The organism is Streptomyces sp. NPDC028289 (genome assembly GCF_055565975.1).
Genome location: NZ_JBVHTI010000001.1, coordinates 1,096,328 through 1,153,998, shown reverse-complemented (window position 1 = coordinate 1,153,998; position 57,671 = coordinate 1,096,328). Strand labels below are relative to the sequence as shown.

51 protein-coding genes (2 of these 51 running past the window's edge) are annotated in these 57,671 nt (G+C 72.2%); 36 read left to right on the top strand and 15 right to left on the bottom strand.

Going from position 1 to position 57,671, the window contains the following annotated elements; genetic code table 11:
* The 9 genes from leuS to holA form a co-directional block, all read left to right on the top strand.
* Positions 1–750: the end of a leucine--tRNA ligase gene (leuS, locus tag ACZ4UV_RS05055; RefSeq protein WP_451021857.1), read on the top strand. It extends 2,130 nt beyond the left edge of the window; the window shows 750 of its 2,880 coding nt (coding positions 2,131–2,880); its start codon lies beyond the left edge, outside the window; its stop codon occupies positions 748–750.
* Positions 751–901: 151 nt separating this feature from the next.
* Positions 902–1,630: a hypothetical protein gene (locus ACZ4UV_RS05050; protein WP_451021858.1), complete on the top strand. Its 729-nt coding sequence runs from the start codon at positions 902–904 to the stop codon at positions 1,628–1,630.
* A gap of 72 nt (positions 1,631–1,702) precedes the next feature.
* On the top strand, positions 1,703–2,548 hold the full coding sequence (locus tag ACZ4UV_RS05045) for a DegV family protein (protein ID WP_390040146.1): 846 nt from the start codon (positions 1,703–1,705) through the stop codon (positions 2,546–2,548).
* Between the two features lie 131 nt (positions 2,549–2,679).
* On the top strand, positions 2,680–3,828 hold the full coding sequence (locus ACZ4UV_RS05040; protein WP_451021859.1) for a ComEA family DNA-binding protein: 1,149 nt from the start codon (positions 2,680–2,682) through the stop codon (positions 3,826–3,828).
* A complete protein-coding gene (locus tag ACZ4UV_RS05035) occupies positions 3,825–6,398 on the top strand; it encodes a ComEC/Rec2 family competence protein (RefSeq protein WP_467835852.1) in 2,574 nt (857 codons plus the stop codon). The genes ACZ4UV_RS05040 and ACZ4UV_RS05035 overlap by 4 nt, the downstream gene beginning before the upstream one ends.
* Before the next feature lie 13 nt (positions 6,399–6,411).
* A complete protein-coding gene (locus ACZ4UV_RS05030; protein ID WP_467836561.1) occupies positions 6,412–7,257 on the top strand; it encodes an arylamine N-acetyltransferase family protein in 846 nt (281 codons plus the stop codon).
* 174 nt (positions 7,258–7,431) lie between these two features.
* Positions 7,432–8,313 (top strand): YceI family protein, encoded by an 882-nt coding sequence (locus ACZ4UV_RS05025; protein ID WP_467835850.1) that lies wholly within the window; start codon positions 7,432–7,434, stop codon positions 8,311–8,313.
* A 71-nt stretch (positions 8,314–8,384) separates the two neighbouring features.
* Positions 8,385–8,630 carry a hypothetical protein gene (locus ACZ4UV_RS05020; protein ID WP_351490619.1) on the top strand — a complete coding sequence of 82 codons (246 nt, stop codon included), beginning with the start codon at positions 8,385–8,387 and terminating at the stop codon, positions 8,628–8,630.
* A gap of 73 nt (positions 8,631–8,703) precedes the next feature.
* The gene (gene holA / locus ACZ4UV_RS05015) at positions 8,704–9,696 is read left to right on the top strand and encodes a DNA polymerase III subunit delta (protein ID WP_451019985.1); all 993 of its coding nucleotides are present in this window, start codon (positions 8,704–8,706) and stop codon (positions 9,694–9,696) included.
* 204 nt (positions 9,697–9,900) lie between these two features.
* Here the strand turns inward: holA and rpsT are convergent, their stop codons facing one another.
* A complete protein-coding gene (gene rpsT / locus ACZ4UV_RS05010) occupies positions 9,901–10,167 on the bottom strand; it encodes a 30S ribosomal protein S20 (RefSeq protein WP_089106790.1) in 267 nt (88 codons plus the stop codon).
* 221 nt (positions 10,168–10,388) lie between these two features.
* Here rpsT and lepA point away from each other — a divergent pair, with 221 nt between their 5' ends.
* A complete protein-coding gene (gene lepA / locus ACZ4UV_RS05005; RefSeq protein WP_351490615.1) occupies positions 10,389–12,263 on the top strand; it encodes a translation elongation factor 4 in 1,875 nt (624 codons plus the stop codon).
* 273 nt (positions 12,264–12,536) lie between these two features.
* Positions 12,537–14,411, top strand: a complete 1,875-nt coding sequence (locus ACZ4UV_RS05000) for an AMP-dependent synthetase/ligase (protein ID WP_467835848.1) — start codon at positions 12,537–12,539, stop codon at positions 14,409–14,411.
* A 56-nt stretch (positions 14,412–14,467) separates the two neighbouring features.
* Here the strand turns inward: ACZ4UV_RS05000 and ACZ4UV_RS04995 are convergent, their stop codons facing one another.
* Together ACZ4UV_RS04995 and ACZ4UV_RS04990 are read right to left on the bottom strand one after the other, a co-directional pair.
* Positions 14,468–15,031, bottom strand: a complete 564-nt coding sequence (locus ACZ4UV_RS04995; RefSeq protein ID WP_390040155.1) for a response regulator — start codon at positions 15,029–15,031, stop codon at positions 14,468–14,470.
* Entirely contained in the window at positions 15,028–19,149 is a 4,122-nt protein-coding gene (locus ACZ4UV_RS04990) for a HAMP domain-containing protein (RefSeq protein ID WP_467835845.1), read from the bottom strand. The genes ACZ4UV_RS04995 and ACZ4UV_RS04990 overlap by 4 nt, the downstream gene beginning before the upstream one ends.
* 102 nt (positions 19,150–19,251) lie before the next feature.
* On the opposite strand from ACZ4UV_RS04990, the gene ACZ4UV_RS04985 reads away from it, so the two are divergent.
* Positions 19,252–21,225, top strand: a complete 1,974-nt coding sequence (locus tag ACZ4UV_RS04985; protein WP_467835844.1) for a SpoIIE family protein phosphatase — start codon at positions 19,252–19,254, stop codon at positions 21,223–21,225.
* A gap of 118 nt (positions 21,226–21,343) precedes the next feature.
* The gene (hemW, locus tag ACZ4UV_RS04980) at positions 21,344–22,576 is read left to right on the top strand and encodes a radical SAM family heme chaperone HemW (RefSeq protein ID WP_451019988.1); all 1,233 of its coding nucleotides are present in this window, start codon (positions 21,344–21,346) and stop codon (positions 22,574–22,576) included.
* 6 nt (positions 22,577–22,582) lie between these two features.
* Here the strand turns inward: hemW and ACZ4UV_RS04975 are convergent, their stop codons facing one another.
* Together ACZ4UV_RS04975 and ACZ4UV_RS04970 are read right to left on the bottom strand one after the other, a co-directional pair.
* Complete coding sequence (locus tag ACZ4UV_RS04975) at positions 22,583–23,398, bottom strand: DUF3097 domain-containing protein (protein WP_390040165.1); 816 nt, start codon at positions 23,396–23,398, stop codon at positions 22,583–22,585.
* Positions 23,399–23,432: 34 nt separating this feature from the next.
* The gene (locus tag ACZ4UV_RS04970) at positions 23,433–24,155 is read right to left on the bottom strand and encodes an MBL fold metallo-hydrolase (RefSeq protein WP_451019989.1); all 723 of its coding nucleotides are present in this window, start codon (positions 24,153–24,155) and stop codon (positions 23,433–23,435) included.
* A 172-nt stretch (positions 24,156–24,327) separates the two neighbouring features.
* Between ACZ4UV_RS04970 and hrcA the strand changes: the two genes are divergently transcribed.
* From hrcA to ACZ4UV_RS04920, 10 genes are all read left to right on the top strand, one after another.
* A complete protein-coding gene (gene hrcA, locus ACZ4UV_RS04965; protein WP_351490598.1) occupies positions 24,328–25,344 on the top strand; it encodes a heat-inducible transcriptional repressor HrcA in 1,017 nt (338 codons plus the stop codon).
* Entirely contained in the window at positions 25,345–26,481 is a 1,137-nt protein-coding gene (gene dnaJ / locus ACZ4UV_RS04960; RefSeq protein ID WP_093503154.1) for a molecular chaperone DnaJ, read from the top strand.
* A 418-nt stretch (positions 26,482–26,899) separates the two neighbouring features.
* Positions 26,900–27,979: a nitronate monooxygenase gene (locus ACZ4UV_RS04955; protein ID WP_390040171.1), complete on the top strand. Its 1,080-nt coding sequence runs from the start codon at positions 26,900–26,902 to the stop codon at positions 27,977–27,979.
* Positions 27,976–28,725 (top strand): 16S rRNA (uracil(1498)-N(3))-methyltransferase, encoded by a 750-nt coding sequence (locus ACZ4UV_RS04950; protein WP_451022147.1) that lies wholly within the window; start codon positions 27,976–27,978, stop codon positions 28,723–28,725. Before ACZ4UV_RS04955 ends, ACZ4UV_RS04950 begins: the two co-directional genes overlap by 4 nt.
* A 31-nt stretch (positions 28,726–28,756) precedes the next feature.
* A complete protein-coding gene (locus ACZ4UV_RS04945; protein WP_451022148.1) occupies positions 28,757–29,149 on the top strand; it encodes a VOC family protein in 393 nt (130 codons plus the stop codon).
* Positions 29,150–29,242: 93 nt separating this feature from the next.
* Positions 29,243–29,806, top strand: a complete 564-nt coding sequence (locus ACZ4UV_RS04940; RefSeq protein WP_451022149.1) for a hypothetical protein — start codon at positions 29,243–29,245, stop codon at positions 29,804–29,806.
* Between the two features lie 46 nt (positions 29,807–29,852).
* Positions 29,853–33,098: a S41 family peptidase gene (locus ACZ4UV_RS04935; RefSeq protein WP_467835840.1), complete on the top strand. Its 3,246-nt coding sequence runs from the start codon at positions 29,853–29,855 to the stop codon at positions 33,096–33,098.
* Between the two features lie 121 nt (positions 33,099–33,219).
* Complete coding sequence (locus tag ACZ4UV_RS04930; RefSeq protein ID WP_093503166.1) at positions 33,220–33,573, top strand: histidine triad nucleotide-binding protein; 354 nt, start codon at positions 33,220–33,222, stop codon at positions 33,571–33,573.
* Between the two features lie 6 nt (positions 33,574–33,579).
* Positions 33,580–34,515 (top strand): ribonuclease Z, encoded by a 936-nt coding sequence (locus ACZ4UV_RS04925; protein ID WP_390040182.1) that lies wholly within the window; start codon positions 33,580–33,582, stop codon positions 34,513–34,515.
* A 20-nt stretch (positions 34,516–34,535) separates the two neighbouring features.
* Positions 34,536–35,540 carry an adenosine deaminase gene (locus ACZ4UV_RS04920; protein ID WP_390040184.1) on the top strand — a complete coding sequence of 335 codons (1,005 nt, stop codon included), beginning with the start codon at positions 34,536–34,538 and terminating at the stop codon, positions 35,538–35,540.
* A gap of 132 nt (positions 35,541–35,672) precedes the next feature.
* Here ACZ4UV_RS04920 and ACZ4UV_RS04915 read toward each other — a convergent pair whose 3' ends face one another.
* Together ACZ4UV_RS04915 and ACZ4UV_RS04910 are read right to left on the bottom strand one after the other, a co-directional pair.
* Entirely contained in the window at positions 35,673–36,860 is a 1,188-nt protein-coding gene (locus ACZ4UV_RS04915) for an MFS transporter (protein WP_467835838.1), read from the bottom strand.
* A gap of 453 nt (positions 36,861–37,313) precedes the next feature.
* Positions 37,314–38,090, bottom strand: a complete 777-nt coding sequence (locus tag ACZ4UV_RS04910) for an IclR family transcriptional regulator (RefSeq protein ID WP_390040188.1) — start codon at positions 38,088–38,090, stop codon at positions 37,314–37,316.
* Between the two features lie 107 nt (positions 38,091–38,197).
* On the opposite strand from ACZ4UV_RS04910, the gene ACZ4UV_RS04905 reads away from it, so the two are divergent.
* The 3 genes from ACZ4UV_RS04905 (at position 38,198) to ACZ4UV_RS04895 (ending at position 41,706) form a co-directional block, all read left to right on the top strand.
* Positions 38,198–39,148 carry a 5-dehydro-4-deoxyglucarate dehydratase gene (locus ACZ4UV_RS04905; RefSeq protein WP_467835836.1) on the top strand — a complete coding sequence of 317 codons (951 nt, stop codon included), beginning with the start codon at positions 38,198–38,200 and terminating at the stop codon, positions 39,146–39,148.
* Entirely contained in the window at positions 39,145–40,434 is a 1,290-nt protein-coding gene (locus tag ACZ4UV_RS04900; protein ID WP_467835835.1) for a glucarate dehydratase family protein, read from the top strand. The genes ACZ4UV_RS04905 and ACZ4UV_RS04900 overlap by 4 nt, the downstream gene beginning before the upstream one ends.
* A 96-nt stretch (positions 40,435–40,530) precedes the next feature.
* Positions 40,531–41,706: a carbohydrate kinase family protein gene (locus tag ACZ4UV_RS04895; RefSeq protein WP_451017335.1), complete on the top strand. Its 1,176-nt coding sequence runs from the start codon at positions 40,531–40,533 to the stop codon at positions 41,704–41,706.
* A 157-nt stretch (positions 41,707–41,863) separates the two neighbouring features.
* Here ACZ4UV_RS04895 and ACZ4UV_RS04890 read toward each other — a convergent pair whose 3' ends face one another.
* Complete coding sequence (locus ACZ4UV_RS04890) at positions 41,864–42,553, bottom strand: FAD binding domain-containing protein (protein WP_390040196.1); 690 nt, start codon at positions 42,551–42,553, stop codon at positions 41,864–41,866.
* 250 nt (positions 42,554–42,803) lie between these two features.
* Here ACZ4UV_RS04890 and ACZ4UV_RS04885 point away from each other — a divergent pair, with 250 nt between their 5' ends.
* From ACZ4UV_RS04885 to ACZ4UV_RS04850, 8 genes are all read left to right on the top strand, one after another.
* On the top strand, positions 42,804–43,871 hold the full coding sequence (locus ACZ4UV_RS04885) for a PhoH family protein (protein WP_351700445.1): 1,068 nt from the start codon (positions 42,804–42,806) through the stop codon (positions 43,869–43,871).
* 14 nt (positions 43,872–43,885) lie between these two features.
* On the top strand, positions 43,886–44,383 hold the full coding sequence (gene ybeY / locus ACZ4UV_RS04880; protein WP_234539372.1) for an rRNA maturation RNase YbeY: 498 nt from the start codon (positions 43,886–43,888) through the stop codon (positions 44,381–44,383).
* Between the two features lie 19 nt (positions 44,384–44,402).
* Positions 44,403–45,704 carry a hemolysin family protein gene (locus ACZ4UV_RS04875; RefSeq protein WP_351490565.1) on the top strand — a complete coding sequence of 434 codons (1,302 nt, stop codon included), beginning with the start codon at positions 44,403–44,405 and terminating at the stop codon, positions 45,702–45,704.
* Complete coding sequence (locus ACZ4UV_RS04870) at positions 45,701–46,060, top strand: MmcQ/YjbR family DNA-binding protein (protein WP_351490562.1); 360 nt, start codon at positions 45,701–45,703, stop codon at positions 46,058–46,060. Before ACZ4UV_RS04875 ends, ACZ4UV_RS04870 begins: the two co-directional genes overlap by 4 nt.
* A gap of 116 nt (positions 46,061–46,176) precedes the next feature.
* Complete coding sequence (locus ACZ4UV_RS04865) at positions 46,177–46,527, top strand: cytidine deaminase (protein ID WP_451022892.1); 351 nt, start codon at positions 46,177–46,179, stop codon at positions 46,525–46,527.
* 455 nt (positions 46,528–46,982) lie between these two features.
* Positions 46,983–47,450, top strand: coding sequence for a hypothetical protein (locus ACZ4UV_RS04860; protein WP_388911285.1), 468 nt, complete (start codon positions 46,983–46,985; stop codon positions 47,448–47,450).
* A gap of 154 nt (positions 47,451–47,604) precedes the next feature.
* Positions 47,605–48,939: a WxL domain-containing protein gene (locus ACZ4UV_RS04855; protein WP_451021533.1), complete on the top strand. Its 1,335-nt coding sequence runs from the start codon at positions 47,605–47,607 to the stop codon at positions 48,937–48,939.
* An 84-nt stretch (positions 48,940–49,023) separates the two neighbouring features.
* Entirely contained in the window at positions 49,024–50,088 is a 1,065-nt protein-coding gene (locus tag ACZ4UV_RS04850) for a DUF7507 domain-containing protein (protein WP_451021534.1), read from the top strand.
* Here ACZ4UV_RS04850 and ACZ4UV_RS04845 read toward each other — a convergent pair.
* Both ACZ4UV_RS04845 and ACZ4UV_RS04840 read right to left on the bottom strand, forming a co-directional pair.
* On the bottom strand, positions 49,982–50,320 hold the full coding sequence (locus tag ACZ4UV_RS04845) for a P-II family nitrogen regulator (protein WP_093503192.1): 339 nt from the start codon (positions 50,318–50,320) through the stop codon (positions 49,982–49,984). The genes ACZ4UV_RS04850 and ACZ4UV_RS04845 overlap by 107 nt on opposite strands.
* The gene (locus tag ACZ4UV_RS04840) at positions 50,317–51,627 is read right to left on the bottom strand and encodes an ammonium transporter (protein WP_467835830.1); all 1,311 of its coding nucleotides are present in this window, start codon (positions 51,625–51,627) and stop codon (positions 50,317–50,319) included. Before ACZ4UV_RS04840 ends, ACZ4UV_RS04845 begins: the two co-directional genes overlap by 4 nt.
* 143 nt (positions 51,628–51,770) lie before the next feature.
* On the opposite strand from ACZ4UV_RS04840, the gene era reads away from it, so the two are divergent.
* Positions 51,771–52,739 carry a GTPase Era gene (gene era, locus ACZ4UV_RS04835; RefSeq protein ID WP_451021537.1) on the top strand — a complete coding sequence of 323 codons (969 nt, stop codon included), beginning with the start codon at positions 51,771–51,773 and terminating at the stop codon, positions 52,737–52,739.
* Positions 52,740–52,842: 103 nt separating this feature from the next.
* Here era and ACZ4UV_RS04830 read toward each other — a convergent pair whose 3' ends face one another.
* The 3 genes from ACZ4UV_RS04830 to ACZ4UV_RS04820 form a co-directional block, all read right to left on the bottom strand.
* Positions 52,843–53,334 carry a hypothetical protein gene (locus ACZ4UV_RS04830; RefSeq protein ID WP_467835828.1) on the bottom strand — a complete coding sequence of 164 codons (492 nt, stop codon included), beginning with the start codon at positions 53,332–53,334 and terminating at the stop codon, positions 52,843–52,845.
* A gap of 15 nt (positions 53,335–53,349) precedes the next feature.
* Positions 53,350–53,556, bottom strand: a complete 207-nt coding sequence (locus ACZ4UV_RS04825) for a hypothetical protein (protein ID WP_451021539.1) — start codon at positions 53,554–53,556, stop codon at positions 53,350–53,352.
* 93 nt (positions 53,557–53,649) lie between these two features.
* A complete protein-coding gene (locus tag ACZ4UV_RS04820; protein WP_451021540.1) occupies positions 53,650–54,498 on the bottom strand; it encodes a helix-turn-helix transcriptional regulator in 849 nt (282 codons plus the stop codon).
* 122 nt (positions 54,499–54,620) lie between these two features.
* On the opposite strand from ACZ4UV_RS04820, the gene ACZ4UV_RS04815 reads away from it, so the two are divergent.
* The gene (locus ACZ4UV_RS04815; RefSeq protein WP_467835826.1) at positions 54,621–55,478 is read left to right on the top strand and encodes an NAD-dependent epimerase/dehydratase family protein; all 858 of its coding nucleotides are present in this window, start codon (positions 54,621–54,623) and stop codon (positions 55,476–55,478) included.
* A 7-nt stretch (positions 55,479–55,485) separates the two neighbouring features.
* Here the strand turns inward: ACZ4UV_RS04815 and ACZ4UV_RS04810 are convergent, their stop codons facing one another.
* Positions 55,486–56,742, bottom strand: coding sequence for an MFS transporter (locus ACZ4UV_RS04810; protein WP_390040223.1), 1,257 nt, complete (start codon positions 56,740–56,742; stop codon positions 55,486–55,488).
* A protein-coding gene (locus tag ACZ4UV_RS04805; protein WP_467835824.1) for a GH1 family beta-glucosidase crosses the window boundary here: on the bottom strand, positions 56,739–57,671 show its 3' portion. 414 nt of this gene lie beyond the right edge of the window; 933 of the gene's 1,347 nt are visible here — the last part of the coding sequence; its start codon lies off the right edge, out of view; it ends in the stop codon at positions 56,739–56,741. Before ACZ4UV_RS04805 ends, ACZ4UV_RS04810 begins: the two co-directional genes overlap by 4 nt.

The following is a 57,671-nucleotide window of genomic DNA, read 5'->3' as shown; positions in this document are numbered from 1 at the left end:
GAGGAACGGGGTGGCGACTACTACTACGAGGGCGAGAAGGTCACCCGCCTGCTGGGCAAGATGGGCAAGTCCCTGAAGAACGCGGTGACTCCGGACGAGATCTGCGCCGAGTACGGCGCCGACACCCTGCGCCTGTACGAGATGGCGATGGGCCCGCTGGACGTGTCCCGGCCGTGGGACACGCGCGCGGTGGTCGGCCAGTTCCGGCTGCTGCAGCGGCTGTGGCGCAACATCGTCGACGAGGCCACCGGTGAGGTCACCGTGACCGACGCCGAGGCGGACGAGGAGACGCTGCGCGCCCTGCACAAGGCGATCGACGGCGTCCGCCAGGACCTGGAGGGGCTGCGCTTCAACACGGCCATCGCCAAGGTCACCGAGCTGAACAACCACCTGACGAAGGCGGGCGGCGCGGTGCCGCGTCCGGTCGCCGAGCCGCTGGTGCTGATGATCGCGCCGCTGGCCCCGCACATCGCCGAGGAGCTGTGGCGCAAGCTGGGCCACACCGACTCGGTCGTCCACCGGGACTTCCCCGTCGCCGACCCGAACTACGTCGTCGACGAGACCGTGACCTGCGTCGTGCAGATCAAGGGCAAGGTCAAGGCCCGCCTGGAGGTGCCGCCGGCCATCTCCGACGAGGAACTGGAGAAGGTGGCGCTGGCCGACGAGCTGGTCGTGAAGGCGCTGGGCGGTGCCGGGATCCGCAAGGTGATCGTCCGCGCGCCGAAGCTGGTGAACATCGTCACGGCGTGACACCGCCGGCCACCTCCGGGTGGTCCCCTACGGGCAGGTTCGGGGTTCTTGCGGAACTCCGGGCCTGCCCTTTGCGTTTACGGTTGAGGAGCACGGCCACCCACGCCGTGCCCGGACACGGCCGGGGTGGTGGGCAGCGAGGAGGAGCACCGTGGAAACAGTGATCGCCGTATTCGCCGTGCTCTTCCTGCTCTTCGTCGCCGGTGGGGCGTACGTCACCTTCAAGGCGGTCGGCGCTGCGAAGCGTGGTGTGGACCGCACGATCACCCAGGCCCGGCGCACCGTCGAGGAGCACACGCTGCGCGCCAAGTCCATGGTCCAGATCGGCCCGGCGGGCGAGATCGCCCAGCTCCGGCTCGCTCTGCGCACCTCGATGCGGGCCACCCAGGACGCGTTGCATGCGGGCGTCGCGGAGGACGAGTCGCTGAAGGAGTCCCTCGGCCTCTTCCAGCGCCTCAGCGCGCACGGGCACGAACTGGACGGTGAACTCAGGCGCCTGGAGGCCGAACCGGACCGGGCCACGCTCGCCACCCGCCTGCCCGAGCTGCGCCGCCGCACCGAGCGCATCACCGAGTCCGCGGACGCGCTGCGCTGGGCGGCCCGCGACCGGGCCCGCCGCTTCGCCGACGACGACCTGGACACCTTGAGCACCCAGATCGGCGTCGAGGCGGACGCCCTGAGGCACTGGACCCGGCCGGAGCCGGCCGCGCAGACCCCGCCGTGGCCCGAGGCCGCCGCCGGCCCCGACGACCGTCAGACCCGGCCCGAACGACCCCGGTCGGCCGCGGCCGAGGACCCGGTGCAGCCCGCGATCACCCCGCCCGTCCGGCCCCGGGCGTACCCCTGGCAGAAGAAGCCCCGGCCCGAGAGCACCACTTGACAGGGCCGGTCCCGGTCCGGGCGTCCGGGGGCGGGCTGCCGCGCCTGGGCTACGCCAGGTAACCTCCAGCTCATGTCCTGCCATGTCGCGATCGTCACCGATTCAACGGCCTACCTGCCGCCGCGGACGGTGGAGCGCCACGGCATCACCGCGGTACCCCTGACCGTGGTCCTCGGCGACCGGGCGCTCGAAGAGGGCACCGAGATCTCGACCCGTTCGCTGGCCCAGGCTTTGCAGAAGCGGCGGCCCGTCACCACGTCCCGGCCCAGCCCGGAGGTGTTCGCCGAAACCTACCGCAGGGTAGCCGGGGCCGGGGCCACCGGAATCGTCTCGCTCCACCTGTCCGCCGAACTGTCGGGCACCTACGACGCGGCCGTCGTCGCCGCCCGGGAGGCACCCGTCCCGGTGCGGGTGGTGGACACCGGGATGGTCGCGATGGCCCTCGGTTTCTGCGCGCTCGCGGCGGCCGAGGCCGCCGAGGCCGGCGGCACCGTCGACGAGGCCGTCACGGCGGCGGAGAAGCGGGCCGCCGGTACCTCCGCGTACTTCTACGTCGACACCCTCGACTATCTGCGCCGGGGCGGCCGCATCGGCACCGCCCAGGCCCTGTTCGGCTCCGCGCTCGCCGTGAAGCCCCTGCTCCAGCTGGACGGCGGCCGGATCGAGCTCCTGGAGAAGGTACGGACGGCGTCCCGGGCCATCGCCCGCCTAGAGGAGCTCACCGCCGAGCGTGCGGGCGGCGCCGATGTGGACATCGCCGTCCACCATCTCGCCGCCCCCGACCGGGCCTCGGCTCTCGCCGACCGGCTGCGGGCGCGGGTGCCCGGGCTGGCCGACCTGCATGTGAGCGAGGTCGGCGCGGTCATCGGGGCGCACACCGGCCCCGGGCTGCTCGGGGCGGTCGTCTCGCTGCGGTGAGCTGGGGACCCGAGAGCGCGAGCCTCGGCACCATCACTCGTGCGAGTGGCGGAGTTGTCCACAACTCGGGCGTGGTCCACGGGAACTGAGCAAGATCATCGCGGCTCGGCGGGAAGCCCGATCCTCGTCGCATGGCACTTCGATCACGCTCACACGAGACACATGCGACCAGCGGCCCGGGTCGGGGCCCCAGCTCCGACGGCCGCACCCGGCACCGGCGGTCCCCGGTCCGCGCCCGTATCCGTCATCGCCCCGCCCCGGCGGACGAACTGCGCCGCCGGGCGGAACTGCTCTTCGGCGAACGGGCCGTCGCCAGGCCGGGGCAGGGGCCGCCCAGCGCGGAAACGGTGACCGGCACCGGTGCGGCGACCGGACTGACCGCGGCCGCGACCGCGGTGCGCACGGCCTCCGCCGGAGTGCGCACCGCCGCGGCGGTGCTGTCCACGGCGGCGGCAGTGATGTCGTCGGCCCGCGTGCTGGCCGGCGAAGCCGCGGCGCGGCGCGAGCCCGCGCTGCCCGGGCTGCGGTCCCGGGTCGGGCTCGCGGTGCGGGAGCGGATGCCGGTGTGGCTCCAGACGCGGTGCGGGCTGGAACGCCGGGGCGCGGTTGCCCTGGGGGCGGTCCTGGTCGTGGCCGCGGCGCTGGCCGTGCAGCACTTCTGGACGGGTCGGACGGAGTCCGTGAGCGCGCCGGAGGTGGTGCGTGCGGAGGCACCGTACGGGAAGAGCGAGGAGCGGGCCCCGGCCGCCGGAGCGGCCGCCGCCGGGGCCGGTACCGCCGCGGCGCCCGGTGCGCTCGACGCTTCCGGCGCGACCGCCGGAGCCGCCGGAACCGGCAGTTCCGGCGGGGAGATTGTGGTGGATGTCACCGGGAAGGTCCGGGATCCGGGGGTCCACACGCTGCCCGCCGGCTCCCGGGTGACCGACGCGCTGCGGGCGGCGGGCGGGGTGCGGCCCGGTACGGACACCGACGGACTCAACCGCGCCCGCTTCCTGACGGACGGGGAACAGATCGTCGTCGGGGGTCCCGCTCCGCCGGCCGCACCGGGCCAGGGCGTGGGCGGTCCCGCGACGGGAGCGGGCCCGTCCGCCCCGGTCTCGCTGAACACCGCGACCGTCGAGCAACTCGACGCCCTGCCCGGAGTCGGCCCGGTACTGGCCCAGCACATCCTCGACTGGCGCACCCAGCACGCCGGGTTCCGTTCGGTCGACGAACTCCGCCAGGTCAAGGGCATCGGCGAACGCCGCTACTCCGACCTGCGGGATCTGGTACGGCCATGAGCCCCGTGACCGGCGGAGCGGCACCTGGGCCCGTGGCCGTGGGCCGGTCGGTGCGCGACGGCCCGGGGCGGCGGGGCGGCACCGTGCACGCCCGGCAGGACACGCGGGCCGACCTGAGGCTGGTGCCGCCCGCGCTGGCCGTGTGGGCCACGGCGGCCCTGGCACTGGACGCACCTGTGGGGTGGACGGCCGCGACCGCCGTCGTCTGCATGGTCGCCGGGGTGATGCTGCTGCGGCTCGGCCGGACGCGTCCCCGGCCGGGGACGGCGACCGTCGGTGCCGGATCCGCCCGGCCGGCCTGGCGGCGGGCCTCGGCCGGCGCGCTGCTCCTCTGCGTCGCCGGGGCGGCCGCCTCCGCGGGGCTGCACGGGGCGGATGTACGCCGCGGACCGGTTCCCGGCCTGGCCCGCGCGTACGCCACCGTGACCGCCGAGGTGGAGCTCACCGGCGACCCCTGGGTCGCCAGGCCGCGCGTGCGGGGGGACCACGCCACCCCGGCCGCCGTACTCGTGCGCGGCGAGGTGCGCCGGGTGGAGAACAGCGACGGGACCGCGGTGGCGACGCGCTCCCCGGTACTGGTGGCCGTGGACACGGGGGTGCCGGCACCCGGTGGCGGCGGCCGGGCGCGGTGGCTCGGACTGCTGCCCTCGACTCGGCTGAGGGTGAGCGGGCGGCTGGCGTCGGCCACGGCCGGCGGGGACCGGGTCGCGGCGCTGCTGCGGGTACGGGAGCGTCCCGCACCGGCGGTGGTGGGGGAGCCGAGCGGGCCGCAGCGGCTGGCCGGACGGTTGCGGGCCGGTTTGCGGGAGGCGACCGACGGCCTGCCCGAGGACGCCCGGGCGCTGCTGCCCGGGCTGGTCGTCGGGGACACCTCACGTATCGGCCCGGAGCTGGACGAGGCGTTCGAGGCGACCGACCTCGCGCACATCCTCGCGGTGTCGGGCAGCAACCTCACCATCCTGCTCGCCCTGCTCATCGGACCGCCGGGACTGGCTCAGCAGACCGAGCGCCGGGGTCTCGCTCCACGCCTGGGGCTGTCGCTGAGGGGGACCGCACTGTTCGCGTCGACGCTCACCCTCGCCTTCGTCGTCGTGTGCCGGCCGGATCCCAGCGTGCTGCGGGCCGCGGCCTGCGGTGCGGTCGCCCTGCTCGCCCTGGCGACCGGCCGCCGCAGGTCCCTGGTCCCGGCACTGGCCACGGCGGTTCTGCTGCTGGTGCTGTACGACCCGTGGCTGGCCCGCAGTTACGGCTTCCTGCTGTCGGTGCTGGCCACCGGTTCGCTGCTGTTGCTGGCGCCCGGGTGGTGCGAGGCGCTGCGGCGGCGCGGGGTGCCGGAGCGGTTGGCCGAGGGGCTGGCGGCGGCCGCGGCCGCGCAGGCGGTGTGCGGGCCGGTGGTCGCGGTGCTGTCGGCCCGGGTGAGTCTCGTGGCGGTGCCCTGCAACCTGCTGGCGGAGATCGCGGTCGCGCCGGCCACGGTCCTGGGGTTCGGGGCGCTCGCGGCGGCTCCGGTGGCGATGCCGGTGGCCAAGGTGCTGGCGTGGTGCGCGAGTTGGCCGGCCGGATGGATCGCCGGAATCGCCCGGACCGGGGCCGGGCTGCCCGGTGCGGGCGTGGACTGGCCGGGGAGCTGGACGGGGGCGCTGCTGCTGGCCGGGGTGACGGTGGTCGCCGTACTGCTGGGACGGCGGTTGCTGCGGCATCCGTGGTGGTGCGGGGTGCTGGGGGTGCTGCTCGTGATGCTGGTGGTACGTCCGGCGCCGCTCACCCGGGTGGTCACGGGCTGGCCGCCGCCCGGCTGGCGGCTGGCGATGTGCGACGTGGGGCAGGGGGACGCGACCGTGCTCGCGGCGGGCGCGGGCACGGGAGTGGTCGTGGACGCAGGACCCGATCCGGCGCTGGTCGACCACTGCCTGCGGGAACTCGGCATCACCCGGATCCCGCTCGTCGTCCTCACCCACTTTCACGCGGACCACGTCGCGGGGCTGCCTGGGGTGCTGCGTGGCCGTGAGGTGGCGCAGATCGAGACGACCGGGTTCGAGGAACCCGCGGACCAGGCCGAGTTCGTCAGAAGGGAGGCCGCCGAGCACCGGGTCCCGGTCACGCGGGCGGTCGCCGGGGAGCGGCGCAGGACCGGGCCGCTGGACTGGCGGGTGCTGTGGCCGCCCCCGGACCCGGCACCGCTGCCGGACGGACCGAACGACGCAAGTGTCGCCCTGCTGGTCCGCTCGGCCGGGCTGCGGATGCTGCTGCTCGGGGACCTCGAACCCCCGGCCCAGCAGGAGCTGCTGAGATCACCGGCCGCGGCCGCACTGGGCCGGGTGGACGTGCTGAAGGTGGCCCACCACGGGTCCGCGTACCAGGATCCGCAGCTGTTGCGGCTGGTCGCGCCGCGGGTCGCGCTCATCTCGTGCGGGGCGGACAACCCGTACGGTCATCCGGCACCCGGCACGGTGGCCGAACTCCGGGCCGTGGGGGCGGTGGTGCTGCGGACCGACCGGGACGGGGCGCTCGCCGTGACCGGCGGCGGCACGGGCGGGGAGGCGGGGGAGCTGCGCGTGGCGCGAGACTGAGGGCATGAACCCCGTGAACCCCGCGCAGATAGACGCCTACCTCAGCCGGCTCGGCGCCGCCCGCCCGGCCCGGCCCACCGCGGACGCCCTGCGCGAACTGCATCTGAGGCACCTGCGGACCGTGCCCTTCGAGAACCTGTCGATCCACCTCGGCGAGGAGATCGCACTGACCGGGGAGCGGCTGCTGGAGAAGGTGGTGGGCGCGGGCCGGGGCGGGTTCTGCTACGAACTCAACGGCGCCTTCTCGGTGTTGCTGACCGCGCTCGGGTTCGGGGTGACCCCGCTGGCGGGGCGGGTGTACGGGGCGGAGGGGCGGCTCGGGATCCCGTACGACCATCTCGCGCTGCGGGTGCGGACGGCGGACGGTTGCGAGTGGCTCGCGGACGTGGGTTTCGGGACGCACAGCCACTACCCGCTGGCGTTCGCGGAGCGGGGCGACCAGGCCGATCCCGGCGGGACGTTCCGGATCGCGGAGGCCGGGCCGGACGCGGCGGGGGCGGGGGGCGAGGGCGGCGTTGCGGGCGGGGACCTTGACGTGCTGCGTGACGGGCAGCCGCAGTACCGGCTGGAGGTGCGGCCGCGGGTGCTCGGGGACTTCACGGCCGGGGCGTGGTGGCACAGCACGTCGCCGTCGTCGCACTTCACGCAGTCGCTGGTCTGTTCCCGGGTCACCGACGACGGCGGGCGGATCACGCTCAGCGGGCGCACGCTGACGGAGACGGCTGCCGACGGGACGCGTGAGGTACGGGAGTTGGAGCACGACGAGGAGGTGCTCGGGGTCTACCGGGAGCGGTTCGGGATCGGGCTGGCCTGTGTGCCGACTGCGCGAAATCCGGGGAAAGCCAACCGGAATGGCTAATTCGGGTCTCACGGGAGAACATGTTTCTACTGCCGCGTAGCGTGCTACTCGTGCGTAGTTCCGGCGCATGTGCTGGATTCCCGTGATGTGGGCCCGTGTTGCCCCGAAAGCCGCATCAGTGATCGAATGTTTCTTCGGCAACGGATGACGGCGAAGCGTACAGGGGTGGCGAGGATGTTCGGCCGCTTGATGGGAAACCGAACGAACCGGGTGCAGCGGACGAGCCCCCTCGCGGCGGTGCAGACCCCGCCCGACGCCGGGGTGCTGAGCTGCCGGGTGCTCGACCCGGTCAACGAACCGGTGACGAACGCCGAGTTCGCGGTCAGCGACACCATGGGACGCACGGTGGTCAGCGGGGGCGTGGATCCCTACGGTTCGTTCGTGACGGCCGTGCCGGCCGGGGAGTACCGGCTGGCGGTGTCCGCCGAGGGGTTCACGCCGTACCGGGCCACCGCGCAGGTCGGCGAGAACTGCCTCGCCTCGCTCGGTGACGTGACCCTCCAGGTCGCCCAGCCGCCGGAACTGCCGACGCCGGGGGACTGGGAGATCGAGCCGACGCATTCCTCGATCGGCTTCACCGCCCGGCACATCGGACTGGCCCGGATCCACGGGCGGTTCAACTCGTTCGCGGGCGCGGTGCGGATCGCCGAGCAGATGGAGCGCTCCGCCATGCACGTCGTGATCGACGCCGCGACCATCGACACGGGCGTCCGGATGCGCGACGACCATCTGCGCTCCGCGGACTTCCTGGACGTGCAGCGTTTTCCGACACTGGAGTTCTACAGCGACCGGTTCGTGCACAGGGGCGGCACCAGGTGGGGCGTCGCCGGGGCGCTGTCCCTGCACGGCGTGACCCGCACGGTCACCCTGGACACCGAGTACCTAGGGCTCGGCAACGGCATGGAGGGCGAGGTACGGGCCGCCTGCCGGGCCAGCACCGAACTCCACCGCGACGACTTCACCGTGAGCTGGCAGACGATGCTGGCCCGCGGGATCGCGGTGGTCGGGCCGAGCATCCGTATCGACCTGGACGTGCAGATCGTCCCGAAGGGCTGAGCCCGCCGCCGCGGCCCGCTCCCGTTCCCCGCGGCTCGTTGCGGTGGCCTTCGGTGCCCGAGAATGGGGCCGTGAGCGATGTGAGACATGTGCTGGTGCTGCCCGACCGGGACGCGGCGGAGGAAGCCTCCGAGGCCCTCGGGCGGCGGTTCGGGGTCGACGAGGAGCCGCGGCTGGTGCGGGACGCGCTGGCGGGGGAGGACGACGCCGAGGACGCGCAGTGGCTGGTCCTGCTGCGGGACGAGCAGGGGCGGCTGGACCCGGCGGAGCTGGACGAGTTCGCGGGCGAGTGGGACGGCTGGCGGGAGGAGCCGTAGGAGCGCGGGGCGGCCCGGGGCGGGGCGGGCGTGGCCGGCCCCGTTGTCAGTGGGCCGTGGGATGCTTGGCGCGATGGCCAAGAAGACTGCTGATGACGATCCGCTCGCCCCGGTGACCCTGGCCGTGGGGCAGGAGGACCTGCTGCTCGACCGTGCCGTGCAGCAGGTGGTGGCCGCTGCCCGGGCCGCCGACGCCGACACGGACGTACGGGACCTGAACCCCGACCAGTTGCAGCCCGGCACGCTCGCCGAGCTGACCAGCCCGTCGCTCTTCGCGGAGCGCAAGGTCGTGGTCGTACGCAACGCGCAGGACCTGTCCGCCGACACGGTCAAGGACGTGAAGGCGTACCTCGGGTCGCCCGCCGAGGAGATCACGCTCGTGCTGCTGCACGCGGGCGGGGTCAAGGGCAAGGCACTGCTCGACGCGGCGCGCAAGGTGGGCGCCCGGGAGGTCGCCTGCCCGAAGATGACCAAGCCGGCGGACCGGCTCGCGTTCGTACGGAGCGAGTTCCGGGCGCTCGGGCGGTCCGCCACGCCCGAGGCCTGCCAGGCGCTCGTCGACGCCATTGGCAGTGATCTGCGGGAGCTGGCGTCGGCCGTCACCCAGCTCGCCGCGGACGTCGAGGGCACCGTCGACGAGGCCGTCGTCGGGCGGTACTACACCGGGCGAGCCGAGGCGTCGAGCTTCACGGTGGCCGACCGGGCCGTGGAGGGGCGCACCGCGGAGGCGCTGGAGGCGCTGCGCTGGTCGCTGGCGACCGGGGTCGCCCCGGTGATGATCACGAGCGCGCTCGCGCAGGGCGTCCGGGCGATCGGGAAACTCGCGGGGGCGCGGGGCGGGCAGCGGCCCGCCGATCTCGCGCGGGAGCTCGGAATGCCGCCGTGGAAGATCGACCGGGTGCGGCAGCAGATGCGGGGATGGACGCCGGACGGGGTCGCGGTGGCCCTGCGGGCCGTCGCCGAGGCGGACGCGGGCGTGAAGGGCGGCGGGGACGATCCCGAGTATGCCCTGGAGAAGGCCGTGGTGACGATCGCGCGGGCGGCGCGGTCACGCGGCCGGGGGTAGCAAGCCGCAGGGGGCGCGGAAGGCGCCCGGGCATGCCGAAGGCCCCGGCGTCCGCCCTGGGGAAGGGCGAGGCGCCGGGGCCTTCGGTTCGAGCTGTCGATCGACGCCCGCGTGGCGAACGCAGGCCGCGCGTCGATCCTCGGGTGCCGGTCGGGGGCGGATGAGAGAGGGCCCGCCCGGGTCCTTCCGGCGTCAAATCAAGGGTCAGCCCTTGAGGGAAGCAACCTTGGAAGCAAGCGCCGACTTCTTGTTGGCGGCCTGGTTCTTGTGGATGACGCCCTTCGAGACGGCCTTGTCGAGCGCACGCGCGGCAGCGCGCTGCAGCTCGGTGGCCTTCTCGACGTCACCCGCAGCAGCGGCCTCACGGGCCTTGCGGACCGCGGTCTTCAGGGAGGACTTGACGGCCTTGTTGCGCAGCCGAGCCTTCTCGTTGGTCTTGATCCGCTTGATCTGGGACTTGATGTTCGCCACGAATGAGCCTTTTCAGGTTCTGGTGCGGGGCCGCGAAGGTCCCGTACCGATGATTTCTTGAAGACGTGCCTCGCGCTGAGAGGGCATGAGACACAGCTGCCCACGTTACCAGCGAGGCGGACAATGGCCCAAACCGGTCCCCGGTCCCCCGTCATGGGACCATGGAGACTACGTATCGATCCGACCCGAGGCATAAGGCGCCTCAAGAGACAGGACCCTGCGTGCCCGCGACCCCTAACAATGTGCCCGAGCCGAGCCGTACCGCCCCGGCTCTGATCCGCAATTTCTGCATCATCGCGCACATCGACCACGGCAAGTCCACTCTCGCCGACCGGATGCTCCAGCTGACCGGTGTGGTCGAGCAGCGGCAGATGCGTGCTCAGTACCTCGACCGGATGGACATCGAGCGCGAGCGCGGCATCACGATCAAGTCCCAGGCGGTGCGTCTGCCCTGGGCCCCGACCGAGGGCCCGGACCAGGGCAGTACGCACATCCTCAACATGATCGACACTCCGGGGCACGTCGACTTCACCTACGAGGTCTCGCGGTCGCTGGCGGCCTGCGAGGGGACCATCCTCCTCGTCGACGCCGCCCAGGGCATCGAGGCACAGACCCTCGCCAACCTCTACCTGGCGATGGAGAACGACCTCACGATCATCCCCGTGCTCAACAAGATCGACCTGCCGGCCGCGCAGCCGGAGAAGTTCGCCGAGGAACTGGCGAACCTGGTCGGCTGCGAGCCGGACGACGTGCTGCGGGTCTCCGCCAAGACCGGTGTCGGCGTCGACGCGCTGCTGAACAAGGTCGTCAAGGAGATCCCGGCACCCGTCGGCGTCGCCGACGCGCCCGCCCGCGCCATGATCTTCGACTCGGTCTACGACTCCTACCGCGGTGTCGTGACGTACGTCCGTGTCATCGACGGCCAGCTCAACAAGCGTGAGCGGATCAAGATGATGTCGACGGGCGCCACCCACGAACTGCTGGAGATCGGCACCAACTCGCCGGAGATGCTGTCCGCCGACGGACTCGGCGTCGGCGAGGTGGGTTATCTGATCACGGGTGTGAAGGACGTCCGGCAGTCCAAGGTCGGTGACACCGTCACCAGCCAGACCAAGGGCGCCACGGAGGCCCTCGGCGGCTACAAGGACCCGAAGCCGATGGTCTTCTCCGGTCTGTATCCGCTGGACGGATCCGACTACCCCGAGCTGCGCGAGGCCCTCGACAAGCTCCAGCTCAACGACGCCGCGCTCGTCTACGAGCCGGAGACCTCCGCCGCCCTCGGCTTTGGTTTCCGTGTCGGCTTCCTCGGCCTGCTGCACCTGGACGTGATCCGGGAGCGGCTGGAGCGCGAGTTCGGGCTCGACCTGATCGCCACCGCGCCGAACGTGGTCTACCGGGTGGTCATGGAGGACCGGACGGAGTTCACGGTCACCAACCCGAGCGAATTCCCCGAGGGGAAGATCAACGAGGTGTACGAGCCCGTCGTACGGGCCACGATCCTCGCGCCGACCGAGTTCATCGGCTCGATCATGGAGCTGTGCCAGACCCGGCGCGGCACCCTGCTCGGGATGGACTACCTGTCCGAGGACCGGGTCGAGATCCGGTACACGCTCCCCCTCGCGGAGATCGTCTTCGACTTCTTCGACCAGCTGAAGTCGAAGACCCGCGGTTACGCCTCGCTGGACTACGAGCCCACCGGCGAGCAGACCTCCAGCCTGGTCAAGGTCGACATCCTGCTGCACGGCGACAAGGTCGACGCGTTCTCGGCGATCACCCACAAGGACGCGGCGTACGCGTACGGCGTGCGGCTGGTGGCCAAGCTGCGCGAGCTCATTCCGCGGCAGGCCTTCGAGGTGCCCATCCAGGCGGCCATCGGCTCCCGGGTCATCGCCCGCGAGACCATCCGCGCCATCCGCAAGGACGTCCTCGCCAAGTGCTACGGCGGTGACATCTCCCGGAAGCGCAAGCTGCTGGAGAAGCAGAAGGAAGGCAAGAAGCGGATGAAGATGGTGGGTTCCGTGGAGGTTCCGCAGGAGGCCTTCATCGCGGTGCTCTCCAGCGATGACAGCGCGGGATCGGCCAAGAGCAAGAAGTAACCGCGGGTAATAGTCGGTCGCGGTCGCAAATCGGGTACAACGGGGGTTCGCCGTACGAAAGTGCGGCGGACCCCTACGCGTGCGTAGCGTCGCTCTGCGTGGAACATGCGGCGAAACAGACAGGCCGAAGCCCCTTACGCACAGGCCGGTCGCGGCTTAGTCTGATCCCTGCTCGATAGTTACTCGCGAGTTAAACAACCAGCGCGAACCCCACCGTGAGTAAACCCCAGCCGCACTGAGCCAGCCGCACCGTCGCGGGCCCCGGAGGATGTCGTGACCGACACACAGACACTGATCGAGAACCGACCGCCGTCCGTGGCGGCCCTCTTCCTGGATCGCGTGGCGGCCACACCGGACGCCGAGGCCTACCGCTACCCGGTGCCCGCGGCCTCCGGTCAGGGCCCGGACGACTGGAAGTCGCTCAGCTGGGCGCAGGCGGCCGAGCGGGTCCACGCGATCGCGGCCGGTCTCATCGAACTCGGCATCGAGCCCGAGCAGCGGGTCGCCCTCGCCGCCTCCACCCGTGTCGAGTGGATCCTCACCGACCTCGGCATCCTGTGCGCCGGCGCGGCCACCACGACCGTCTACCCACAGACCAACGCCGAGGAGTCGGCGTTCATCCTCTCCGACTCCGAGAGCCGGGTGCTGATCGCGGAGGACGCGGCCCAGGTCGCCAAGGCCGTCGAGAAGCGTGCCGAACTGCCCGAGCTCGCCCAGGTCGTCGTCATCGACCCGGCCGGCGTCGAGACCGGCGACTGGGTCATCACCCTCGCCGAACTGGAGCAGCGCGGCGCCAGGTACCTGGAGAAGCACCCCGAGCTCATCAAGGAGCGGGTCGGCGCGATCACCAAGGACCAGCTCGCCACCCTCATCTACACCTCCGGCACCACCGGCCGCCCCAAGGGCGTACGGCTGCCCCAGGACAACTGGTCGTACATGGCGAAGGCGATCGCGGCGACCGGGCTGATCAGCGCCGAGGACGTGCAGTACCTGTGGCTGCCCCTCGCGCACGTCTTCGGCAAGGTGCTCACCTCCGGGCAGATCGAGGTGGGGCACGTCACCGCCGTCGACGGCCGCGTCGACAAGATCATCGAGAATCTGCCGGTCGTCCAGCCGACGTACATGGCCGCCGTGCCGCGCATCTTCGAGAAGGTCTACAACGGCGTCGCCGCGAAGGCCCGCGCCGGCGGCGCCGCCAAGTACAAGATCTTCCAGTGGGCGGCCGACGTCGCCCGCGAGTACGCCAAGGTCACGCAGGACAACTTCCGGCGCACCGGAGCCGCGACCGCGCCCTTCGGGCTCGCCGCGAAGCACAAGGTCGCCGACGGCCTCGTCTACTCCAAGCTGCGGGAGGCCTTCGGCGGGCGGCTGCGCGCCTGCGTCTCCGGGTCGGCGGCGCTGGCTCCCGAGATCGGCTACTTCTTCGCCGGCGCCGGCGTGCACATCCTGGAGGGCTACGGCCTCACCGAGTCCTCCGCCGCGTCCTTCGTGAACCCCGGCGAGGCCTACCGCACCGGTACGGTCGGCAAGCCGCTGCCCGGCTGTGAGGTGCGGATCGCCGACGACGGCGAGATCCTGCTCCGCGGCCCCGGCATCATGCAGGGCTACCACGGGCTGCCCGAGAAGACGGCTGAGGTGCTGGAGGCCGACGGCTGGTTCCACACCGGTGACATCGGCGAGCTGTCTCCCGACGGCTATCTGCGGATCACCGACCGCAAGAAGGACCTCATCAAAACGTCCGGCGGCAAGTACATCGCGCCCGCCGAGGTCGAGGGACAGTTCAAGGCGGTCTGCCCCTACGTCTCCAACATCCTCGTGCACGGTGCCGACCGGAACTTCTGCACCGCCCTGATCGCCCTCGACGAGGCCGCGATCCTCGAATGGGCCAAGGAGAACGGCCTGGACGGCAAGTCCTACGCCGAGGTCGTAGCCGCGCCGGTGACCGTCGAGATGGTCGACGGGTACGTCAAGCAGCTCAATGAGGGGCTGCAGCGGTGGCAGACCATCAAGAAGTTCCGGCTGCTGCCCCGGGACCTCGACGTGGAGCACGGGGAGATCACGCCGAGCCTGAAGCTGAAGAGGCCGGTCGTGGAGCGGGAGTACAAGCACCTCATCGACGAGATGTACGCCGGGACCCGGGAGGCCTAGGGGTTCGTCGTCGGGTGCGGGAGCGTGGGGGCTGGTCGCGCAGTCCCCGCGCCCCTTCAGCGGGACCGCTCAGCTCTGCTCAGCAGTTGCCGCAGCTCCCTTGCTTCTTTTCGTAGCGTCGCCACGTCGAGCGGGTCCTCGGACAGCCGGTCTTCCAGCACAGCCAACCGCTTGCCCATCTCGCCGAAGTCAGCCTGTTCCCGTGCCAGCAGCACCTGAAGCTGCTGGTTCTTCCGGTGCAGTTCCAGGAACACGTTGACCTTCGCCCGCAGCACCCACGGATCGAACGGTTTCGTCAGGTAGTCCGCCGCGCCCGTGGCGTAGCCGCGGAAGGTGTACCCCGCGTCCTCGTCCGCTCCGGTCAGGAAGATGATCGGGACGTCCTTCGTCTGGTCGAGGCGTTTGATGTTCGCGGCCGTTTCGAAACCGTCCATGCCCGGCATGCGGATGTCGAGGAGGACGACGGCGAAGCGGCGGCGGAGCAGGGCCTTCATCGCCTCCTCGCCGGAGCGGGCCCGTACGATCGGCTCGTTCAGCGACCCCAGAACGGCTTCCAGCGCGATCAGGTTGTCCTCCATGTCGTCGACCAGGAGGATTCCGGCACGGTCGTCAGCGGTCATTGCTCCGTCCGTTCGCCGTCGGCGGTCTCGCCGTCCTGCGTGCTGTCGGGGTCCAGGAGTGCGCAGACGACGGTGAGCAGCCGGTCGACGTCCACCGGTTTGGGTACGTAGTCGTTGGCGCCGCGTGCGATGGACTTCTCCCGGTCGCCCGGCATCGCCTTCGCGGTCAGGGCGACGATCGGCAGGCCGGTCCAGCGGGGGGCGCGGCGGATGGCGGCGATGGTCTCGTGGCCGTCCATCTCCGGCATCATGATGTCCATCAGGACGAGTTCGACGTCAGGGTTGCGTTCGAGGGTCTCGATGCCCTCCCGGCCGTTCTCCGCGTACAGCACCGGCATGCCGACGCGGCCGAGGACGTGGGTGAGGGCGAAGACGTTGCGGATGTCGTCGTCGATGATCAGGACGCGGCGGCCGGGGAGCACGCGGCCCGCGTGGCCCGTCTGCCACGCCTCCAGCCGCGTCGGGGCCGGCCAGGAGTCGTCGGGGTCGGGGGCGGCGGCCGGTGCCGGGCCGAGCGCCGGCGCGGTGTGGTGGTGCGGGGTCGGCCCGGGTGCCGTGTGGCCGGGGCTGACGACCGGGACGTACAGCGTGAACGTCGAGCCCGTGCCCGGTTCGCTCGCGGCGACGATCCGGCCGCCCAGCAGTCCGGCGATCTCCCGGCTGATGGAGAGGCCGAGTCCGGTGCCGCCGTACTTGCGGTTCGTGGTGCCGTCGGCCTGCTGGAACGCCTCGAAGATGACCGGGAGTTTCTCGGCGGCGATCCCGATGCCGGTGTCCGACACCTCGAAGGCGATCACCTCGCCGGTGTCGTGGACGTAGTGGTGCTCGGGGTCCTTCACCCGGCGCACGCGCAGTTCCACGCGGCCCTTGGCGGTGAACTTGATCGCGTTGGAGAGCAGGTTGCGCAGGATCTGCTGGAGGCGTTGTTCGTCGGAGTACATCTCGCGCGGCACGTCCTCGCCGACGGTCACCTCGAAGGCCAGGCCCCGGTCGAGGGTCAGCGGGCGGAAGGTCGCGTGGACGTAGTCGAGGAGTTTGATCAGGGGGAGGCGTTTGGGGCGTACGTCCATCCGGCCGGCCTCGATCTTCGAGAGGTCCAGGATGTCGTTGATCAGCTGGAGCAGGTCCGAGCCGGAGCGGTGGATCGTCGTCGCGAACTGGACCTCCTGGTCGGAGAGCCGGCCGTCCGGGTTGTCGGACAGCAGTCGGGCCAGGATCAGCAGGGAGTTCAGCGGGGTGCGCAGTTCGTGGGACATGTTCGCCAGGAACTCCGACTTGTACTGGGAAGAGGTCGCCAGGAGGGCGGCTTTCTCCTCCAGTTCCGCGTTCGAGCGCTGTAGTTCCGCCTGTTGTTTCTGAAGTTCGTCCGAACGTTCCTGGAGTTGCATCGCCAGCCGTTGTGACTCGCCGAGCAGGGACTCCGTGCGGGAGTTGGCGATGATCGTGTTGATCGCCACGCCGATGGTGTTGACGAACTGGTCGAAGAACGCGAGGTGGACGTCGGAGAAGCGGGAGAAGGAGGCCAGTTCGATGATGCCGAGGAGTTTGTCCTCGAAGAGGATCGGGATGATGACGATTGTGGTGGGCGCGGCTTCGCCGAGACCGCTGTTGATCTTGATGTAGTCCGGCGGGGTCTCCTCGACGAGGATCCGCTTCTTCTCGCGGGCCGCCTGGCGGACCAGGCCGTGCACCGGGAGGCCGCCGGTCTCGACCGTCGCGCCCTGTGCGGAGCCGTAGCCGGCGATGAACGCGAGGCCTTTGGGCGGTACGGCCGTGCGCACGGCGGCGCCGTCCTCGTCCGGGTCGGCCAGGAAGAACGCGCCGTACTGGGCGTTCACCAGCGGGGTCAGCTCGCGCACGATGAGGTCGGCGACCTCCATCAGGTCCCGGTGGCCCTGCATGAGGGCGGCGAGGCGGGCCAGGTTGGACTCCAGCCAGTCCTTCGCGCGGGTCGTCTCGCGCAGGTTGGCGACCATCAGGTTGATGTTGTCCTTGAGTTCGGCGACCTCGCCGCGGGTCTCGACGGTGATCGAGCGGGACATGTCGCCCTGTGCCACGGCCGAGGCGACCTCGGCGATCGCGCGGACCTGGGTGGTGAGGTTGAGCGCGAGCTCGTTCACGTTGGTCGTCAGGCGCTTCCAGGTGCCGTACACGCCCTCCACCCGGGCCTGGCCGCCCAGCCGGCCGTCGGAGCCCACCTCGCGGGCCACCCGTGTCACCTCGGAGGAGAACGAGGACAGGGTGTCGACCATCGTGTTGATGGTGGTCTTCAGTTCGAGGATCTCGCCGCGCGCGTCCACGTCGATCTTCCGGGACAGGTCGCCCTGGGCGACGGCCGTCGCCACCTGGGCGATGTTGCGGACCTGGGAGGTCAGGTTGTCGGCCATGTAGTTGACGTTGTCCGTCAGGTCCCGCCAGACCCCGGAGACGCCCAGCACCTGGGCGCGGCCGCCCAGCCGGCCGTCGGTGCCGACCTCGCGGGCGACGCGGGTCACCTCGTCGGCGAAGGCCCGCAGTTGTTCCACCATCGTGTTGACGGTGTCCTTCAGTTCCAGGATTTCGCCGCGCGCGTCGACGGTGATCTTCTTGGAAAGGTCGCCGTTGGCGACGGCTGTCGTCACCTGGGCGATGTTGCGGACCTGGGAGGTCAGGTTCAGGGCCATGAAGTTGACGTTGTCCGTCAGCTCCTTCCAGACCCCCGAGACGCCTCTGACCTGCGCCTGACCGCCGAGGTTTCCTTCGGTGCCGACTTCGCGGGCCACGCGGGTGACTTCGTCGGCGAACGCGGAGAGCTGGTCGACCATCGTGTTGATCGTCGACTTCAGTTCGAGGATCTCGCCTTTCGCCTCCACGGTGATCTTCTTGCCGAGATCGCCCTGGGCGACGGCCGTGGAGACGAGGGCGATGTTGCGGACCTGGGACGTCAGGTTGTCGGCCATGAAGTTGACGTTGTCGGTCAGGTCTTTCCAGACGCCGGACACGCCTCTGACCTGCGCCCGGCCGCCGAGGTTTCCTTCGGTGCCGACTTCGCGGGCCACGCGGGTGACTTCGTCGGCGAACGCGGAGAGCTGGTCGACCATCGTGTTGATCGTCGACTTCAGTTCGAGGATCTCGCCCTGCGCGTCGACCATGATCTTCTGCGAGAGGTCGCCGTTGGCGACGGCCGTCGTCACCTGGGCGATGTTGCGGACCTGGGAGGTCAGGTTCGACGCCATGAAGTTGACGTTGTCGGTCAGGTCCTTCCAGACGCCCGACACGCCCCGTACCTGGGCGCGGCCGCCCAGCCGGCCCTCCGTGCCGACTTCGCGGGCCACGCGGGTGACTTCGCCGGCGAACGCGGACAGCTGGTCGACCATGGTGTTCACGGTGAGCTTCAGCTCCAGCAGCTCACCCGTCGCCTCGACGGTCACCGTGCGGGTCAGGTCGCCGCGTGCCACCGCCGTCGTCACCAGGGCGATGTCACGGACCTGAGCGGTCAGCCGGGACGCCATGGTGTTGACGGCCTCGGTGACGTCCCGCCAGCTGCCCGACAGACCCTGCACCTTGGCCCGGCCGCCGAGCCGCCCCTCGGTGCCGACCTCGCGCGCGACCCGGGTCACCTCGCCGGTGAACAGGGACAGCTGGTCGACCATCGTGTTCACCGCGCGGGCGAGCCTGCGCAGATCACCGCGGAGCTGCCGGCTGCCGTCGTGCAGGTCGACCCGCTGGGTCAGGTCGCCGCCGGCCACCGCGTCGAGCACGCGCGTGGCGTTCGCCGCAGGCGCGACCAGGGCGTCGAGGACCTGGTTGACGTCGTTGACGCGTGACGTCCAGGCGCCCTGGCCGGGACTCGCCGACAGCCGCTCGTCCAGCCGGCCGTGGCGCACCAGCTCCCGTTTCACGCGTCGTACTTCGGTGTTGAAGTGGATGCCGCGGTCCATGATCTGGTTGAAGACCGCGGTGAGTTCGGCGACGATCCCCTCCCCGGTGGCCCCGTCGGTCCCGGTCTCCGGGACTTTCGTGAAGTCGCCGTCGCGGGCGGCGGTCATCGCGGCGAGCAGAGGGCGCAGTGCGGATGCTCGGAGTTGTTCCGGTTTCTGTCCGTCTTCGAGCACACGCGTAGCACTGTTCTCACTCATGGCGGCCCACTTCGGTAACTCGGTGCTTATGGGCGCAGTCAGTCTGTCACTCTGTCCGCATCGATCGGGATGTATTCGTCCGAACTGCTCGGGGAGCTGGACATGGGGGCCATACCCACGCAACGGGAGACCGTCTCCCGGGTCCGTGAGGCGCCTGCGCACGACGCGGCGCCCGCGCACGACACCGCGGGCCCGCGTGCGCAGGGGCGCGCGAGCCTGCCCGGAGGCCCCCTCGCGCCCGGTTCCGCCCGCGCCCTGGTGCGCGCCTCCTTCGACGAATGGACCGAGTGCGGGCTCCTCCGCCCGGAGCAGCAGCGGGTCGCCGAGGACGCCATGGTCGTCGTCAGCGAACTCGTCACCAACGCCGTCGTGCACGCCGGTACGGACCTCGAGGTCGACTGGTGGCTGGAGGAGCGGGAGGAGACGGCGTTCGTCGTCGAGGTCACCGACCACCATCCCTCCCGCGCGCCCCGCGACCACCCGGGCGAGACGCCGTACGAGACACCGGAGTTCGGGCGCGGGCTGCGCCTGGTCGCCTCGCTCGCCGAGTCCTGGGGGGTGACGTACCGCACCGGCGCCAAGTCGGTGTGGGCGCGGCTGACCGGCCGCGGCGGCACGCTCCCCGACGAGCAGCAGCTGAAGGTCGCCGAGATCCTCGCCCCCGAACCGCCTCCGCCCCCGCACGCGCACGCGCACGCGGTCGCGGCGGAGCGCGAAGGAGGATGCTCCCACCGCCCCGAGCGCGACCGGGACTGGCTCAACCGGGGCGCGCTGTCCTTCCTCGCCGAGGCCTCCGACCTGCTAGCCGGCCAGCTCGACGAGAATCTGGTGGCCGCGCTCACCGGCCAGCTGATCGTGCCCCGGCTCGCCGACTGGTGCGCGGTGTGGCTGGAGGACGAGGCGACCGTACGCGGCGGGGGCTGGGGCGACCCCGGCGGTGCGGGCGGTGCGGGCGGCCCGCGGCTGGCCCGGGTCTGGCACGGCAGCGAGAACCGCATCGAGGAGCTGCGCCACGCCTTGGAGAAGGACCCGCCGTGCCCGAGCAGCGGCTTACGGTCCGGGCCCGAGTCGTATCCCTGGCCCGGCGCGGCACTCGGCCCGCAGGGCGTGCACGGCTCGGCGCTCGCCTACCGGCTGATCGCGGGCGGCCGCCCGCTCGGCACGCTCGTCATCGGGCGGTCCGGCCCGGACGGCATCCCCGACGAGATCACCGGCCTCGTGGAGGACTTCGGCCGCCGGGTCGCCCTCGCCATCGGCGCGGCCCGCCAGTACGCCCGCCAGGCCACCATCAGCGCCGTCCTGCAGCGCGGTCTGCTGCCCGGCGCGGTCGCCGAGATCCCGGGCGTGCGCAGCGCGCTCGTCTACGAACCGTGCGACAAGGGCGGCCCCAGCGGCGACTTCTACGACCTCTTCCCGGCCGGCGACGGCCGCTGGTGCTTCGCCGTCGGCGACGTCCAGGGCAAGGGCCCCGAGGCCGCCGTCGTCATCGGCCTCGCCCGGCCCTGGCTGCGGCTCCTCGCCCGCGAGGGCTACCGGGTCGCCGACGTCCTCGACCGCCTCAACCAGCTCCTCCTCGACGACGCCACCGAGGCCGCCGACGCCGCCGCCCGCGCCCTGGTCGCCGCCGGCGGCCGCGCCCTGACGCCCGGCGACGGCCCGCAGACCCGTTTCCTCTCCCTTCTCTACGGCGAACTCACCCCCCTCGACGGCGGCGGCATCCGCTGCACCCTCGCCTCCGCCGGGCACCCGCTGCCGCTGCTCCTCGGCCCCGACGGCGAGGTCCGCACCGCCGCCCGCCCGCAGACCCTGCTCGGGGTCGTCGAGGACGAGACCTACACCAGCGAGACCATCGAGCTCGCGCCCGGCGACAGCCTGCTGTGCGTGACCGACGGGGTCACCGAGCGGCGCTCCGGCAGCCGCCAGTTCGACGACGGCGACGGGCTCGCGCGGGCGCTGGCCGGCTGCGCGGGGCTGAACGCCGACCTGATCGCCGAACGCATCAGACGGCTCGTCCACGAGTTCGGCGGCGGACAGCCGGAGGACGACCTGGCGCTGCTCGTCCTCCAGGCGGAGTGACCCGCGTCGCACGGGACAGCCGTCCGGGACTGTCGTAGGAGACGGTCGTACCGGGCAGCCGCACGAGACGGTCGTACGGGACAGCCGTACGAGACTGTCGTACGGGACAATGGAGGACATGCCTTCCGCACTCCCCGACGGCGAGCCCGTCCCCGACGACGGCGCGCTCCCCGCTTCCGCGCTCGCCGGTGCCGCCGCCCGCCCCCTCGGGTTCTACCTGCACGTCCCCTACTGCGCGACCCGCTGCGGCTACTGCGACTTCAACACGTACACGGCGACCGAGCTGCGCGGCACGGGCGGTGTCCTCGCCTCCCGCGACAACTACGCGGACACCCTGATCGACGAAGTCAGGCAGGCCAGGAAGGTCCTCGGCGACGATCCGCGCGAGGTGCGGACCGTGTTCGTCGGCGGTGGTACGCCGACCCTGCTGGCCGCCGCCGATCTCGTACGGATGCTGGGCGCGATCCGGGACGAGTTCGGGCTCGCGGCGGACGCGGAGGTCACGACGGAGGCGAACCCGGAGTCCGTCGGCCCCGCCTACCTGTCGGCCCTGCGCGAGGGCGGTTTCAACCGGATCTCCTTCGGCATGCAGAGCGCACGGCAGCACGTGCTGCGGGTCCTCGACCGCACCCACACCCCCGGGCGTCCCGAGGCGTGCGTCGCGGAGGCCCGCGCGGCCGGCTTCGAGCACGTCAACCTCGACCTGATCTACGGCACCCCGGGCGAGTCCGACGACGACTGGCGGGCCTCGCTGGACGCGGCGATCGGCGCCGGGCCCGACCACGTCTCGGCGTACGCGCTGATCGTCGAGGAGGGCACCCAGCTGGCCCGCCGGATCCGCCGGGGCGAGGTGCCGATGACCGACGACGACGTCCACGCCGACCGGTACCTGATCGCCGACTCGGTGCTGTCGGAGGCGGGCTTCGACTGGTACGAGGTGTCCAACTGGGCCACCTCGGAGGCGGGCCGCTGCCTGCACAACGAGCTGTACTGGCGGGGCGCCGACTGGTGGGGCGCCGGACCGGGGGCGCACTCGCACGTGGGGGGCGTGCGGTGGTGGAACGTCAAGCACCCGGGGGCGTACGCGGCGGCGCTGGCGTCGGGGCGGTCGCCGGGCGCCGGGCGGGAGGTCCTGTCGGACGAGGACCGGCGGGTGGAGCGGATCCTGCTGGAGCTGCGGCTGCGGGAGGGGGCGCCGTTGGCGCTGCTGAAGGAGGAGGGGCTGAAGGCCGCGCGGCGGGCGCTGGGGGAGGGCTTGCTGGAGGAGGGGCCGTATGGCGGGGGGAGGGCCGTGCTGACGCTGCGGGGGCGGTTGCTGGCGGATGCGGTGGTGCGTGATCTGGTGGACTGATCACGGTCAGGCCCCACCGCTGCCCGTGACGAAGTCGATCAGTTCCTCCACCCGGCCCAGCAGCTCCGGCTCCAGGTCCTTGTAGGAGCCCACGCGCGCGAGGATCGCCTGCCACACCGCGCCCGTGCTGTCCGTGGGCCAGCCCAGCGCCCGGCAGACGCCCGTCTTCCAGTCCTGGCCGTGCGGGACGCGGGGCCAGGAGCCGATGCCCAGGGACGACGGCTTCACCGCCTCCCAGATGTCGATGTACGGGTGGCCGACGACCAGGGCGTGGTCGCTGGTGACGGACTGCGCGATGCGCCACTCCTTGGTGCCGGGGAGCAGGTGGTCGACGAGGACGCCGAGGCGGGCGTCGGGACCGGGGGCGAACTCGGCGACGATGGCGGGAAGGTCGTCGACGCCCTCCAGGTACTCCACGACCACGCCCTCGATGCGCAGGTCGTCGCCCCAGACCTTCTCGACCAGTTCCGCGTCGTGGCGGCCCTCCACGTAGATGCGGCCCGCACGGGCGACACGCGCGCGTGCGCCGGGGACGGCGACCGAGCCGGATGCGGTTCGGGAGGGACGTACCGGCCCCCCTGACGTGGGGCGTACGAGGGTGACGACCCGGCCCTCCAGGAGGAAGCCGCGCGGCTCCAGCGGGAAGACGCGGTGCTTGCCGAAGCGGTCCTCCAGGGTGACCGTGCCCGCCTCGCAGCGGATCACCGCGCCGCAGAAACCGGTACCCGGCTCCTCGACCACCAGACCGGGTTCGGCGGCCACCTCGGGCACCGGCTTCGGCTTCTTCCAGGGCGGGGTCAGGTCGGCGGAGTACTGGCGCATTCGGATGACGATAGGAGAAGCCGAACGGGTGCGCCTACGACACGCCGAAACGGGCGGCCAGGGCGTCGCGCTGGGCCCGTACGAACGCCGCGTCGACGACCGCTCCGTGACCGGGGACGTACAGGGCGCGATCACCACCGAGCGAGAGGAGGCGGTCCAGGGCCGCGGGCCAGCGGGACGGTACGGCGTCGGGGCCGGCCTGCGGATCGCCGGACTCCTCCACCAGGTCGCCGCAGAACACCACCTCCGGGTCGCCGGGGACCAGGACGGCGAGGTCGTGGGGGGTGTGGCCGGGGCCCACGTTGGCCAGCAGGGTCTGGCGGCCGTCGCCCAGGTCGAGGGTCCACTCGCCGGAGACCAGGTGGCGCGGGAGCGGGAGGGCGTCGGCCGCCTCCTCGGCCTCCGCGGCCGGCAGGCCGTTGCGGATCGCGTCCCGGCGGAGTTCCTCGCGGTGGTACGCGAGGACGGCCTCCGTGCCCACCGCCGCGTACAGGTCCGCACCCGCGAAGGCGGCCGCGCCGAAGACGTGGTCGAAGTGGGGATGGGTGAGCGCGAGATGGGTCACACGGCGGTCGGCCAGCGCCTGCGCCTCCGTGCGCAACCGCGCGCCCTCCGCCAGGCTCGACCCGGCGTCCACCATCAGGGCCGTGCCCGCGCCCAGGACCAGACCCGCCGTGCAGTCCCAGCCCGGCAGCCGGCACCGGCCGACCCCTTCGGCCACCCGCTCCCAGCCCAGCTCTTCCCAAGTCACCGTCATGCCGCGACGCTAGCCGTAGAACGCCATGGGTCCTGACCGACCTTGCCCAGTCAGTACCCCACGGCCGTACACTGGGCCGGGGATGCTGGCACTCGCGTTCGCAGAGTGCCAGACGAAAGGCCCGAAGGGACCGAAAGGCCGCGGTGACGACTTTCTGGAGGTGTGGCGCCGGATGCTGAGTGAACGCAGGCTTCAGGTGTTGCGCGCCATCGTCCAGGACTATGTCGGCACCGAGGAACCGGTCGGGTCGAAGGCGCTGACCGAACGGCACAACCTCGGGGTCTCCCCGGCGACCGTGCGCAACGACATGGCCGCCCTGGAGGACGAGGGGTTCATCGCCCAGCCGCACACCAGCGCGGGGCGGATCCCCACCGACAAGGGGTACCGGCTGTTCGTGGACAAGCTGGCCGGCGTCAAGCCGATGAGTGCGCCCGAGCGGCGGGCCATCCAGAACTTCCTCGACGGCGCCGTCGACCTCGACGACGTGGTGGCGCGGACCGTTCGGCTGCTGGCCCAGCTGACCCGGCAGGTGGCGGTCGTGCAGTATCCGTCGCTGACGCGGTCGACCGTGCGGCACGTGGAACTGCTCTCCCTCGCGCCGGCCCGGCTGATGCTGGTGCTGATCACCGACACCGGGCGGGTCGAGCAGCGGATGGTCGACTGCCCGGCGCCCTTCGGGGAAACGTCTCTGGCGGACCTGCGGGCGCGGCTGAACAGCCGGGTCGCGGGGCGCCGGTTCTCGGACGTGCCCCGGCTGGTGGAGGACCTGCCGGAAGCGTTCGAGGCCGAGGACCGCGGCACGGTCTCGGCGGTGCTCTCCACCCTGCTGGAGACGCTCGTCGAGGAGAACGAGGAGCGGCTGGTGATCGGCGGCACCGCCAATCTCACCCGCTTCGGACATGACTTTCCCCTCATGATCCGGCCCGTCCTGGAGGCGCTGGAGGAGCATGTCGTGCTCCTCAAGCTCATGGGCGAGGCAGGGGATTCGGGCATGACCGTACGCATCGGTCACGAGAACGCCTACGAGGGACTCAACTCCACGTCCGTGGTGTCGGTCGGCTACGGTTCGGGCGGCGAGGCAGTCGCCAAACTCGGCGTGGTCGGACCGACCCGCATGGATTACCCGGGAACGATGGGAGCGGTACGAGCGGTGGCACGGTACGTCGGACAGATCCTGGCGGAGTCGTAAGTGGCCACGGACTACTACGCCGTTCTCGGCGTGCGCCGCGACGCGTCGCAGGAAGAGATCAAGAAGGCCTTCCGTCGGCTCGCGCGCGAGCTGCACCCGGACGTCAACCCGGATCCGAAGACCCAGGAGCGGTTCAAGGAGATCAACGCCGCTTACGAGGTGCTCTCCGACCCGCAGAAGAAGCAGGTCTACGACCTCGGCGGGGATCCGCTGTCGCAGAGCGGCGGCGCGGGCGCGGGCGGCTTCGGGGCCGGTGGGTTCGGGAACTTCTCGGACATCATGGACGCGTTCTTCGGTACGGCGTCCCAGCGCGGGCCGCGGTCGCGTACGCGGCGCGGCCAGGACGCGATGATCCGGATCGAGGTCGAGCTCGACGAGGCGGCCTTCGGCACGACCAAGGACATCCAGGTCGACACGGCGATCGTCTGCAACACCTGCAACGGTGAGGGCGCGGCGCCGGGCACCTCCGCCCAGACGTGTGACATGTGCCGGGGCCGTGGTGAGGTCTCGCAGGTGACGCGGTCCTTCCTGGGCCAGGTCATGACCTCGCGGCCCTGCCCGCAGTGCCAGGGCTTCGGGACGGTCGTGCCGACGCCGTGCCCGGAGTGCGCGGGTGACGGGCGGGTGCGGTCGCGGCGGACGCTGACCGTGAAGATCCCGGCCGGTGTCGACAACGGCACGCGGATCCAGCTGGCCGGTGAAGGTGAGGTCGGGCCGGGTGGCGGTCCCGCCGGTGACCTGTACGTCGAGATCCACGAGCTGCCGCACTCCACGTTCCAGCGGCGCGGGGACGACCTGCACTGCACGGTGACGATTCCGATGACGGCGGCGTCGCTCGGTACGAAGGTGCCGTTGGAGACGCTGGACGGGCTGGAGGAGGTCGACATCCGGCCGGGCACGCAGTCCGGGCAGTCGATTCCGCTGCACGGGCGTGGGGTCACGCATCTGCGGGGCGGGGGGCGCGGTGATCTCATCGTCCACGTCGAGGTGACGACGCCGACCAAGCTCGATCCCGAGCAGGAGCGGTTGCTGCGGGAGCTGGCGAAGCTGCGCGGGGAGGAGCGGCCGCAGGGGCAGTTCCAGCCCGGTCAGCAAGGGCTGTTCAGCCGGCTGAAGGACGCGTTCAACGGGCGTTGACGGGGTGCCGTGAAGGGGCTCCGCCCCTTCGACCCCGCCAGGGGGCTCCGCCCCCTGGACCCCCGGGACCTATGCCCACCCACCACCCGACTCGGTCCGTCAACAGGTGCGGTCGCCCCTCAACTCGGTCGGTCGAGGGGTGCGGTTGCTCGCCCGGCTCGGTCGGTCGAGGGGTGCGGTTGCTTGCCCGGCTCGGTCGGTCGAGGGGTGCGGTTGCTTGCCCGGCTCGGTCGGTCGAGGGGTGCGGTTGCTCGCCCGGCTCGGTCGGTCGAGAGGTGAGGTCGCTCGCCCGGCTCGGTCGGTCGAGAGGTGAGGTCGCTCGCCCTGGACCGGTCGGGTCGGTGGGGGGAGATTTGTGGCATGTGCCAAAGGGGCGGCCTGATTCGGTCTTGTTCGGAGGACGTGACAACATGCCGTCATGTCCTCCGCACTGACCGATCTCTTCCCTCTTCCGATCGTGCAGGCCCCCATGGCAGGCGGGGTCTCCGTCCCGCAGCTTGCCGCCGCCGTGTCCGAGGCGGGCGGGCTGGGGTTCCTCGCCGCCGGGTACAAGACCGCCGACGGGATGTATCAGGAGATCAAGCAGCTGCGGGGGCTGACCGGCCGTCCCTTCGGTGTGAACGTCTTCATGCCGCAGCCCGAGTACGGCGAGTCCGGTGCCGTGGAGGTCTACGCGCATCAGCTGGCCGGTGAGGCCGCCTGGTACGAGACCGAGCTCGGCGACCCGGACAGCGGCCGGGACGACGGGTACGAGGCCAAGCTGGCCGTGCTGCTGGACAACCCGGTCGCCGCCGTCTCCTTCCACTTCGGCGTGCCGACGCGGGAGGTGCTGGACTCGCTGCGGCGGGCCGGGACGGTCACGCTGGTCACCGCCACCACCGCCGAGGAGGCCCTCGCCGTCGAGCGGGCCGGGGCGGACGCGGTGATCGCCCAGGGCGTGGAGGCCGGCGGACACCAGGGCACCCACCGGGACCTGCCGGAGAACGACGGGTCCGGCATCGGGCTGCTGTCGCTGGTCGCCCAGGTGCGCGAGACCGTGGGCATCCCGGTCGTCGCCGCGGGCGGGATCATGCGCGGCGGCCAGATCGCGGCCGTACTGGCGGCGGGGGCGAGCGCCGCCCAGCTGGGGACGGCCTTCCTCGCCACCCCGGAGTCCGGCGCCGCCGGCCTGCACAAGCAGGCGCTCACCGACCCGCTCTTCACGCGGACCGCGCTGACCCGGGCGTTCTCCGGGCGGCCCGCCCGCGGCCTGGTCAACCGGTTCATGCGCGAGCACGGCCCGTACGCGCCCGCCGCCTACCCGGAGGTCCACCACCTCACCTCCCCGCTGCGCAAGGCCGCCGCCCGGTCCGGGGACGCGCAGGGCATGGCCCTGTGGGCCGGGCAGGGGCACCGGATGGCCCGCGAGCTGCCCGCCGGACAGCTGGTGGAGACCCTCGCGGCCGAACTCGCCGCCGCGTCGACAGCGTTGTCCACCAAGGAGGGGGAGAAGCGATGACCGCCCCCGTCTTCGTCGTCGAGCACTTCCGTACGGACGCCGGCGGACAGTACGTCCTCGACGGGCCCGAGGGACGGCACGCGGTCTCCGTGAAGCGGCTCCAGCCCGGCGAGGAGGTCGTCCTCACCGACGGCGCCGGCCGCTACGCGGTCTGCGACGTGGTGGCCGCCGAGGGCAAGGACCGGCTGGTCGTCCACCTGACGTCGGTCTCGGAGGAGCCGGAGCCGGCTCCGCGCATCACCGTCGTCCAGGCCCTCCCCAAGGGCGACCGCGGCGAGGTCGCCGTGGAGACCATGACCGAGGTCGGCGTCGACGCGATCGTGCCCTGGCAGGCCGCCCGCTGCATCACCCAGTGGAAGGGCGAACGGGGTCTCAAGTCGCTGGCGAAGTGGCGGGCCACCGCCCGCGAGGCCGGCAAGCAGTCCCGCCGGGTGCGGTTCCCGGAGGTCGCGGACGCGGCGACGACCAGGCAGGTTGCGGCACTTCTGGCCAAGGCCGACCTCGCCGCCGTGCTGCATTCCGACTTCGGGCACGGCAGCGAGCCGCTCGCCGCGGCCGAACTGCCCGCCGACGGCGAGATCGTGCTGGTCGTCGGGCCCGAGGGGGGCGTCGCGCGGGACGAGGTGGCGCTGTTCGAGGAGGCGGGTGCGAAGACGTACACCCTGGGGCCTACCGTGATGCGCACGTCGACCGCCGGGACGGCGGCCACGGCCCTGCTGCTGGGCCGCACCGGCCGGTGGTCCTGAACCGACCGCACCACACCCTGGGGAACACGCCGTGGAACTCGCCCAAGTCCGGCTCCTGGTCACCGACTTCGTCGCCTGCTACCGCTTCTACGCCGAAGTGCTCGGACTGAAGCCGCAGTCCGGGGCGAGCGAGGGGCCGTACGAGAAGTTCAGCCCGCACGCCGGATCGGCGGGGATCGGTCTGCAGGACCGGGCGATGATGGCCGCGATACTGGACGAGTTGGGGGACGCGGCGACCGGGCACCGCTCGCTGGTGGTGCTGCGCGTCGACGACCTCGACACCTACTGCGAGCAGATCGTCGGACGGGGGGCGGTCCTCCTGCACGGGCCGGCGGAGATGACGGAACGCATGCGGGTCGCCCATCTCAAGGACCCCGAGGGCAACCTGGTGGAACTGCAGGAGTGGCTGCTGCTGCGCACCTGAGGGACGGTGCACCGGCACGGGTGACCTCTCCGAACACGTGAGTGGCCGTATGCCCCCTACCGCCACCGGTACGACGGTGGCAGGCTGCCCTCCATGGGGGTATTGAGGAGGATTTGGGGCCGGCCGCGCGGGACCAGGGTGGCGGCCGTGGCAGGGCTCGCGGTGCTCGCCGTGGGCGGTGCGGTGGCGTGTCAGCCGAGCGACCTGAACACCGCGACGGTCGCCTACACCACCGACCGGACCGCAACCGCCGAGCTGAAACGCCAGCACGTCGACGTCGACTGGCTCACCTGCACCGGCAACTACGGGTCGTCGGCGGGGACCACGAAGAGCACGAAGACGCCGTCGGCCACCTCGACCACCGTCGTCTCCGTCGACTGCCAGGGCCGGACCACGGACGGCCGGAACATCACCGTCACCGGCCGGGTCACCAAGGCCGTCAGCGGCGCCTGCGTGCGCGGGAGCCTCGTCGCCAAGGTCGGCGGCAAGGAGTGGTTCCGGGTGAACGGGCTGGGCAATTGCGACGCCACGCCCGGGCCGACGTACAGCACCTACCGGCCGCCCACCTACGGACAGCAGCCGGGCCCCACCGTGACCGTCACGAAGACCATCTGGTGCCAGGGCGACCCCAAGTGCTGGCCGGTACAGGGCAAGTGATCGAAATCGGCCACCGGGAACACGCCCCGGTGCATAGTCTGAGCGAGTGACTCAGGGTGCAGCGACAGGACCGCGGTCCTACCTCCGATTTCCCCATGTCCACGGCGATCTGGTCGCCTTCACCGCCGAGGACGACGTGTGGCTCGCGCCCCTGGAGGGCGGCCGGGCCTGGCGGGTCAGCGCCGACAACGTCCCCGTGACGCTGCCGCGCATCTCGCCAGACGGGACCACGGTCGCCTGGACCTCCACCCGCGACGGCGCCCCCGAGATCCACCTCGCCCCCGTCGACGGCGGCCCGTCCACCCGCCTGACGCACTGGGGGAGTTCCCGCACCCAGGTACGCGGCTGGACCGCCGACGGGCAGGTCCTCGCCATCTCCACCCACGGCCAGGCCAGCCTCCGGCGCAGCTGGGCCCACACCGTCCCGCTCGACGGCGGCCCGTCCACCGTCCTGCCGTACGGCCCGGTCGGCCATGTCGCCCCCGGCCCGCACACCGTGCTGCTGTCCGCGCCGATGGGGCGGGAGGCGGCCTGGTGGAAGCGGTACCGGGGCGGTACGGCGGGCAAGCTGTGGATCGACCGGGAGGGTGCCGGCGAGTTCGTACGGCTGCACGCGGAGCTGGACGGGAACCTGGAGTACCCCGTGTGGGCCGGCGACCGGATCGCGTTCCTCTCCGACCACGAGGGCACGGGTGCGCTGTACTCCTCCCTCGCCGACGGCTCCGACCTGCGCCGGCACACCCCCCTTGGGGGCACCTCCCGCTCGAGCGAAGCCGAGAGTGGGGGAGGTTTCTACGCCCGGCACGCGTCCGGCGACGGCACCCGCGTCGTCTACGCCTCGGCCGGTGAACTCTGGCTCCTCGACGACCTGGAGGGCGCCGAGCCGCGCCGCCTGGACATCAGGCTCGGCGGACAGCGGGTGGACCGGCAGCCGTACCCGGTCAACGCGGCCCGCTGGTTCGGCTCGGCCTCGCCCGACCACACCGCGCGCGGCAGCGCCGTCCTGGTGCGCGGCGGCGTGCACTGGGTGACCCACCGGTCCGGCCCGGCGCGGGCCCTCGCGGCCCAGCCCGGGGTGCGGGCCCGGCTGCCCGTCACCTTCCGCGCGGACGCCGAGGAATCGGTGGTGTGGGTGACGGACGCCGAGGGCGACGACGCCCTGGAGTTCGCCCCCGCCACCGGACTCGTGCCCGGCGCCACCCCGCGCCGGATCGCCGCCGGACAGCTCGGCCGGGTCCTGGACCTGGCCGTCGCCCCCGACGGCGGCCGGGTCGCCGTCGCCGCCCACGACGGACGCCTGCTCCTCGTCGAACGCGAGACGGGCGAGGTCCGCGAGGTCGACCGCAGCGAGGACGGCGACGTCTCCGGACTCGCCTTCTCACCCGACTCCGGCTGGCTCGCCTGGTCCCACCCCGGCGCCGGCGGCCTCTGCCAGCTCCGCATAGCCCACACCACCGACCTCACCGTCACCGAGGCGACCCCGCTGCGGTTCCGGGACTACGACCCCGCCTTCACCCGCGACGGCAAACACCTCGCGTTCCTCTCCACCCGCTCCTTCGACCCGGTCTACGACGAGCACGTCTTCGACCTGGCCTTCGTGGTCGGCGACCGCCCGCACCTGATCACCCTGGCGGCCACCACCCCCTCGCCGTTCGGCCCGCAGCGGCACGGCCGTCCCTTCGAGACCCCCGACAAGGACGAGACCCCGGACGCCGAGGGCACTCCCGCCACCCGCATCGACCTGGAGGGCCTCGCCGACCGGATAGTGCCCTTCCCCGTCGAGGCCGGCCGCTACTCCACGCTGCGCGCCGCCAAGGACGGCGTCCTCTGGCTGCGCCACCCGGTCCGCGGCGTCCTCGGCGCCTCCCGCGCCCACCCCGAGGACCCGGCGCCCAAGACCGAGCTGGAGCGCTACGACCTCGCCCAGCAGCGCATCGAGTACCTCGCCTCCGACGCCGACCACTTCGAGGTCAGCGGCGACGGCAAACGCGTCCTGCTCTGGGCCGACGGCAAGCTCAAGGTCGTACCCAGCGACCGCCGCGCCTCGAACGACGACGACAGCGACACCAACATCACCGTCGACCTGTCCCGGGTCCGGCAGACCGTCGACCCGGCCGCCGAGTGGCGGCAGATGTTCGACGAGACCGGCCGCATCATGCGCGACCAGTTCTGGCGGCCCGACCTCGGCGGCGTCGACTGGGACGGCGTCCTCGACCGCTACCGCCCGCTCGTCGACCGCTGCGCCACCCACGACGACCTCGTCGACCTGCTCTGGGAGGTCCAGGGCGAACTCGGCACCTCGCACGCCTACGTCACCCCGCGCGGCGGCCACGGCGGCGGCGCCCGGCAGGGCCTGCTCGGCGCCGACATCTCCCGGCACGCCGACGGCAGCTGGCGCATCGACCGGATCCTGCCCGCCGAGACCTCCGACCCCGGCGCCCGCTCCCCGCTCGCCGCACCCGGCGCCGCGGTACGCCCCGGCGACGCGATCGTGGCCGTCGCCGGCCGCCCCGTCGACCCGGTGACCGGCCCCGGCCCGCTCCTCGTCGGCACGGCCGGCAAGGCGGTCGAACTGACCGTGTCCCCGGCGGGCGGCGGCGAGCTGCGGCACCCGGTCGTCGTCCCGGTCTCCGACGAGGAACCGCTCCGCTACCACGCGTGGGTGGCCGACCGCCGGGCCCACGTCCACGAGCTGTCCGGCGGCCGCCTCGGCTACCTCCACGTCCCCGACATGCAGGCGCCCGGCTGGGCCCAGATCCACCGCGACCTGAACGTGGAGATGGCCCGCGAGGGCATCGTCGTGGACGTCCGCGAGAACCGCGGCGGGCACACCTCCCAACTGGTCGTGGAGAAGCTGGCCCGGCGGATCGTCGGCTGGGACCTGCCGCGCGGCATGCGGCCGCAGAGCTACCCGCGGGACGCGCCCCGCGGACCGGTCGTGGTCGTCGCGAACGAGTTCTCCGGCTCGGACGGCGACATCGTCAACGCGGCGATCAAGGCGCTGGGCATCGGCCCGGTGGTCGGCACCCGCACCTGGGGCGGCGTGATCGGCATCGACAGCCGCTACCGCCTGGTCGACGGCACACTGGTCACCCAGCCGAAGTACGCGTTCTGGCTGGAGGGTTACGGCTGGGGCGTGGAGAACCACGGCGTCGACCCGGACGTGGAGGTCGTCCAGACCCCACAGGACTGGGGGGCGGGGAGGGACCCCCAGCTGGACGAGGCCGTCCGACTCGCGCTGGAGGCACTGGAGGACAGTCCCGCGAAAACCCCGCCGGCCTTGCCGAGCTGAGGGGCGCCGGGGGACCCCCGGCCGAAGGCCGGGGGAGGAACTGCGCGACAAGTCCCCACCGGACCCGCACCCGACGACGATACGATGCCCCCGGAACTGATCACCGGGTCGAGGAGAAGACGTGGCAGGGGAACCCCAGGACGACTGCCTGTTCTGCAAGATCGTCGCAGGCCACGTCCCCGCGACGATCGTCCGGGAGACGGACACCACCGTCGCCTTCCGGGACATCAACCCCCAGGCACCCACCCACGTCCTGGTGATCCCCAAGGTCCACTACAGGAACGCGGCCGAGCTCGCCGCAGGCGAACCCGCCGTGGCCGCCGACATACTGCGCGAGGCGCAGGCCGTCGCCGACGAGGACAAGCTGGAGAGCTACCGGCTCGTCTTCAACACCGGCAGCGGCGCCGGCCAGACCGTCTGGCACGCCCACGCCCACGTCATCGGCGGCCGCGGCCTGCAGTGGCCGCCCGGATAGCCAGCCGTGTCCGTACGTGAACTGGTGGTCCTCGGCACCGCCAGCCAGGTCCCCACCCGGCACCGCAACCACAACGGCTACCTGCTGCGCTGGGACGGCGAGGGCATCCTCTTCGACCCCGGCGAGGGCACCCAGCGGCAGATGCTGCGGGCCGGGGTCGCCGCCCACGACCTGAACCGGATCTGCGTCACCCACTTCCACGGCGACCACTCCCTCGGCCTCTCCGGCGTCATCCAGCGCATCAACCTCGACCAGGTCCCGCACCCGGTCACCGCGCACTACCCGAAGTCCGGGCAGCGCTTCTTCGACCGGCTCCGGTACGCCACCGCCTACCGCGAGACCGTCGGCATCACCGAGGCCCCGGTCGACGGAGAGGGCGGCGACCTCGCCGTCACGCGGTCGTACCGGCTTCAGGCCCGCAGGCTCTCCCACCCCGTCGAGTCGTACGGCTACCGGCTCACCGAGCCCGACGGCCGCCGCATGCTGCCCGAACGGCTGGCCGCGTACGGCATCACCGGCCCCGACGTCGGCCGGATCCAGCGCGAGGGCGTCCTCGGGGACGTCACGATCGACGAGGTCAGCGAGGTGCGCCGCGGTCAGCGGTTCGCGTTCGTGATGGACACCAGGCTCTGCGACGGCGTGCACGCGCTGGCCGAGGACTGCGACATGCTCGTCATCGAGTCGACGTTCCTCGACGAGGACGCCCGGCTGGCCGCGGACCACGGCCACCTGACCGCCGGTCAGGCGGCGGCCGTCGCCCGCGACGCGGGGGTACGGCACCTCGTGCTGACCCACTTCAGCCAGCGCTACTCCGAACCTGGGGGCACCTCCCGGACGGAGTCTGGGGGAGACTTCGAACGGCAGGCGCGGGCCGTCGGCTACGAGGGCGAACTGACCGTCGCCCACGACCTGCTCCGAGTGCCGGTCCCGAAGCGCAGGTGAAGCGGCCGTACCATGCTCTGATGCCCCTCCCCAAAGCAGAACTGCACCTCCACATCGAAGGCACCCTGGAGCCCGAGCTGGCGTTCCTGCTGGCCGCGCGCAACGGCGTCGAGCTGCCCTACGCGGACACCGACGCGCTGCGCAAGGCCTACCAGTTCGAGGACCTGCAGTCCTTCCTGAACCTCTACTACGAGCTCATGGCCGTCCTGCGCACCGAGCAGGACTTCGACGACCTCGCCGACGCGTACCTCTCGCGGGCCGCCGCGCAGGGCGTGCGGCACGCCGAGATCTTCTTCGACCCGCAGGCGCACCTCGCGCGGGGCGTGGACATGGGGACGGTCGTCGAGGGCCTGTGGCGGGCGCTCGGCCGGAGCGCCGAGAGCCACCGGATCTCCACCCGCCTGATCATGTGCTTCCTGCGGGACGAGTCCGCGGAGTCGGCGATGGCGACGCTGGAGGCGGCGAAGCCGTACCTCGACCGGATCACCGGTATCGGGCTCGACTCCGCGGAGGTCGGGCATCCGCCGGCCAAGTTCCGCGAGGTGTACGAGGCGGCGGCCGGGCTGGGGCTGCGGCGGGTGGCCCACGCGGGTGAGGAGGGGCCGCCGGAATACATCACCGAGGCGCTGGACGTGCTCGGCGTCGAGCGCGTCGACCACGGGCTGCGCTGCATGGAGGACCCGGAGCTGGTGGCGCGTCTGGTGCGGGAGCGGATCCCGCTGACGCTGTGCCCGCTGTCGAACGTCCGGCTGCGCGCGGTCGACGTGCTCGCCGAACACCCGCTTCCGGCCATGATCGACGCCGGGCTGCTGTGCACGGTCAACTCCGACGACCCCGCCTACTTCGGCGGTTACGTCGCCGACAACTACCACGCCGTGCGCGACACCCTGGGCCTGTCCAGGGAGCAGATGCGGGGACTGGCCCGCAACTCCTTCCTCGCGTCCTTCCTCGAGGACGACGAGGAGCTGCGGGCCCGCTACCTCGCCGAGGTCGACGCCTACGAGTTCGGGCAGGCCCACGGCTGAGCGGTTCGCTTCGCCGGAAGCGCCGCGATGTGCCGTCTGCCGTCTGCGGCGCCGTCGTGGCTGGTCGCGCAGTTCCTTCCCCAGCCCCCCCGCCGGGGGGTACCCCCAGCGCCCCTTCGGGGGCGCTGCTGCTCAGGCCGCGACGTCCAGTCGTACGGTCGTGCCGTCGGTGAGTGCCGGGCCGGTCGTGACGGTGGTGGTCCTGCGTCGCAGTGCCACCGCCGTCAGCGGTACCGCGACCGCCAGCAGGCCCACCGCGAGGACCGTTCCCATCGCCGGGAATCCGGCCCGCGCCGCCAGCAGGCTGCCGGTCATCGGGCCGACGGCCGTCCCCAGCGACGACGCCGACCCGACCAGCACCGCCCAGCGGCCCCGCGGGTCGAGGGCGGCGGCGAGCCCGATGAGGTACGACAGGACGACCGGGTAGAGCAGGTTCCAGGCGATCTCGCCGGACGCGAACGTCGTCAGGTCGGTGGCGGACGCGCTGAGCGCGATGCAGCCCGCGATCAGCACGGTGCCCAGACCGATGGGCAGGGCCTGCCCGAGCCGCGGGCCGAGGGCGCCCGCGCCGACCACGCCGAGCAGGCCGGTGCCGAGCGCCACCGCGAACACCGCGCCGACGGTCGCCTCGCCGAGGTGCGCCTGCGTCAGGCCGATCCGGCCGCTGACGCCCCACAGCGAGTTCTGCGCGGCCGACCAGCACGGCATCGCGGCGGCCAGCAGCAGGCCCGAACGGAGGTGGGGGAGCCGGGAGCCGGTGGCGGTGCGGGGGACGGCCGGGGCGGTGCGGGGGGACAGCCGGGCGGTGAGCGGCCAGACCGCGAGCGCGGTGAGCGCGATCGCGGCGAGGGGCTGCGCGTGGCCGGGGCCGAGGTGCGGGACCGTCAGGTAGACGGCACCCGCGAGGGCGGAGACGCCGAGGAGGCCGAGGGTGGTGGTGCGGTGGGGGTCGCGCTGTGCGGCGATGCCGGTGGCGGCGACGGCGGTGACCGTGCCGGAGCCGAAGCCGCCGACGACGGCGCCGGCGACGACCGCGGGGACGGCGGCGGTCAGGGCGGCGCCGCCGTAGCCGAGAACCGCGAGCAGGAGGCCGAGGCGGGCGAGCGTGCGGGGGCCGATGCGGTCGACCCGGGACGCGAGGAGGAAGCCGGCCGCCGCCGAACTCAGCAGCAGGGCACTGCCGACGGCGCCTGCCTGGGTTGCGGAGAGGGGGAGCCCCGATTCGAGCCGGCCGACGGTGGTCGGGAGGAGGTACGGGGCGAGGTACCCGGCCGTGAAAAGGGCGACGAGGGGCCAGGGGGTGGTGCGGGGGGCGGACACGGGCGTTCCCAGGGCATGCGAAAGGAGCGGCTCAAGAAGGGGGTTGGGCGCAGGCCGTCGAGGGACAGGAACGCGCGGGGAATTTGTATCAAGTGGGGGGAAGGAGCAGAAGGGTGGGGGGTGTGATGTGGGGCACGGTGTGGTTTTGGATGTGGGGAGGAGGGTAGGAGCGCCGCGCGCCGTGGGGGGTCGGTGGAGCGGCGGGTGCGGGTGCGATGGCTGGTCGCGCAGTTCCTCCCCCAGCCTTCGGCCGGGGGTACCCCCAGCGCCCCTGACGGGGCGCTGCCCAGCCGTTTCCCTCAAGAGCCCACCCGTGCCGCCCCAGCGGCAGGACTGCCCGCGGCTGGAAAGGAGCGCCGACTGTAGCGCCCTTCAGGGGCGCGAGGAACTGCGCGACCAGCCCCCACCGGCCCGCACCCGGCTACGAACCGGCCCCCCGGCCCCCCGGGCCGCTCAGCGCCAGTTGACCGTGCCGCCTGTCGTCGCTGATTCGATCCGCGTGCGGATTTCCTGCATCACGGCCACGATCCGGTCCTCGTGCTCCGGCGTGAGGCGGGCCACCGGTACCGAGCAGCTGATGGCGTCCTGGGCCGGGATGTCGTAGCGCAGGGCGAAGCCGTAGCCGGCGATGCCCAGGACGCCTTCCTCGCGGTCGATCGAGTAGCCGCGGGCGCGGACCCCGGCCAGGTCGGCGGAGAGCGCGTCCGGGGTGGTGTGGGTGTGGGGGGTGAGGGGCCGGTAAGGGCCCGCGGGGAGCTCGGCGTCCGGGCGTTCCGCCAGCAGTGCCTTGCCGAGTGCGCCCGCGTGGGCCGGGAGGCGGCGGCCCACCCTGCTGATCGTGCGCAGGTACTCGTGGGACTCGCGGGTCGCCAGGTACGCCACGTCCGGGCCGTCCAGGCGGGCCAGGTGGATCGTCTCGCCGAGCGCCTCCGAGGCCTCGTCGAGGTAGGGGCGTACGAGGCGGACGCGCGGGTCGGAGTCGAGGTAGCTGGTGCCGGTCAGCAGGGTGCGGATGCCGATGCCGTAGAGGGAGCCGGTGGTGTCGGTGCGCACCCAGCCCCGGGCGATCAGCGTCTGGAGCAGGGCGTACATCGAGCTGCGCGGGACGCCGAGGCCGTCCGCCAGTTCCTGGAGGCGGGCCGGTCGGTCGCCGCGGGCGGCGAGGAGCTCCAGCAGCTCCACGGTGCGCGCCGCGGACTTCACCTCGCGGACCCCTGCTGTCTCGGACATGTGCAGATCGTAGGGGGCGGGGGTGGTGTGCGCCGTTGACGGGATGCGTTCGCATATCTAGTCTCTGTCTTCATACGTAGATGTCGTCTACATGGGGAGATCGAGAGATGAGTGCGGTGGCCGGACGGCCCGAGCATGTGGCGCGGAGGCTGCGGGAGGGGATGGCGGGCGGGGTGCTGTCGTTCCCGCTCACCTCGTTCCGCGCCGACGGCTCCCTCGACGTGGACGGGTTCCGGGCGTACGTGGCGGGGCAGCTGGCCGTCGGTCCCGGCGCCCTCTTCCCGGCCTGCGGGACCGGGGAGTTCTTCTCGCTGGACGAGGAGGAGTACCGGCACGTCGTGCGCGTGACCGTCGAGGAGGCCGGTGGGCGGGTGCCCGTGGTCGCCGGGGTGGGGTACGGCTGGGCCCAGGCCGTCCGGTTCGCGCGCATCGCGGAGGAGGCCGGGGCCGACGCCCTGCTCGTGCTGCCGCACTACCTCGTCGCCGCACCGCAGGACGGACTCGTCGCCCAGGTCGAGGCGATCGCGGGCCGGACCGGGCTGCCGCTCGTCGTCTACCAGCGCGGCCAGGTCACGTACACCGCCGAGTCGTTGGCGCGGATCGCCGCACTCCCCGGCGTCATCGGCCTCAAGGACGGGCACAGCGACCTCGACCGGCTCCAGCGGCTCACCCTCGCCGCCCCCGACGGCTTCCTCTTCTTCAACGGCGCCGCCACCGCCGAGATCCAGGCCCGCGCCTACGCGACGGTCGGCGTCCCCGCCTACTCCTCCGCCGTGCACGCCTTCGCCCCGGAGATCGCCGACGCCTTCTTCGCCGCCCTCCGCGACGGTGAGCAGGGCACCGTCGACAAGCTGCTGCGCGACTTCTACGTGCCGTTCGTCGAACTGCGCGACCGGGCGCCCGGCTACGCGGTGTCACTGGTGAAGGCGGCGGCCCGGCTGCGCGGCCGGCCGGTGGGCCCCGTGCGCGCCCCGCTCACCGACCCCTCGGCCTGCGACCTCGCCGACCTCGAGGCCCTGCTCGGCACCGGCCTCGACCTCGTGGGAGCGTCCCGGTGAACCTCACGATCACCGACGTCCGCCTCACGCCGGTCCTCGTCGCCGACCCGCCGCTGCTGAACACGCAGGGCGTGCACCAGCCGTACACGCCCCGGCTGATCGTGGAGGTGGAGACCGCGGACGGGGTGGTCGGGGTCGGGGAGACCTACGGGGACACCAAGTACCTGGAGCTGGCCCGGCCGTTGGCGGAGAGACTGCGCGGGCGGCAGGCCGGTGACCTGAACGGGCTGTCCGGTGTCGCCGACGAGGTCGCCGTGGACGCGGGCCGGGTGGCCGGCCAGGCCGACGTCGGCGGGCTGCGGGGCGTCCAGACCGCCGAGAAGCTGAGGCTGTCCGTCGTCTCCGGGTTCGAGGTCGCCTGCCTGGACGCCCTCGGCAAGGCGCTCGGACTGCCGGTGCACGCACTGCTCGGCGGGAAGGTGCGCGACTCGGTCGAGTACAGCGCGTACCTCTTCTACAAGTGGGCCGCGCACCCGGCGGGCGTACCCGCGGAACCCGACGACTGGGGAGCCGCACTCGACCCGGCCGGGGTCGTGGCGCAGGCCCGCCGCTTCACCGAGCGGTACGGGTTCACCTCCTTCAAGCTCAAGGGCGGGGTCTTCCCGCCCGAGCAGGAGATCGCGGCCGTCCGCGCGCTGGCCGAGGCGTTCCCCGGGCACCCGCTGCGGCTGGACCCCAACGGCGCCTGGTCGGTGGAGACCTCGCTGAAGGTGGCGAGGGAACTGGGCGACGTCCTCGAGTACCTGGAGGACCCGGCCCTCGGCACCCCGGCGATGGCGGACGTGGCGGCGGGCACGGACGTCCCGCTCGCGACCAACATGTGCGTGACGACCTTCGGCGAGATCGCAGAGGCGTTCACGCGCGGGGCCGTGCAGGTCGTCCTCTCCGACCACCACTACTGGGGCGGGCTGCGCAGCACCCGGGAACTGGCCGCCGTCTGCCGGACCTTCGGCGTCGGCGTCTCCATGCACTCCAACACCCACCTCGGGATCAGCCTCGCCGCGATGACCCACGTGGCCGCGACCGTCCCGGACCTCCACCATGCCTGCGACACCCACTACCCCTGGCAGTCCGAGGACGTCCTCACCGAACGCCTAGCCTTCGACGGCGGCCGGATCACCGTCTCCGACGCGCCGGGACTGGGCGTCGAGCTGGACCGGGAGCAGGTACGACGGCTGCACCGGCGGTGGCTCGACGACGAGGGGACGCTCCGCGACCGTGACGACGCGGCGGCGATGCGGGCGGCCGAGCCGGGCTGGACGGCACCGGCCGTGCCCCGCTGGTAGGCGCCGCCCGATCGGGCGGTCGTACGGCGGGAACGGCCGCCGCTGCCGTGACATGGTGCACACTGGCCGGACCCGCACCACGTCAGGGAGCGCACCGTGACCGCGTCCAACGCGTTCGCCGGAGAGGAACCGGAGTACCTCGACGACGACAGAGGAGCAACAACACCGCACTGCGCCGCGCAGGTCGACCCGCTGGCCGCCCTGCGCACGCCGGACGATCCGCCCTGGGACGTCTACCTCACCGGCACCGTCTTCCTCGACATCGTCTTCACCGGCCTCGACACCGCCCCGGTGCGCGGCACCGAGTCCTGGGCCCGGGGCATGGGCTCCAGTCCCGGCGGCGTCGCCAACATGGCCACCGCCCTCGCCCGCCTCGGCCTGAAGACCTCCCTCGCGGCCGCCTTCGGCGACGACCACTACGGCGAGTACTGCTGGGACACGCTCGCCCAGGGCGAGGGCATCGACCTCTCCCCGTCCCGGACCGTGCCCGGCTGGCACTCGCCGGTCACCGTCTCCATGGCGTACGAGGGGGAGCGGACCATGGTCTCGCACGGGCACGAGCCGCCCGCCGACCTGCTGTTCCGCCAGCAGAACGCACCCGGCCACCCGGCCCACGCACGCGCCGCCGTCGCCTCCCTCACGCCCGGCAAACGCAATCCCTGGATCGCCAGGGCGGCCGCCGAGGGGACCCGGATCTTCGCCGACGTCGGCTGGGACGACACGGGCGCGTGGGACCTCGCGGGCCTCGCCGACCTGGAGCACTGCGAGGCGTTCCTGCCCAACGCGGAGGAGGCGCGGCGGTACACCGGCGAGGACTGCCCGCGGGCCGCCGCGCACGCCCTCACCGCGTACGTGCCGCTCGCCGTCGTGACCCTCGGGTCGGAGGGCGCCTATGCCGTCGACGGGCGTACCGGCGAGTCCGCGGAGGTGCCGGCGATCGCCGTGGAGGCCCTCGACCCGACCGGCGCGGGCGACGTCTTCGTCGCCGGGTTCGTCACCGGAACGCTCGCGGACTGGCCGCTGGCCGACCGTCTCGCCTTCGCGGGCCTCACGGCGGCGCTGTCCGTCCAGGAGTTCGGCGGCTCCCTGTCCGCTCCCGGGTGGTCGGAGATCGGGGCGTGGTGGCGCAAGGTCCAGTCGGTGGCGGGGCAGGACCCGGCCGCGCTGCGACGGTACGCGTTCCTGGAGGGCCTGGTGCCGGAGGAGGACCAGGTGCGGCCGTGGCCCCTGCGGAGGGCTGTGCCGACGATCGGGTTCGGGCGGGCGGGGTGACGTTCGCGGGTGCGGGTGCGGGTGCGGGTGTGTGGGGGCGGGGGGTTTCGCTTACCGGCGCTGGCAGGGTTCCTCCCCCGGCCTTCGGCCGGGGGAGGAACTGCGCGATCAGCCCCCACCGGCCCGCGGCCGACGACGAAACCGGTGCGGCCTCGGCCTACTCTCCCCGCACCCTGGCAACCTGCCGGCGCACCAGCGACCGCCCCGCCTCCGACACCCCGGACAACGCCCCGGCGAACAGCTCCTCCACCCCGCCCCCGTCGGCCCCCGCACACCCGCTGCTCACCACGTACCGCTCCCGCACCGCCACCCGCAGCACACCCTCCGTGTCCACCGCGGCCGCGGCGATCGTCGGCACCTCCCCGCCCGCCGGGTCGGCCACCTTCGCGTACGCCCCGGCCACCGGCTCCCGCCAGCGCAGCGAAAGCAGCACCGGGGACTTTGCCTGCACCTCGGCGAGGTCCGTTTCGTACACTCCGTCCGCCGTGAGCACCTCGGCCCGCGCGTCCAGCGCCAGCGCCGCCGGCAGCAGGTCCCGCAGGGTGGACCCGGCGACGTTCCCGCCCACCGTCGCCGCCCGGCGCACCGCCCCCGTGCCGACGCCCTTCGCCGCCTGCCGCAGCATCTCCGGAACCCGGTCGTCCACCTGACCCAGCAGCACCGCGCCGCCCAGCACCCCGTTCCCCATGGCCGTCGCCTCCGGTACCTTCCGCAGGGACACCGCCTGTTCCGGGAAGCCGTCCCGCTGCCACGCGGCCCATATCAGGGTCGCCCCGCCGACGGGTATCGCCCCCTCGGCCAGGCAGTCGCGGGCCTCGGACACCGACGTGGGCAGACGCAGCAGCACGGCTACCTGCTTTCTGTGCGGACACGTGGCGTGGAGCGAACGCGGCCCCCGGCCACGTGAGGGCAGTGACGGCCCGATCCTGCCCCGGCGTGCGGGAGCGCATCCAGGGCTCACGGCCGCACCGGGGGCGCCTTCCCCTGTGAAAAGGCCTACGGCGATGTCAGCCCCGCGTCGTACGCTTGATACCGCGAGGCCGCCCTCAGCTACGCGGCCGTGACGAGGAGGAACCGCAGGCCTTAAGCGCCGGCCCATGACTCAGACACCCACAGCTCACACTCCCGCGCAGCAGCAGGCCCGAGCTCAGTTCGAGGTTCCCGCCCAGCACCCCATGGTCACCGTGCTGGGATCCGGCGACTCCCTGCTGCGCGTGATCGAGAAGGCCTTCCCGGCGGCCGACATCCACGTCCGGGGCAACGAGATCAGCGCGGTCGGCGATGCCCGTGAAGTCGCCCTCATACAGCGCCTGTTCGACGAGATGATGCTGGTGCTCCGCACCGGGCAGCCGATGACGGAGGACGCAGTGGAACGCTCGATCGCCATGCTGCGGGCGAGCGAGAACGGGGAGGGCCCGGAGGAGACCCCGGCCCAGGTTCTGACGCAGAACATCCTGTCCTCGCGCGGCCGCACCATCCGCCCCAAGACCCTCAACCAGAAGCGGTACGTCGACGCGATCGACAAGCACACGATCGTCTTCGGTATCGGGCCCGCGGGCACCGGCAAGACCTACCTGGCCATGGCCAAGGCGGTGCAGGCCCTGCAGTCCAAGCAGGTCAACCGCATCATCCTGACCCGGCCGGCGGTCGAGGCGGGCGAGCGGCTCGGCTTCCTGCCGGGCACCCTCTACGAGAAGATCGACCCGTACCTGCGCCCGCTGTACGACGCGCTGCACGACATGCTCGACCCCGACTCGATCCCGCGGCTGATGGCGGCCGGGACGATCGAGGTCGCGCCGCTCGCGTACATGCGCGGCCGTACCCTGAACGACGCCTTCATCATCCTCGACGAGGCCCAGAACACCTCGCCCGAGCAGATGAAGATGTTCCTCACCCGGCTCGGCTTCGAGTCGAAGATCGTGATCACCGGTGACGTGACGCAGGTCGACCTGCCCAACGGCACCAAGTCCGGTCTGCGCCAGGTGCAGGACATCCTGGACGGCGTGGACGACGTGCACTTCTCCCGGCTGACGTCCCACGATGTCGTACGGCACAAGCTGGTGGGCCGTATCGTCGACGCGTACGAGAAGTACGACAGCACGCACGGCACGGAGAACGGCACGCACAAGGGCGGCCGCTCGAAGTCCGCGCACAAGGGGAAGTAGACAAGCACAGCGCCATGTCGATCGACGTCAACAACGAGTCCGGAACCGAGGTCGACGAGCAGGCGATCCTCGACATCGCCCGCTACGCGCTCGCACGGATGCGCATCCACCCGCTCTCCGAGCTCTCGGTGATCGTCGTGGACGCCGACGCCATGGAGCAGCTGCACATCCAGTGGATGGACCTGCCGGGTCCGACGGATGTCATGTCGTTCCCGATGGACGAGCTGCGGCCGCCGTCGAAGGACGAGGACGAGCCGCCGCAGGGGCTGCTCGGCGACATCGTGCTCTGCCCGGAGGTCGCCGCCAAGCAGGGGGCCGAGGCCGAGACCCAGCACTCCATGGACGAGGAGCTCCAGCTGCTCACCGTCCATGGCGTGCTGCACCTGCTCGGCTACGACCACGAGGAGCCCGACGAGAAGGCCGAGATGTTCGGCCTGCAGGCGGCCATCGTGGACGGCTGGCGTGCGGAGCAGGGCCTGACCGGGCCCTCGCCGGCGCCGACGGTCTCGTAGGCGGGCGGGTCGTCGTCGTATGAGTCCGCAGATCGTCCTCGGTGCGGTCGCGCTGGTCGTCGTCGCCTGGCTGGCCGCCTGCGCCGAGGCCGGTATCGCCCGCGTCTCCAGTTTCCGGGCCGAGGAGGCGGTGAAGTCCGGGCGGCGCGGCAGCGCCAGGCTCGCCGAACTCGCCGCCGACCCCACCCGCTACCTCAACGTCGCGCTGCTGGTCCGCGTCGCCTGCGAGATGGCCGCCGCGGCCCTGGTCACCTACGAGTGCCTCCAGGAGATCCCGGCCACCTGGCAGGCGCTGCTCGCCGCGATCGGCGTGATGGTGCTCGTGTCGTACGTCGCCGTCGGCGTCTCCCCGCGCACCATCGGCCGCCAGCACCCGCTGAACACGGCGACGGCCGCCGCGTACGTGCTGCTGCCGCTGGCCCGCATCATGGGCCCGATCCCGTATCTCCTCATCCTCATCGGCAACGCCCTCACCCCCGGCAAGGGCTTCCGGCGCGGCCCGTTCGCCTCCGAGGCCGAACTGCGGGCGCTGGTCGACCTCGCCGAGAAGGACTCGCTGATCGAGGACGAGGAGCGCCGCATGGTGCACTCGGTCTTCGAACTGGGTGACACGCTCGTCCGGGAGGTCATGGTCCCGCGCACCGACCTCGTCGTCATCGAGCGGTACAAGACGATCCGCCAGGCCCTGACGCTGGCGTTGCGCTCGGGCTTCTCGCGCATTCCCGTCACCGGGGAGAGCGAGGACGACATCGTCGGGATCGTGTATCTGAAGGACCTGGTCCGCAAGACGCACATCAGCCGCGACGCCGAGTCCGACCTGGTCTCCACCGCGATGCGGCCCGCGTTCTTCGTGCCCGACACCAAGAACGCCGGTGACCTGCTGCGCGAGATGCAGAAGGAACGCAACCACGTCGCCGTCGTCATCGACGAGTACGGCGGCACGGCCGGGATCGTCACCATCGAGGACATCCTGGAGGAGATCGTCGGCGAGATCACCGACGAGTACGACCGGGAGATCCCGCCGGTCGTCGACCTCGGCGACGACCGCCACCGGGTCACCGCCCGCCTCGACATCACCGACCTCGGGGAGCTGTACGGCCTCGAGGAGTACGACGACGAGGACGTGGAGACCGTGGGCGGCCTGCTCGCGAAGGCCCTCGGCAGGGTGCCGATCGCCGGTGCCTCCGCCCAGGTCGAACTCCCCGACGGCCGCAGGCTGGCCCTCACCGCGGAGTCGGCCGCCGGCCGGCGCAACAAGATCGTGACGGTGCTGGTGGAGCCGGTACCGGTGCCCGACGCCTCGGAGGACGACCCCGAGTGACCCCGGACCAGCTCCGCGCCTTCTGCCTCTCCTTCAACGCGGCCGAGGAGGACTTCCCCTTCAACCCGGACATCTCGGTCTTCAAGGTGCTCGGCAAGATGTTCGCGCTGAGCTGGATCGACGCGAAGCCGCTCAAGGTCAACCTCAAGTGCGACCCCGAGGACGCGGTACGGCTCCGCGACGAGCACGAGGGGCTGATCGCGCCGGGGTACCACATGAACAAGCGGCACTGGAACACCGTGACCCTCGACGGCGGCCTCCCCGACCGGCTCGTGAAAGAGCTGATCGAGGACTCGTACGACCTCGTCGTCGCCGGCCTGCCGAGGGCGGAGCGGCTGCGGCTGGACCGGTCGTAGCCACGGTCGCCGGCGGCCGTGCCCGTACGGAGTCAGATCGTCCGGCACCTCGGCTGACTCCGTCCGGCGGCGGGGGAGGAGCGGGTGCCGGTCAGGGTTGTTCGTATGCTCGGGGCATGACCGACAGCAACGCGCTTGGCGCCGAGGACCGCAAGATCGTCACCCTGGCCCGCTCGGCCCGGGCCCGCAACGGGGTGCCCGAGGGGGCGGCCGTACGGGACTCGACGGGCCGTACGTATGTGGCGGGGACCGTGGAGCTGGCCTCGCTGAAGCTGAGTGCGCTGCGGACGGCGGTGGCGATGGCGGTGGCGTCGGGGGCGGAGTCGCTGGAGGCGGCGGCGGTGGTTTCGGGGGCGGAGGGGGTGCCGGCGGAGGACCTGGCCGCGGTACGGGATCTTGGGGGGCCGGGGACGCCGGTGCTGCTGGCGGGGGCGGACGGGGAGGTTCGGCTCACTGTCCCTGCCTAGTCCTTTTCCCACCCGCCCACCCGACTCGCTCCGTTGAGACGCGAGGACTTGTCTGACTCCGTCGGGGGAGGGGCGGGGTTGGTTGACCGGGGGTGGCTGGGGTGTGCGGGCGGGTGCGGCGCCGTCGTGGTTGCTCGCGCAGTTCCCCGCGCCCCCTGAGGGGCGCTGTGCTGGTCCCACCTGAAGGGGCGCCGGGGGTACCCCCGGCCGAAGGCTGGGGGAGGAACTGCGCGGCCGGCCCCCACGCGCCCGCAGTCGCCAACGCACCGGCCGCCACTCCCCCTCCGCGCAGTCGGCCAAATTTCAACCTTGTCGGTGTGTGTCGCTCGCGTATCAATGGGACCGTAAGTTCCGACGGACCGTCAGATTCGGCCCCGCGGTGTGTCCGCACCCACCCGGACCGGGGTCACCGTCCCACATGGCATTCCCACGTAACGGGAAGGGAACCGATCCCCATGAAACGCATAGCCACCGGTGCGGCACTCGCGGCGGGGGGCCTCGCCGTCACGGCGCTGGCCTTCGCGCCCTCGGCCGCCGCCGTCACCCCGACCACCGCCACCGTCACCGCCAGCTGCGGCATCTTCGGCGGCGGCACGGCCACCCTCACCGCGACCCAGAGCGGCACGAGCGCCACCCTCACGCTCACCTCCAGTGCGATCACCACCCCGCTCGCCCTGTCGGCGAACTCCATCGCCTCCACGCTGACCATGGCCAACTCGACCGGCGCCAACCGGGTCTTCAGCGGCACCGTGAACCCGGCCATGGCCGCCGGCTCCCCGGTCACCGTCGGCCCGCTCCCGGGCACCGTGGCCTCCGGTGACAGCCTCGACTTCTACAAGGGCTCGCTGAAGATGGTCATCTTCGGTGTCACCGTCACGTGTACGTCCAGCGCAGCCCAGTCCCCCGGCCCGTTCGTCTTCTGAGCCGAGTGACGGGTTCCTTCCGGATGCCGCAGAAGCTGATGAACCGTCAGGTTTCTGCGGCATCTCCATTGACTTCTCACGCGGCCTCCACATCAATGGCCCCCTGTCGGCGCAGAGGAGCCGCTGCGCCCGCAACCCTCAGGAGGGGGCTTCCATGGGTTCACCCCCAAGATCACGAAGATCCCGACGGTGGCGCTGGATCTCACTGTTCGGGGCGACCGCGCTCGCGGTCACGGCGGGCGGTGCGCTGGCCTGTCCGGCCGGTGCCGCCGGGACGAACGTCGACTTCGCCACGCACTGCATCCCGCCCGCCGTCGCGGGCCTCCCGCCGATCGACGGCACCACCACCGCCAACGTCTCGGTGGACAACACCGCCCCGAAGGTCGGCGACACGGTCACCGTGACCTACACCGTGGTCACGCCCGCCGCCAACAACCCCACCGCGCTCGCCCTGCCGGCCGACATCATGACGCCGACGGGGAAGGTGACGCTGGGCGGCGCGCAGACCGGGGACGTGACGGTGACCGGGCCGAAGAAGAACGATCCGGTGCCGGGGTACGGGACCTTCCCGTCGTTCTCCATGACGGGGACGTTCACCGTGACCTCGCCGGGCGCCATCACCCTCTCGCCCGGCGACTACAACATCCACACCAGCTACATCCTGGAGCTGGACACCCCGTGCACGGTCACCAACCCGCCCGCCCCGGTGTCGGAGACCGTCACGGCGACCTCGACCACCCCGGTCAACACCCGTGCCATCAGCCTGGACAAGGCCTCCGGGAACCCCGGTGACAGCGTGACCGTCAGCGGGAAGAACTTCACGCCGGGGGCCACCGTGACGCTGGCCGGGCGGTCCGGGAGCAGCCAGACCGCCGACACCGCCACGGCGACCGCGGGCTCCGACGGTTCCTTCAGCGCCCCCATCGTCGTCAACGACAAGACGACGACCGGGATCGTGGCGTACGAGGGGAGCGCGTGGAGCGACGACCTGGGGGCCGGACCGGCCGCCTACACCGTCAACGACACCACGCCCGTGCCGCCCGGCAGCCAGAAGCTGACCACCACCGTCAAGGCGGGGACGCTGTCCATGTCCCAGGCCGGGGACTCCGTCGCGCTGTCGGCGGTCGACTTCGGGCAGGGCGGGGCGTCCACGGGCAGCCTGCAGACCGTCACCGTCAAGGACTTCCGTGGCGGGCCGGCCGGCTGGTCGCTCACCGGCAAGGTCACCGACTTCACCGGTCCCGGCGCCAAGATCGACGCCGGGAAGCTGAGCTGGACGCCGGCCTGCGCGACCAAGGCGGGCAGCCCCAGCACCTGTGCGGCCGGTTCGGCGGGCACCGTCGGCAGTACCGGGGCGACCCTCGCCTCGACGCCGGACGGCACGCTCACGGGCGGTGAGTTCACGGTCGACGCCGGACTCTCCCTGGACGTCCCGGCGTTCACGCCGCCGGGGTCGTACTCCGGAGTCCTGACCCTGACGCTCACCTGAGCCAACTCCCCTGTGGCGACCGGGCTTTCCAGTGACGAAGGCCCGGTCGCCACCCGACCCGCTTCCGACCGGGGGTCCGCACCCATGCGTCGCGTCAAGCCGTATGTCCTCCTCCTGAGCCTGATCCTCGGCGTCCTCTGCACGGCGGGTCCCGCGCGCGCCGCCGACAACGGAAGCTGGTCCGTCTATCCGGTCGCCTCGAAGATCTCGGCGCGGCCGTACTTCTACCTCTCCCTCGACCCCGGTCAGACGATCGCCGACAAGGTGGCCGTCGCCAACAAGACCGGCAAGCCGCTGACCTTCCGGCTGTACGCGGCCGACGCCTACAACACCGCGCGGGACGGCGGCTTCGCCGTCCGGACGGTGAAGGAGCGGATGCGGGGGGTGGGGGCCTGGGCGAAGCCCGGAAAGGCGCGGGTCACCGTGCCCCCGCACAGGACGGTCACCGTTCCGTTTACCCTGCACGTACCGAAGGGCGCCGAGCCCGGTGACCATCCCGGGGCGATCGTCGCGCTGGACGAGAAGGTCGATCCGGGGTCCGGGTCCCTGGCGCTCGGCGTGCAGCGGGCGGTCGGCGCCCGGGTCTACCTGCGGGTCAGCGGGCCGACGCTCCCGGCCCTCGCCGTCGAGAACGTGCACATCGCCCATCACCAGCCGCTCGTGCCCGGCCTCGGTGCCAGCACGGCGACGATCTCCTACACCCTGCACAACACCGGGAACGTGACCCTGGACCCGAAGGTGCGGCTCCGTGCCGAGGGCCTGTTCGGCCGCACGCTGCTCAGCCGCGACCTCACCGGGGTGCCCTCCGAACTGCTGCCGGGGGAGCGGGTCGCGCTCACCGCGCGCTGGCGGGGCGCACCCCAGCTCGACTGGGGGAAGGTGACGCTGACGGCCAGCGCGACCGGCACCAGGGAGTCGGCGAGCGCGTCGTTCCTCGCCCTGCCGTGGCTGGTCCTGGCGGTGGTGTTCGCCGCCGGCGTGGCGGGCGGCGCGCTGTTCGCCCGCACCCGCCGGGGCCGCGGGAACCCGTTCGCCGGGTTGTTCAGAGGGCGTCGGGGCCGCGCTCGCCCGTCCGCACCCGTACGACCGTCTCCACCGGCAGTGCCCACACCTTCCCGTCCCCGATCTTCCCCGTCTGCGCGGCCTTGACGATCGCCTCGATCGCCGGCTCGGCGTCGGCGTCCTCGACGACGACCTCGATGCGGACCTTGGGGACCAGGTCGACGCGGTACTCGGCGCCCCGGTAGACCTCGGTGTGGCCGTGCTGCCTGCCGTACCCGCTGGCCTCGGTCACGGTCAGGCCGTGCACGCCGAGCTCCTGGAGCGCGGTCTTCACCGCGTCGAGGCGGTAGGGCTTCACGATCGCGGTGATGAGCTTCATGGCTGGCTCTTGACCTTCTGGGCGGTGGGGACGACGGAGTGGGCGACCGGGGCGCCGTGGCCCAGGACCCCGTGATCGTAAGCGGTCTCGGCGTGCACCGTAAGGTCCAGGCCGGTGTGCTCCTGGTCCTCGGCCGCCCGGAAGCCCATCGTCTTGTCGAGCAGCTTGCCGATGCCGTACGTCACGGCGAACGCGTAGGCGGCGACGGCCACGACGGCCACCGCCTGCTTGCCGAGCTGGGCGAGCCCGCCGCCGTAGAAGAGGCCCTCGGCGGAGCCGGTCATGGCCTTCTCGGCGAACAGGCCGATCAGGAGGGTGCCGATGATTCCGCCGACCAGGTGAACGCCGACGACGTCGAGGGAGTCGTCGTAGTCGAGCCTGAACTTCCAGCTCACGGCGTACGAGCAGACCACGCCCGCGGCGAGGCCGACGACCAGCGAGCCGAGCAGCGAGACCGAGCCGCAGGACGGGGTGATGGCGACCAGGCCGGCGACGGCGCCGGAGGCCGCGCCCAGGGTGGTGGGGTGGCCGTCCCGCTTCTGCTCGACGAAGAGCCAGCCGAGCAGGCCGGTGCAGCCGGCGGCGAGGGTGTTGAGGAAGACGGCGGCGGCCAGGCCGTTCGCGCCCATCGCCGAGCCCGCGTTGAAGCCGAACCAGCCGAACCAGAGCAGACCCGCGCCGAGGATCACCATCGGGAGGTTGTGCGGCCGCATGGCGTCCTTCTTGAAGCCGAGCCGGGGGCCGAGGACCAGGCAGAGGGCGAGGCCGGAGGCGCCGGAGGTGATCTCGACGGGCAGGCCGCCGGCGAAGTCGAGGGCGCCGAGGCGGTGCGCGATCCAGCCGCCGGGGCCCCACACCCAGTGCGCGACCGGAACGTATACGAGCAGCGCCCAGACGGGGACGAACACCAGCCACGCGCCGAATTTCGCCCGGTCCGCGATCGCCCCGCTGATCAGCGCGGCCGTGACGATCGCGAAGGTGAGCTGGAAGGTGGCGAAGAGGAGGGTGGGGACGGTGCCCTGGACACTGTCCGGTCCGAGGCCGCTCATGCCCGCGTGGGCGAGGTCGCCGAGGAGCCCGGCCCCGAGGTCGTCCCCGAAGGCGAGCGAGTAGCCGCCCGCCAGCCACACCACCGTCACCAGGGCGATCGACACGAAGCTCATCATCAGCATGTTGAGGACGCTCTTCGTGCGGACCATGCCGCCGTAGAACAGGGCCAGGCCCGGGGTCATCAGCAGGACCAGGGCGGTGGCGGCGAGCAGCCAGGCGGTGTCACCGGTGTCGGCGTGCGCGGCGGAGAGGAACACGGGCGTCTCCAACGTGGGTCGGGGCTCGTCAGAGGGTCACCGGTCCCGGTTTCCGGTTGCGTACGGCTGTGTTTCCGTGACGTTTCGTTGCGTCGGGGTTACCGAAATCTCACGGTGCGGCGGGGCCTCGTGGATCAGGGAGAATGGGGGCCATGAGCGTTCGCAGCCAGTCAACCGAGCCGTCGGAATCGTCGGAGGCCGTCCACCGGGCGGGCTTCGCCTGTTTCGTGGGCCGCCCCAACGCGGGCAAGTCCACCCTCACGAACGCTCTGGTCGGGCAGAAGGTGGCGATCACCGCGAACCAGCCGCAGACGACGCGGCACACGGTACGCGGCATCGTGCACCGGGAGGACGCCCAGCTGATCCTGGTCGACACCCCGGGACTGCACAAGCCGCGCACCCTGCTCGGCGAGCGGCTCAACGACGTGGTCCGCACCACCTGGGCCGAGGTCGACGTGATCGGCTTCTGTCTCCCGGCGAACGAGAAGATCGGCCCCGGTGACCGTTTCATCGCCAAGGAGCTCGCCGGGATCCGCAAGACCCCGAAGATCGCGATCGTCACCAAGACCGACCTCGTCGACTCCAAGACGCTCGCCGAGCAGCTGATCGCGATCGACCAGCTCGGCAAGGAGCTGGGCTTCGAGTGGGCCCAGATCGTCCCGGTGTCGGCGGTCGGCGACAAGCAGGTGAAGCTGCTGGCCGACCTTCTCGTCCCGCTCCTCCCCGAGGGCCCGGCGCTCTACCCCGAGGGCGACCTCACCGACGAGCCCGAGCAGGTCATGATCGCCGAGCTGATCCGCGAGGCGGCCCTGGAGGGCGTCCGCGACGAGCTGCCGCACTCCATCGCCGTCGTCGTCGAGGAGATGCTCCCGCGCGAGGACCGCCCCGCCGACAAGCCCCTCCTGGACATCCACGCCAACCTTTTCATCGAGCGCCCCAGCCAGAAGGGCATCGTCATCGGCCCCAAGGGCAAGCGCCTGAAGGAGGTCGGCATCAAGAGCCGCAGGCAGATCGAGGCCCTCCTCGGCACGCCCGTCTTCCTCGACCTGCACGTGAAGGTGGCGAAGGACTGGCAGCGGGACCCGAAGCAGCTGCGGCGGCTGGGGTTCTAGGGGCGCTCCCGTCTCCCCGGGCGGCGCTCCCCAGGGGGTACCGCCGCTTCGCCGCTTCCCACATGTCCTCGCCGCTCACGTGCGCCGCATCCCGGATCGTCGCTCAGTCGTCCCAAGGGGTGCGCAGCGGCTTGCGGCGCCAGCGGTCGGGGAGCTGTGTGTGGTCCTTCGCCGGCCGGACCCAGGGGCGCAGGGACCCCTCCGGGTCGGGGACGCTCGCCGCGTCGAAGCGGGCGTCCAGCGCGGCCAGCAGCGTGCCGAGGGCCCCTTCACGCGCCGCCGCGGGCAGGGCGTCCATCACCTCGTCCAGGCTGTCCCGGGAGTCGAGGTCGTTGCCGTAGGCGCTGATCGGATAGAAGTCGTCGCCGCCCGGCCGCCCGGTCTCCATCCTTCCCACCAGGCGCTCCCAGGACGCGAAGCGGTCCGCGACCGAGTACACGGGCCGCGTGATCCGCTCCCGCAGATGCGGCGCGACCCGTGCCCGCTCCACCTCCAGCTGCCGCGCGTCGACACCCGCGACCGCCTCCAGCACCGGCCGCGGCAGCACCTCCCACACGGCCCTGCTCTCCGGAGCGCCCCAGAACACGTCACCCACGGTCCACTTGCTCCTTTACTCCTTCAGCTGCTTCAGGAAGTACTCGTAGCCGTCGTCCGGCTGCATGAACGTGCCCTTGTCGCCCTCGCGGATCAGCATCGTCCCGGTGGCATCGTCCCACCAGGCGAAGCGGAGGACGCCCGACGGGGTGCTGCGCATCCGCAGCCCCGGGGAGCCGGTCATCATGTCCTCCAGGTGCTCCGGCACGTCCAGGTCGTCCACGCCCGGGATGCCCCGCTTCTTGATGTCGCCGTGCGCCGCGATCCTGTCCGCGATCAGCGGGAGGTTGCCGGCCTGGCTCGCGTACCCGGTGGATCAAGTGCGGCTCGGGGTCATGTCCTGCAGCCCCACCACGCGCAGCAGTTGCAGGCGTTCGTACGACTCCGTGCCCGGGCGGGCCGTGTGGATGACGAGTTGCTGGTGGGTGCCGGTGTTGACGAGGATCTCGCAGTCCAGTTCCAGCAGACCGACCGTGGGGTGCAGGAAGCGCTTGGTGGTCGCGCGGCGTACCGCCACCTCGTGTTCGGCCCAGAGCCGGGCGAACTCCTCGCTGCCGGCCATGAGTTCGGCGACGAGGGCGGTGGGGACCGGGTCGGCGGGGCGGGCCGCGGCCACCGCGCGGAGGTTCGCCACGTGTTCGCGGGCCCGCAGCGGGCGGTCCTCGGGCGGGCAGAGCAGGCGGGCCGCAGGGTCCAGGAAGAAGCAGCGGACCAGGTTGCGGTCCCCGGCCGGCCGGTCCAGCAGGTCGCCGCTCAGCGCCCGCGACAGGGCGTTCTGGGCCAGGACCTCGCCGCAGTCGGTCGTCACCAGCGCCGGGGTGTCGTGCAGCCGGTCCAGGACCAGCAGCAGCCCCGGGCCGACGTGGGTGCCGGTCGCCTCCCGGCGCGGGGGTTCCTCGCCGGCCAGGTGGAACAGGTGGTCCCGTTCGTCCGCCGTCAGGCGCAGCGCGCGGGCCAGCGCCGTCAGCATCTGGCGGGACGGGCGCGGGCCCCGGGACTGTTCGAGGCGCGTGTAGTAGTCGGCGGACATGCCGGCCAGCGACGCCACCTCCTCGCGCCGCAGCCCCGGGGTGCGCCGCCGGGCGCCGGGAGGCAGGCCCACGTCGGCGGGGTCCAGACGGGCGCGGGCGTGGCGCAGGAAGTCGGCGAGCTCGGGGCGGTCCATGCCTCCAGGGTCGCCGGGGGCGTCCGGGTTATCCAGGGACTGCCGGTCCCCTGATCGTGAGGTCTCTCCCGGTCGCCGAGGGCCGGGGCGAGGGTGGTGGGACCAGAGCGAAGGAGAAGGTCATGATCACTCTCGTCACCGGTACGACCGGGCAGGTCGGGCGGCGGTTCGTGCCGCGGCTGATCACGCAGGCCCAGGGGGACGAGCGGATACGGGTGCTGGTGCGGGACGCGGCCCGTGCGGAGCCGTTCGCCGCGCTGGGCGCCGAGGTCGTCGTCGGCGACCTGCGGGACGAGGAGGCGCTCGGCAAGGCCGCCGCCGGGGCCGACGCCGTCGTGAACGTCGCCGCCGCCTTCCGCGGGGTGCCGGACGAGGAGGCCTGGGCCGTCAACCGGGACGCGGCCGTCGCGCTCGGGCGAGCCGCCGCGGCCGCCGGGGTACGGCGGTTCGTGCAGGTCAGCACCAACAACGTGTACGGCACCGGACGCGGCCGCCCGCTCACCGAGGACGACGAGAGCCGGCCCGGCGGCGAGATGTGGGGCGCCTACCCCGAGTCCAAGATCGCCGCCGAGCGGGAGCTGCTCGCACTCGGCGCAGACATGGAGGTGCGCATCGGGCGGCTGCCCTTCGTCTACGGCGAAGGTGACCCGCACCTCGTCAACGTCATGGCCTGGGCCGCGAACTGGGCACCCGCCCAGCGTCTCCAGATGGCCCACCACGCGGACGTCGCCCAGGGCCTGCTGCGCCTCCTGTACGCCCCGGCGGTGAACGGCCCGGTCTACAACATCGCCGACGACGCCCCCGTCACGGCCGTCGAGCTGTACCGGCTCAACGGCATCGAGGTGCCCGAGGACATGCACACCCACAGCGACCGCGACCCGTGGCACGGGATCGTCTCCAACCAGAAGATCCGCCGCGACCTCGGCTTCCGGCCCATCTACCCCAGCGTCTGGACCGCACGGGACGCCGGCGCCCTGTAGGAGAGGGCTAGTCGACCCCTCTGATCCGCCCCACCAGCCACGCTCCCGCCAGCCCGATCACCGCCGCCACCAGGTACAGGACGCGGTAGCCGCCGAGGTAGGTGACGATCGGTGCGGCGAGGGCGGGGGCCGCGACCTGGGGCAGGGCGTTGGCGACGTTGATGACGCCGAGGTCCTTGCCGCGGTCGAGCGCCTTCGGCAGGACGTCGGTCATCAGCGCGAAGTCCACGGAGGTGAACACCCCGAAGCCGATGCCCAGCACCGACGCGGCCACGAGCGCCCCGGGCCAGGTCTGCCACACCGACAGCAGCGCCGTCGCCACCGCCATCAGCATCCCGGACCAGATCACGAACGGCTTGCGGCGGCCCACCCGGTCCGACCAGACCCCGCCGACCACGACCGTCGCCATCAGCGTCAGCCCGTTGACGGCGGTCAGGATCAGCACGCCCTGGTCGGGGTCGGAGTAGTGGAGGCGGTCGCGGAGGTAGTAGAGGAGGTACAGCAGCACCAGCGCGTTGCTGAGGTTGATCAGGAAGCGGGTCAGCCACGCCCAGCCCAGGTCCGGATACCGGCGCGGGCTCAGCCAGAAGCCCGCCAGGAAGCCCCGCCAGGACCACCCCGGGCGGTCCTCCGGCGCCAGCCGCAGGTCCGGATGGCGCAGCACGTACGGCAGGACGCCCAGCGTCGTGAACACCGCGCACGCCACGTAGCCGGCCCCGACGCCCCCGGCGGCCGTCGCGAGCCCGGTGCCGCCGACCACGCCGAGGATCTGCGCGGCCCCCAGCCAGCCGCCCACCGAGCCCCGCTGGAGCCGCGGCACCCGGTCCGGGACCGCCGCCGTGACCGCCGCGAAGGCCGCGTTCAGGGTGAGCTGGACCAGGCCCCAGCCCAGCATCATCGTCCCCATGCCGCCGGCGCCCGCGAGCAGCAGCAGGGACAGCGCCCCACCCGCCGTGCCGGCGACGATCCACGGCGTACGGCGGCCCCAGCGGGACGTCGTACGGTCCGACAGCGCGCCGAAGACCGGGTTCGCGGCCAGCGACACCACCGCGCCGACGCCGGTCACCCACGCCAGCATCGTCTCCTTCGACATGCCGGAGCCGGGTGCGAAGTCCTTGGCCTGGGAGGCGAGCAGGATCTGCAGCGGGCCGTACCAGCCCACCCAGATCGCCCCGTTGGCCAGCGAGAGCGCCGACGTCCAGCCCCGGCCGACCCGCTCGACCGGCTCCGCCAGCGCGGCGGCGGGTTCCCGGAGCGTCGTCATCTCTGCGCCCGCAGCAGGTCCCGGTACCAGGCGTACGACGACTTCGGGGTGCGCGCCTGGGTCGCGTAGTCGACGTGGACCAGGCCGAAGCGGCGCGCGTACCCCTCGGCCCACTCGAAGTTGTCGAGGAGCGACCAGACGAAGTAGCCGCGCACGTCGACGCCGGCCTCGACCGCCCTGTGCAGCGCCCGGACGTGGCCGTCCAGGTAGGCGATGCGGTCCTGGTCGTCGACGCCCTCGTAGGAGCAGCCGTTCTCGGTGATGACGACGGGCGGGAGGCGGTCGCCGTAGCGCTCGCGGAAGCCGGTGAGGAGTTCGGTGAGGCCCTCCGGGACGACCGGCCAGCCGAAGTCGGTCACCGGGACGTCCTCGATGTCCTGTACGGAGAAGGGAAGTTCGGCGGGGAGGGTGAGCCCGCCGAACTCGATCTCGGTGCCCTGCGGGGCGCCCACCCTGGTCGGGGCGTAGTAGTTGACGCCGTACCAGTCGAGCGGCTCGGCGATCACCTTCAGGTCGGCGGCGACGTCGCCGGGCATCAGGTCGCCCATGCCGTCCGGGTACTCGCCGAGCAGGACCGGCTCGGCGAACAGGCGGTTGAGGAGGAGGTCGTAGAAGGCGGCCGCCTCCAGGTCCGGCTGCTCCTGGGAGGCCGGCCAGGTCGGGCCGTGGGAGTTGGCGATGCCGATGTCGGCAGCACCGGCCGCGCGCAGCGCCCGTACGGCCAGGCCGTGGGCGAGCAGCTGGTGGTGGGCGACCGGGAGCGCGTCGAACATCAGCTGCTTGCCGGGGGCGTGGGCGCCCAGGGCGTACCCGAACAGGGTCTGCTCGGCGGGCTCGTTGAGGGTGATCCACTTCTTGACCCGGTCGCCTAGCCGGTCGGCGACGGCGGAGACGTGGTCGGCGAAGTGCGCCGCCGTGTCCCGGTCCAG

Coding starts and splice junctions, on each gene's coding strand:
- ACZ4UV_RS05045 (WP_390040146.1), top strand. CDS start 1,703: ATGTCCTGCCATGTCGCGATCGTCACCGATTCAACGGCCTACCTGCCG.
- ACZ4UV_RS05040 (WP_451021859.1), top strand. CDS start 2,680: ATGGCACTTCGATCACGCTCACACGAGACACATGCGACCAGCGGCCCG.
- ACZ4UV_RS05035 (WP_467835852.1), top strand. CDS start 3,825: ATGAGCCCCGTGACCGGCGGAGCGGCACCTGGGCCCGTGGCCGTGGGC.
- ACZ4UV_RS05025 (WP_467835850.1), top strand. CDS start 7,432: ATGTTCGGCCGCTTGATGGGAAACCGAACGAACCGGGTGCAGCGGACG.
- holA (WP_451019985.1), top strand. CDS start 8,704: ATGGCCAAGAAGACTGCTGATGACGATCCGCTCGCCCCGGTGACCCTG.
- ACZ4UV_RS04995 (WP_390040155.1), bottom strand. CDS start 15,031: ATGACCGCTGACGACCGTGCCGGAATCCTCCTGGTCGACGACATGGAG.
- ACZ4UV_RS04990 (WP_467835845.1), bottom strand. CDS start 19,149: ATGAGTGAGAACAGTGCTACGCGTGTGCTCGAAGACGGACAGAAACCG.
- ACZ4UV_RS04985 (WP_467835844.1), top strand. CDS start 19,252: ATGGGGGCCATACCCACGCAACGGGAGACCGTCTCCCGGGTCCGTGAG.
- hemW (WP_451019988.1), top strand. CDS start 21,344: ATGCCTTCCGCACTCCCCGACGGCGAGCCCGTCCCCGACGACGGCGCG.
- ACZ4UV_RS04975 (WP_390040165.1), bottom strand. CDS start 23,398: ATGCGCCAGTACTCCGCCGACCTGACCCCGCCCTGGAAGAAGCCGAAG.
- ACZ4UV_RS04970 (WP_451019989.1), bottom strand. CDS start 24,155: ATGACGGTGACTTGGGAAGAGCTGGGCTGGGAGCGGGTGGCCGAAGGG.
- hrcA (WP_351490598.1), top strand. CDS start 24,328: ATGCTGAGTGAACGCAGGCTTCAGGTGTTGCGCGCCATCGTCCAGGAC.
- ACZ4UV_RS04955 (WP_390040171.1), top strand. CDS start 26,900: ATGTCCTCCGCACTGACCGATCTCTTCCCTCTTCCGATCGTGCAGGCC.
- ACZ4UV_RS04950 (WP_451022147.1), top strand. CDS start 27,976: ATGACCGCCCCCGTCTTCGTCGTCGAGCACTTCCGTACGGACGCCGGC.
- ACZ4UV_RS04940 (WP_451022149.1), top strand. CDS start 29,243: ATGGGGGTATTGAGGAGGATTTGGGGCCGGCCGCGCGGGACCAGGGTG.
- ACZ4UV_RS04920 (WP_390040184.1), top strand. CDS start 34,536: ATGCCCCTCCCCAAAGCAGAACTGCACCTCCACATCGAAGGCACCCTG.
- ACZ4UV_RS04910 (WP_390040188.1), bottom strand. CDS start 38,090: ATGTCCGAGACAGCAGGGGTCCGCGAGGTGAAGTCCGCGGCGCGCACC.
- ACZ4UV_RS04905 (WP_467835836.1), top strand. CDS start 38,198: ATGAGTGCGGTGGCCGGACGGCCCGAGCATGTGGCGCGGAGGCTGCGG.
- ACZ4UV_RS04885 (WP_351700445.1), top strand. CDS start 42,804: ATGACTCAGACACCCACAGCTCACACTCCCGCGCAGCAGCAGGCCCGA.
- ybeY (WP_234539372.1), top strand. CDS start 43,886: ATGTCGATCGACGTCAACAACGAGTCCGGAACCGAGGTCGACGAGCAG.
- ACZ4UV_RS04875 (WP_351490565.1), top strand. CDS start 44,403: ATGAGTCCGCAGATCGTCCTCGGTGCGGTCGCGCTGGTCGTCGTCGCC.
- ACZ4UV_RS04865 (WP_451022892.1), top strand. CDS start 46,177: ATGACCGACAGCAACGCGCTTGGCGCCGAGGACCGCAAGATCGTCACC.
- ACZ4UV_RS04860 (WP_388911285.1), top strand. CDS start 46,983: ATGAAACGCATAGCCACCGGTGCGGCACTCGCGGCGGGGGGCCTCGCC.
- ACZ4UV_RS04855 (WP_451021533.1), top strand. CDS start 47,605: ATGGGTTCACCCCCAAGATCACGAAGATCCCGACGGTGGCGCTGGATC.
- ACZ4UV_RS04850 (WP_451021534.1), top strand. CDS start 49,024: ATGCGTCGCGTCAAGCCGTATGTCCTCCTCCTGAGCCTGATCCTCGGC.
- ACZ4UV_RS04845 (WP_093503192.1), bottom strand. CDS start 50,320: ATGAAGCTCATCACCGCGATCGTGAAGCCCTACCGCCTCGACGCGGTG.
- era (WP_451021537.1), top strand. CDS start 51,771: ATGGGGGCCATGAGCGTTCGCAGCCAGTCAACCGAGCCGTCGGAATCG.
- ACZ4UV_RS04820 (WP_451021540.1), bottom strand. CDS start 54,498: ATGGACCGCCCCGAGCTCGCCGACTTCCTGCGCCACGCCCGCGCCCGT.
- ACZ4UV_RS04815 (WP_467835826.1), top strand. CDS start 54,621: ATGATCACTCTCGTCACCGGTACGACCGGGCAGGTCGGGCGGCGGTTC.
- ACZ4UV_RS04810 (WP_390040223.1), bottom strand. CDS start 56,742: ATGACGACGCTCCGGGAACCCGCCGCCGCGCTGGCGGAGCCGGTCGAG.